This window comes from Pseudomonas fluorescens group sp. PF-1 (assembly GCF_054481335.1).
The window spans coordinates 278,531-334,975 of the sequence record NZ_JBTMNG010000001.1; the positions used below are offsets into that span (position 1 = coordinate 278,531).

The window sequence follows — 56,445 nt, forward strand, 5'->3', positions numbered from 1 at the left end:
GGAAGTGCTGGAGCCGATCAAGGCGTTGGGCTTGGCGGCGGCGCTGATTTTGCTGTGCAGTTCCAGTTTCAGTTCCAGGCGTTCCGGGGCACTTTCCTGGATGAAATCGGCGTCGCGAACGCATTCTTCGATGGTCGCGACAAAGCGCAAGCGGTCCTGTGACGCGCCAGGGGCCAGGCCTTGTTTTTCCAGGGCTCCCCAGGCGTTGGCAACGCGTTTGCGCAAGGCTGCCTCGGCACCGGGCGCCGGGTCCCAGGCGACTACGTCGAGACCGTGGGCGAGGGCGCGGGACACCCAACCGCTGCCGATGACACCGCTGCCCAGGGCGGCGAAGGTTTTGATTTCGGTGATAAAGCTCATGGCAACTTCCTGAATAGTTCGGTGATCCTTGCAGGAGTGAGCCAGCTCGCGATGGTATTCCAGGCGCTGAGTGGCGTCGGCTGTACCTTTTTCGCGAGCAAGCTCGCTCCTACAGGGGAAAAGGAGCGGTTATCCGCGCTGGGTCAGGCCCATTTTCTTGCGGCCTTCAGCGGGGGTGAGCACGCGGGCTCCGAGGCGGCTGAGAATTTCCGAGGCCCGTTCGACCAGTTGGCCGTTGGTCGCCAGCACGCCTTTGTCCAGCCACAGGTTGTCTTCCAGGCCGACTCGCACGTTGCCGCCGAGCAGCACCGCTTGCGCAGCCATCGGCATTTGCATGCGACCGATGCCGAAACCGGCCCAGACCGCGTCGGCCGGCAGGTTGTCGACCATGGCTTTCATGGTGGTGGTGTCAGCCGGCGCGCCCCATGGGATGCCCAGGCAGAGCTGAAACAGCGGGTTGTCGAGCAGGCCTTCCTTGATCATCTGCTTGGCGAACCACAGGTGACCGGTGTCGAAAATTTCCAGCTCGGCCTTCACGCCCAGCTCTTGAATGCGTTTGGCGCCAGCACGCAGTTGCGCCGGGGTGGAGACGTAGATGGTGTCGCCGTCGCCGAAATTCAGCGTGCCGCAATCGAGGGTGCAGATTTCCGGCAGCAGTTCTTCTACGTGGGCCAGACGGGTCAGCGGGCCGACCAGATCGGTGTTCGGGCCGAACTCCATCGGGTTCTCGCCAGCGCCGATTTCCAGGTCGCCGCCCATGCCGGCGGTCAGGTTGACGATGATGTCGACGTCGGCTTCGCGAATGCGCTCCATCACCTCACGGTACAGCGCCACATCACGGCTGAACTTGCCGGTTTCAGGGTCGCGTACGTGGCAGTGAACCACGGTGGCGCCGGCCTTGGCGGCTTCCACGGCGGCAGCGGCGATTTGTTTCGGGGTGACCGGCACATGTGGGCTCTTGGCGGTCGTGTCGCCAGCACCGGTGAGTGCGCAGGTGATGATGACGTCGTGGTTCATGAGGTGGTTCCTTGCAGGCGTGATTAGTCTGTCCGCAGCCCTTTCGGGCTGCGAATCGGTGGTTCAATTCAGGTCTTTTTACGGGTGAGTCATTTGCTGGTCAGTTGCAGGTTTTGAGCCGCCGGTTTGCCATCGAAGGTGGTCACGCCTTCGAGCCAGCGTTGCTTGTCCTGCGGGTGATCCTTGAGCCATTGCCTGGCGGATTCGAAGGCGTCCTTGTGATCCAGCAGCGGCTGCATCATCCGGCTCTCGTCTTCGGCGGTGAACGTCAGGTTGCTCAGCAGGCGGCCGATGTTCGGGCATTGTTCGGCGTATTTAGGCGCGGTCACGGTCCAGACGGTGGCGCTGCCTTCGTTCGGGCCGAGGGCGTCGTCGCTGCCGGTGAGGTAGGTCATCTTGACGTTGACGTTCATCGGGTGCGGCGCCCAGCCGAAGAACACCACGGCTTCGTTGCGGCGCACGGCGCGATCCACCGCGGCGAGCATGCCGGCCTCGCTGGACTCGACTAACTGGAACTTGCCGAGGCCGAACTGGTTCTTGGCGATCATCGCCTTGATCTGGGTGTTGGCGCCCGAGCCCGGTTCGATACCGTAGATTTTGCCGCCCAGTTCTTTTTCAAACTTGGCGATGTCGGCGAAGGTTTTCAGCCCCTTGTCCGCCAGGTAAGTCGGTACGGCGAGGGTGGCGCGCGCATCCTTGAGGCTCGGCGCTTGCAGCACCTTGACCTGATTGGCGTCGACAAACGGGGTGATGGTCTGGGTCATCAGCGGGTTCCAGTAACCCAGGAACAGGTCGAGGCGCTGATCACGGATCCCGGCAAAAATGATTTGCTGGGAGGCGCTGGTTTGTTTCGTGTTGTAGCCGAGGCCATCGAGCAATACCTGGGTCATGGCGCTGGTGGCGATCACGTCGGTCCAGTTCACTACACCCATGCGCACGTTCTGGCACGCGGCGGGTTCGGCGGCCATGACACTGGCGCTCAGGAAAGCGGTACCGCTGAGTGCAAGAACACAGCTGCTGATCAGTCGTTTCATCTCAGGTTTCCTCGGCAGTTCGTTATTGTGAGTTCCGGCGTCTGACGCGCCGGTGATGCCAAGTTACGCAGCTAAGGCGCCATGAAAGCGCACTGCGGCGACCAGCTCTTGCACTGCGGCGACCTGTGCTCTTGAATGCCACTGGTAAGTGGCGTATCAACATCAACACGCTACCCGCCCTCTCGTTCCCGCCAACCGAGTGCGCTCCATGTCCCAGGATTACTATTTCTTGTTGATGCCGGGTTTCTCGGCCATTGGATTTATCTCGGCCATCGAGCCACTGCGGGTCGCCAATCGCTTTCGCGGCGAGCTGTATCGCTGGCATGTATTGAGCGCCGATGGCGGGGCAGTGCTGGCCAGCAACGGCATGTCGGTCAACGCCGACGCGGCGCTGGAGCCGCTGAAAAAAGGTGCAACCTTGTTAGTGGTCGCCGGTTTCGAACCGCTGAAGTTCGCCACCCCGACGCTGGAGCACTGGCTACGACGGCTGGACAACGAAGGCGTGACCCTCGGTGCCATCGACACCGGCAGTTTCATCCTCGCGCAAGCGGGCCTGCTCGACGGCCATCGCCTGACCCTGCACTGGGAAGCCATCGACGCCTTCAAGGAGTCCTACCCGCAGCTCAGCGTCACCCAGGAGTTGTTCGAAATCGACCGTCGGCGCATCACGTCGGCGGGCGGCACGGCCTCCATCGACCTGATGCTCGACCTTATCGCTCAAGCCCACGGCCCGGAGCTGGCGATTCAGGTCAGCGAACAGTTCGTACTCGGCCGCATCCGCCCGCGCAAAGACCACCAGCGCATGGAAGTCGCCACGCGTTATGGCATCAGCAACAAGAAACTGGTGCACGTGATCGGTGAAATGGAGCAGCACAGCGAACCGCCGCTGAGCACGCTGGAACTGGCGGAATCGATCAAGGTCACCCGGCGTCAGCTCGAACGGCTGTTTCGCCTGCACCTGAACGACACACCGAGCAATTTCTATCTGCGCCTGAGGCTGGAAAAGGCCCGGCAATTGCTGCGCCAGACCGACATGAGCGTGCTGGAAGTCAGCATTGCCTGCGGGTTTGAGTCGCCGTCGTATTTCACTCGTAGTTATCGGGCGAAGTTTGAGCGTTGCCCGCGGGAGGACCGGCGTACTGCCAAAGCGTGATCCTGAAAACACCGAAAAAACTGTGGGAGCCAGCAGGCTGGCTCCCACAGTAATTTGTTTTGTCAGGAATACCGCTTACTTCTTCATCAGCGCCGAACACGCCGCCTTGTAAGCCTCATGCTGATACTTGTTCAGCGTCCCCGGCAGTTCAAAGTCGTGTTTCTTGCTCTGGGCATTGATGGTCTGCGGCGACAGCAGTGTCACCTCGCAACTTTCCAGCAACTGGAACACACCCTCGATCTTGAACGTGGTCGGTCCACCGGCGAACTCGCCTTTCTTGCTGCGCTTCTTGATGGCGATGCGATCAATGGCATTTTCGCGAACAAAGGACGCCACCTGAGCCGCGAAGACCTTGACGTTGGCGGCTTCGTCGTCATCGTCGAGGGCGATTTTCTTGGTGGCGAGGGCAACATGGCCCAGCGCCTGACCCTCCAGCATGGCCACGGCGATAATCGCTTCGCTGCCCTTGATTTCGATGCCGCAGACTTTCATGTTGAATCCCTTTACTGGCTGAAGGCGTGCAGCTTACAGCTCTAGTTGACTGGCGTTGATGCCAAAAGCCGCAGCGATTTTTTCGCGGGTGGCCTTGCGCGGCTTGGCGACTGTTTCTTGCTGGGCGAAAGCCGGTTGGGAAATCCCCATCCGTTTGGCCACTTCATCCTGGGTAAGGTTCAAGTGTTCGCGCCAGGCGCGGATGGGTGTGGCGCCATCGACCACGCGACTGACTACATCGTGGGGGATCAGGTTGGGCTCGATTTTTTGCGCCAGATACTGCGCATAGGGGATGACCACGAATGCGGGGTTGCCGTATTCATCGTTGATGATTTGAACATCAGTAGGTGCATTCATCGCGTTTTTTGACCTCTTGAATACTGACCACTTTGATCGCGCCATCCCAGTCGAACATGACCCGATAATTACCGACGCGTAGCCGGTAAGAGTGGTTATGACCAACCAGTGCTTTGACTTGACCCACATTGGGCATGTCAGCCAGCGCCGTGATGGCATCACGAACCTGAATCTGGTGAACGGAATGCAATCTCAAGAGTTGCTTAACGGCCTTTCGAGTCCAGTGAATGCTGTTCATGAAGAATATAAGTCTTTTATAAGATTTGCGAATCTTTGCTTATATTTTTCAGATGGCCAACAAGCGAAACTTATCGAGATATTGCTGGAAACGAATGCCAAAAATGCTCGTTCCGCCAGGAAGAGTCGGGAGAGTCAGAATGGTTTGTAGGAAGAGGGATTTTTGGGGCTGAAAGCTGGAGTTGGTTCCAGCTTTCGACGGCTAACCAGGGATTACTCCTGCCCAATCGACTCCAAAAACTCCGACCGCTCGTCACTCATCCGCGCCACGCAATCATTTTGCGCAATGGTGAAGGCCTTGCTGCCGGCGGTGGCCGGGAAGGCTTCGACGGCGCAGTCGGCGTCGCGGGTCTTCGTCCACTGCTGCTGGGCGGTCTTGATCCTGGCGGTGATGTCGCTCAGTTGCGACGGGTTCTTGCCGTAGAGCGACTGCATGCGCTCGTTCAGGCTTTTGAGGTTTTCGCTCAGCAGATCTTCGGCGGTGGATTTGCTGTAAGCCGAGCATTCCAGGGTCTGGACGTCGTTTTCGACTTTGTCGCAAGGGTTGTCGTCGGATTCCTCCGCCGCGTGTACGCCGGTCGCAATCAGCGCCAAAGCCAGGATGATGGATTTCATTACGTTGCCGCCCCTTATTCCAGTAAAGCTTCCAGTAAAGCCTCAAGAGATGCGGCGAATTCTGGCCCAAGCGGAAGGCCTTGAACAGGTAGCAGATTGCGCCTGGCGACGACCCTTTGTCGCGGATTGACGCTTTCGGCAATTCCCCTGTCGTTTTTGCACCCGGCTGCCAAGGCACCGAGGCATATGCTGGCCCCAAAGCGCCGGCAGACGATTCGGCGCATGAATCGCCAACAAGGGGACAGCCTGATGAGCCCAGCCGAATTGCACGCCGACAGCATCGTTATCGACGGGCTGATTATTGCCAAGTGGAACCGCGAACTGTTCGAAGACATGCGCAAGGGCGGTCTGACCGCTGCCAACTGCACCGTTTCGGTATGGGAGGGCTTCCAGGCCACCGTCAACAACATCGCCGCCAGCCAGAAACTGATCCGCGAGAACAGCGACCTGGTGATTCCGGTGCGTACCACCGCCGACATCCGCAAGGCCAAGGAGCAGGGCAAGACCGGTATCCTCTTCGGTTTCCAGAACGCCCATGCCTTTGAAGACCAGATCGGCTATGTCGAAGTGTTCAAGCAGCTCGGCGTCGGTATCGTGCAGATGTGCTACAACACCCAGAACCTGGTGGGCACCGGTTGCTACGAGCGTGACGGTGGCCTGTCGGGCTTCGGTCGTGAAATCGTCGCCGAGATGAACCGCGTTGGCGTGATGTGCGACCTGTCCCACGTCGGCTCCAAGACTTCCGAAGAAGTCATCCTCGAATCCAAGAAGCCGGTCTGCTATTCCCACTGCCTGCCGTCGGGCCTGAAGATTCACCCGCGCAACAAGTCCGATGAAGAACTGAAGTTCATCGCCGACCACGGCGGTTTCGTCGGCGTGACCATGTTCGCGCCGTTCCTGGCCAAGGGCATCGATTCGACCATCGACGACTACGCCGAAGCCATCGAATACACCATGAACATCGTCGGCGAAGACGCCATCGGCATCGGCACCGACTTTACCCAGGGCCATGGCCAGGACTTCTTCGAATACCTGACCCACGACAAGGGCTACGCCCGCCGCCTGACCAGCTTCGGCAAGATCATCAACCCGCTGGGCATCCGTACCGTGGGCGAGTTCCCGAACCTGACCGAGACCCTGCTCAAGCGCGGCCACTCCGAGCGTGTGGTGCGCAAGATCATGGGCGAGAACTGGGTGAACGTCTTAAGAGATGTTTGGGGCGAATAAGCCGCCGCACTTCTGAATCCTTACCTGCGGCCATCCGCGCCGCAGGCAACACCAAAATTTTTCTGGAGTTAAGTTTCCATGGCCAAGATCGCCCCGCAATTGCCTATCGAAGTCGACAGCGAGACCGGTGTCTGGACGTCCGACGCCCTGCCGATGCTGTACGTGCCGCGCCATTTCTTCGTCAACAACCACATGGGCATCGAGGAAGTGCTGGGCGCCGAAGCCTACGCCGAGATCCTCTACAAGGCTGGCTACAAATCCGCCTGGCACTGGTGCGAGAAAGAAGCTGAATGCCACGGCCTGGAAGGCGTCGCGGTGTTCGAGCACTACATGAAGCGTCTGTCGCAGCGCGGCTGGGGCCTGTTCAAGATCCAGGACATCGACCTCGACAAAGGCACTGCCAGCGTCAAGCTCGAACACTCGGCGTTCGTCTACGTCTACGGCAAGGTCGGGCGCAAGGTCGACTACATGTTCACTGGCTGGTTTGCCGGTGCGATGGACCAGATCCTCGCCGCACGCGGCAGCAAGATCCGCACCGTCGCCGAACAAGTCTACGGTGGTTCCGAAGAGGGCCACGAAGACGGTTTGTTCACCGTCAAGCCGTTGTAAGTCGAGGAACCCGCCATGGCTTTCGAAGCAATGTTCCAGCCGATCCAGATCGGCAAACTGACCATCCGCAACCGCGTGCTCAGCACCGCGCACGCCGAGGTCTATGCCACCGACGGCGGCATGACCACCGACCGGTACGTCAAGTATTACGAAGAGAAGGCCAAGGGCGGGATCGGCCTGGCGATCTGCGGCGGTTCGTCCGTGGTGGCCATCGACAGCCCGCAGGAATGGTGGAGCTCGGTGAACCTGTCCACCGACCGCATCATTCCGCACTTCCAGAATCTGGCCGACGCCATGCACAAGCACGGCGCCAAGATCATGATCCAGATTACCCACATGGGCCGTCGTTCCCGTTGGGACGGCTTCAACTGGCCGACGCTGATGTCGCCGTCGGGCATACGCGAGCCGGTACACCGTGCCACCTGCAAAACCATTGAGCCGGAAGAAATCTGGCGGGTAATCGGCAACTACGCCCAAGCGGCACGCCGCGCCAAGGCCGGTGGCCTGGACGGTGTCGAGCTGTCGGCCGTGCACCAGCACATGATCGACCAGTTCTGGAGCCCGCGGGTCAACAAGCGTACCGACGAATGGGGCGGCACCTTTGAAGGCCGCATGAAGTTCGGCCTGGAAGTGTTGAAAGCGGTGCGTGCCGAGGTCGGTGACGATTTCTGCGTGGGCATGCGTATTTGCGGTGACGAGTTCCACCCGGATGGCCTGTCCCACGAGGACATGAAGCAGATCGCCAAGTATTACGACGACACCGGCATGCTGGATTTCATCGGTGTCGTGGGTTCGGGTTGTGACACTCACAACACCCTGGCCAACGTGATTCCGAACATGAGTTATCCACCGGAGCCGTTCCTGCACCTGGCCGCCGGTATCAAGGAAGTGGTCAAGGTTCCGGTGCTGCACGCGCAGAACATCAAGGACCCGAACCAGGCCACCCGTATTCTGGAAGGCGGTTACGTCGACATGGTCGGCATGACCCGCGCCCACATCGCGGACCCGCACCTGATCGCCAAGATCAAGATGGGCCAGATCGACCAGATCAAACAATGCGTCGGCGCCAACTACTGCATCGACCGTCAGTACCAAGGCCTGGATGTGCTGTGCATCCAGAACGCGGCCACCTCCCGTGAATACATGGGCGTGCCGCACATCATCGAGAAAACCACCGGCGTGAAACGCAAAGTGGTGGTGGTCGGTGCCGGTCCTGCGGGGATGGAAGCGGCGCGTGTGGCCGCAGAACGTGGCCACGACGTGACCTTGTTCGAGAAGAAAGAATTCATCGGCGGGCAAATCACCACGGCCTCGAAAGCGCCGCAACGGGACCAGATCGCCGGTATCACCCGCTGGTATCAGCTGGAACTGGCACGGTTGAAAGTCGACCTGCGCCTGGGGACTGCGGCCGATGCGCCAACCATCATGGATTTGCGTCCGGACGTGGTGGTGCTGGCGGTCGGCGGTCATCCGTTCCTGGAGCAGAACGAGCATTGGGGCGCGGCTGAAGGCCTGGTGGTCAGCAGCTGGGACGTCCTCGATGGCAAGGTGGCACCGGGCAAGAACGTGCTGGTGTACGACACCATCTGTGAATTCACCGGCATGTCCACGGCGGACTTCCTCGCCGACAAGGGCAGCCAGGTCGAGATCGTCACCGACGACATCAAGCCGGGCGTGGCAATTGGCGGTACGTCGTTCCCGACTTACTACCGCAGCATGTACCCGAAAGAAGTGATCATGACCGGCGACATGATGCTGGAGAAGGTCTACCGCGAAGGCGACAAGCTCGTGGCGGTACTGGAAAACGAATACACCGGCGCCAAAGAGGAGCGGGTGGTGGACCAGGTGGTCGTGGAAAACGGCGTGCGCCCGGACGAAGAAATCTACTACGCGCTGAAGGAAGGCTCGCGCAACAAAGGCCAGATCGACGTCGAAGCCTTGTTCGCGATCAAGCCACAACCTTGCCTGGAGCAGAGCGGCGACGGCTATTTGCTGTTCCGCATCGGCGACTGCGTGGCCCAGCGTAACGTGCACGCGGCGATCTACGACGCGTTGCGGTTGTGCAAGGATTTCTAACGGCTTGTGGATAACCTTGTAGGAGCGAGCCTGCTCGCGATGAATTTGAAGGCGCCGCGTTCTTTCAGACCGCGCGCGTCATCGTTAACGACCATCGCGAGCAAGCTCGCTCCTACAGGGGGTCGAGCAAAGCATCCAGGTAGTTAAGCCCGAGGTCTTTGGGAGCTTCACCATGTTGAACACCCTTCTTCCAATCCTGTTGTTCGCTGCCCTGGGCCTTGCGGTTCTGGGCGCGTTGCGGCGGGTGTCCATGTGGCGCCGGGGCCGGGCCTCGAAGGTCGACCTGATCGGCGGCCTGTTCGCCATGCCCAAGCGTTACATGGTCGACCTGCACCACGTGGTGGCGCGGGACAAATACATTGCCAACACCCACGTGGCCACGGCCGGTGGTGCGGTGGCGTCCATCGTGCTGGCGATTCTGGTGCACGGTTTCGGCCTGCATAACCGCATCCTCGGGTACGCACTGCTGCTGATGTCGGCGGTGATGTTCGTCGGTGCGATCTTCGTTTACCTGCGTCGACGCAACCCGCCGAGCCGTTTGTCCAAAGGCCCGTGGATGCGCCTGCCGAAAAGCCTGCTGGCGTTCTCGGCGTCGTTTTTCCTGGTGACCCTGCCCGTAGCCGGCATTCTTCCGGAGCACTTCGGCGGCTGGCTGTTGGCGACGATCCTCGGCATCGGCGTGCTGTGGGGCGTATCGGAGCTGTTCTTCGGCATGACCTGGGGCGGGCCGATGAAGCACGCCTTCGCCGGTGCCCTGCACCTGGCCTGGCACCGTCGTGCCGAGCGTTTTGGTGGCGGTCGCTCCACGGGCTTGAAACCGCTGGACCTGACCGACCTGTCGGCACCGCTGGGCGTGGAAAAACCCAAGGATTTCACCTGGAACCAATTGCTCGGTTTCGACGCTTGCGTGCAGTGCGGTAAGTGCGAAGCGGCGTGCCCGGCCTTCGCCGCCGGCCAACCGCTGAACCCGAAAAAGCTGATTCAGGACATGGTCGTTGGCCTGGCGGGCGGCACCGATGCCAACTTCGCCGGCAGCCCGTATCCGGGCAAAGCCATCGGCGAACACGCCGGCAATCCCCATCAGCCGATCGTCAATGGTCTGGTGGATGCCGAGACCCTTTGGTCATGCACCACTTGCCGCGCCTGCGTCGAGGAGTGCCCGATGATGATCGAGCACGTCGATGCCATCGTCGACATGCGCCGTCACCTGACCCTGGAAAAAGGCGCGACCCCGAACAAGGGCGCCGAAGTCCTGGAAAACCTGATCGCCACCGACAACCCCGGCGGCTTTGCACCGGGCGGACGGATGAACTGGGCGGCGGACTTGAACCTCACTCTGCTCAGCGAAAAGAACTCCACCGACGTGCTGTTCTGGGTCGGCGACGGTGCCTTCGACATGCGCAACCAGCGCACCCTGCGCGCGTTCGTCAAAGTGCTGAAAGCGGCCAAGGTCGACTTCGCCGTGCTGGGCCTCGAAGAACGCGACAGCGGCGACGTGGCCCGACGCCTGGGCGATGAAGCGACCTTCCAGTTACTGGCCAAACGCAACATCCAGACCCTGGCCAAATATCGCTTCAACCGCATCGTCACCTGCGACCCGCACAGCTTCCATGTGTTGAAAAACGAGTACGGCGCCTTCGACGGCAACTACCTGGTGCAGCACCACAGCACCTACATGGCGGAAATCATCCAGGCCGGTGCGCTGAACCTCGGTCAGCACAAGGGCGACAGCGTGACCTATCACGACCCGTGCTACCTCGGCCGCTACAACGGCGAGTACGAGGCGCCGCGCGAGGTACTGCGGGCGCTCGGGATCGAAGTCAAGGAAATGCAACGCTCCGGTTTCCGCTCGCGCTGCTGCGGCGGTGGCGGCGGGGCACCGATCACCGACATTCCGGGCAAGCAACGGATTCCCGACATGCGCATGGAAGACATCCGCGAGACCGGCGCCGAACTGGTGGCCGTGGGTTGTCCACAGTGCACGGCGATGCTCGAAGGGGTGGTCGAACCCCGGCCGTTGATCAAGGACATTGCCGAACTGGTGGCTGATGCGCTGCTCGAAGACCAGGCATCGAGCAAGCCGTCCACGCCAGCCAAACGTGAACCTGCGGAGGCCCACTGATGAGCGACATTATCCGCCGCGACCCTCGGGCCGAATGGATCGCCCGAAACCGGCTGCATCCGCTGCACGCCGCCATGCAGCCGGCGCAACACAGCTGGATGGGGCCCAATGGCGTCATCCGCAAGAACCCCCATGGCATCGGTTTTATCGGCCCCAATGGCATCAAGCGTATTGACCGCAGTGGCGCGCAACAGGGTGGCGCGACCAAGCGCTCGGCCGCCGTTGAAGTGCAATTGCCGCTGCATCAAGTGCCGGCGCCAGCGTTTTACATCAGCGTTGTGCCGGACATGGTCGGTGGCCGCTTGAGCAGTCACGACCGCGACCTCCTGGGCCTGGCCCATCAACTGGCGGGCAAGGATGGCGCGGTGTTGGCCGTGGTCTTTGGCGAACATAAAGAGAGCGCCTTTGCCAGTGCCGGCGTCGATCGCCTGCTGGTGCTCGAGGGCGAGGAATTCAGCGGTTATGCACCGGAACAACGGGTCCAGGGCCTGCGGGCTGTGGATAACCAGTTCAGTCCGCGTCACTGGTTGCTGCCGGACAGTCGTACCGGTGGCGGCGAACTCGGTCGCCGTTTTGCTGCGGCATTGGGCGAGCGCCCGGCCACGCGGGTCTGGCAGGTCAAGGATCAGGCGTGCATCGGCCGCGCCGGTGCGGGGTTGCAAGACCTTGCGCGTCCGCTCGCACGGCTGATTCTGGCCGCTGCCGAATGTGCCGAACCGGTCAGCGAAACCCGCCACGAAGCCCTGCCGGTGGAGTTATCCACAGCGGTTGCGCGCAGTCTGTCGCGGATCGAGGATCTGGGCGCGGTGGCGGTGGATCCGGCGGCGATTCCGATGGCCGAAGCGGAGTTCATCTTCTCCGGCGGCAACGGCGTCAAGGACTGGGGACTTTTCCACAGGACCGCCGAAGCCTTGGGGGCTACCGAAGGCGCGTCCCGGGTTGCCGTGGACGACGGTTTCATGGCCCGCGACCGCCAGGTCGGCGCGTCGGGTACCTGGGTCACTGCACGGGTCTATGTGGCGGTGGGGATTTCCGGGGCGATCCAGCATCTGCAGGGTATCGGTGCCTGCGACAAGGTGGTGGCGATCAACCTCGATCCCGGCTGCGACATGATCAAACGGGCCGACCTGTCGGTGATCGGCGAAAGCGCCGAGATTCTTCAAGCCTTGATCGCGGCGGTAGAGGCCTACCGCAACGACGCCAAGCGCGATGCGGCTTAAGGGAAGGAAAGGGTTATGAGCACGAAAATCATCAGCCTGGTGTCCATCGGCGCCCACCCGACGTCCGGCCGGCCACGTCGCGCCGAACAGGATGCACGTGCCGTGGAACTGGGTCTGCAGTTGGCTGGGGATAACTTGCAAGTGCTGCATGCCGGCGATGTCGCCGAGCCTGCGTTGCGCGCTTATCTGGGCATGGGGCTGGAGCAATTGCATGTCCTGGAACAACCCGAGGGCGCGGATGCGCTACCGGCACTGACCGCGTATTTGCGCGATGCCGGCGCTCAGGTGGTGCTGACCGGCAGCCAGGCTGAAACCGGCGAAGGCTCGGGCATGTTGCCGTTCCTGCTGGCTGAAAGCCTGGGCTGGCCGCTGGTGGTGGGGCTGGCGCAGGTCGAGTCCATCGATGGCAGCTCGGCGTTGGTGCTGCAAGCCTTGCCCCGTGGCCAGCGCCGTCGCCTGAAGGTTCGCCTGCCGTTCCTGGCCACTGTGGATAACGCTGCGCCCAAGCCACGGCAAAGCGCCTACGGCCCGGCCCGGCGTGGGGTGTTGCAGGCCAATGAAGTGGAAGTCGTTGACGATGAGCTGTTGGCGGTGGCGAACCTGCAACCGGCCAAGCCGCGACCCAAGCGCCTGAAAGTCATCAAGGCCAAGAGCGGTGCCGACCGCATGAAAGCCGCAACGGCCAAGGCCAGCGGCGGCGGTGGGCAAGTGCTCAAGGGCGTCACGGCGCAGGCGGGGGCTGAAGCGATTCTCAAGCTGCTGATCGAAGAGGGCGTGGTGCGCTGACACCACCCAGCCTCTAGCCGCAATACCCGGAAAAACACCCATCCCTGAGGCGCATTGCTGCGCCGTGAGCGCCCACTTACAACGGGCGCTCGATGATCTGTGGAGTTTTAATCAATGTCGGTTGAGTTTCGTTCGGCGGTACGCGCGGATGCGCGCGAGATTGCGCGTCTGTTCCAGATTTCCTCGGAAGGCGCTTCGGATTACATCTGGAGCCAGATAGCAGAGCCCGGGCAGGATCTGTTGGACGTTGGAGCCATCCGTTATGCCCGTGAAGATGTGGATTTTTCCTACCAGAATTGCCTGATCGCCGAGGCCGACGGGAAGGTCATCGGCATGCTGCACAGCTACGTGATGCGTTACGACCCGTTCGCGGCGCCAGTGACCGATCCGGTGCTGGCGCCGTACGCCACGATGGAAATCCCCGACACCCTTTACATTTCCAGCCTGGCGCTGCACGAGGGCTGGCGAAACCAGGGCCTGGGCAAGCAATTTCTCGCTTACGCCTACGACCGTGCCAATCGTCTCGGGCTTAACGGCCTGAGCCTGATCGACTACGCCGCCAACACCGGTGCCCGGCGCTTCTACGAGCGCCACGGCTTCCGTATTGTCGATACCTGCCAGATCACGCCGCATCCGATGATCCGGGTCACGGGCGAAGCCTATTTGATGTACCGGCCTTAGCGGGCCATCGCGACTTCGCATCGCCCCTGGGAGAGCTGCCAGGGGCGGTACAAAGTGGTCATTACCTGAAAAGAATATCCCGCCCGCAAGACGCCACCGAACATGATCAGGGCACTTGTGTGGATAAAGCCTGCCTGGTTCTCCACAAACTCTGTTAGCGCTTCTGTGGATAACATGTTCACCCCTCGCTGCAGCCCCTGAAAATAAAGCCGTTCAGCCCGTAGATCAAAAAACAATCAGCCTAAGCCATGGTTATCTCGAGAGTTTTCTGAGGATAAGTGTGAACGAGAAACAAAACTTGTCCCCGATCTCTGTTGGCGCTTCTGTGGATAAGATGTTCGCTTAGCGCTACAGGCCTTATAAACCGAGCCTTTCAGGTGTCTGATCAAAAATTGATCGAATGACCGTTTTTATCCATTCCACCTCCCGCAAATGCAGAAACTACAAGGCTTTCAGCGGTTTTCCACAGAGGCTCGGAAGTTGCCCCCAAAGTCTGTTGGCGCTTCTGTGGATAAGGTGTTTGCCATCCGCTACAGGCCATGTACTACGTGGCTTTCAAAGGTTTGGTTAAAAAGTGATCAGGCTCATCAGGAAACCGTGGTTCCGGATAAGTCACGGATTTTCTTCGGTTTCTGTGGAGAAAGTTATGCGCCTGTCCACAGTTGTCCCCATTTGCTGTGGGTGGAGATGTGGATAACTTGTTCGCGAAAGGCTGAGAGGCGCGCACCGTATAGCGCCGAACGAAATAGATCATATTTCGTACAGTTCTATATGGAAGAGGGTAATGGCGGGCGTAAAACGTCGCGAACAAGCCCCTGTAGGAGCGAGCCTGCTCGCGATGGTCGTGAACGGTAATGCGTTAAGCCAGATGCCCCGCGGCGTGCTCGGGTTCTTCGCGAGCAGGCTCGCTCCTACAGTGGGCGATGGCGTTAGCCTTGGACAGGGACGCCTTTGAGGTACGGCGCAGGCTCGGCCCCCAGATTGTTCAGCATCCGCTCGCTGTACCAATCCACGAAGTTCACCACGCCAAATTCATAAGTCTTGGAGTACGGCCCAGGCTGATAAGCGGTGGAATTGATGCCGCGCTGGTTCTCTTCGGCCAGGCGACGGTCCTGGTCGTTGGTGGCGTCCCAGACCTTGCGCATGCGCTCCACGTCGTAGTCCACGCCTTCGACGGCATCCTTGTGCACGATCCACTTGGTGGTGACCATGGTTTCCTGAGCGCTGATCGGCCACACGGTGAACACGATGATGTGGTCGCCCATGCAGTGGTTCCACGAGTGCGGCAGGTGCAGGATGCGCATCGAGCCCAGGTCCGGGTTCTTGATGCGGCCCATGAGCTTGGCGCAGCCTTGCTTGCCGTCCATGGTCATCGACACGGTGCCCTTGAGCAGCGGCATGCGTACGATGCGGTTACGCAGGCCGAAGCTGGCGTGGGCGTAAGGGATCTTCTCGGCTTCCCAGGCAGCGGCGGAGGCGGCGACGTGGTCCTTGAAGGCCTGGTCGGCGCGCGGGTCGGTGACGTCGTCCCATTCCAGCAGGGTTTTCAGCAGTTCCGGGTGCGACGCGTTGCAGTGGTAGCACTCGCGGTTGTTTTCCAGCACCAGTTTCCAGTTGGCTTTTTCCATCAAGGTGGTTTGCACCGCCACCTTGGTGTTTTCCATGTCGTACGGTTCCATGTAATGGCTGAGCGTCGACAGGAAGTCATCGATGGCCGGCGGATTATCCGACAGGCTGATGAAGATGTAGCCGCCCGCGGTTTTCACGTTCACCGGCTTGAGGCCGTACTGATTCATGTCGAAATCGGCGCCCATCTCGGTGCCGGCGAACAGCAGGCGACCGTCGAGTTCGTAGGTCCACTGGTGGTAATGGCAAACCAGTTTGGCGACCTTGCCCTTGTCGCTGGTGCACAGGCGCGAGCCACGGTGACGGCAGACGTTATGGAACGCGTGCACGACGCCTTCTGCACCACGGATCACGATGATCGGGTTCTTGCCCACTTGCAGCGTCAGGTAGTTGCCCTTGCTCGGGATCTCGCAGGTCATGCCGGCGATCAGCCACTCTTTCTGAAAGATTTCCTGCATGTCGATATCAAACAGGCGATCGTCAGAGTAAAACGGCTGCGGCAGCGAGAACGTGCGCTCGCGCTCTTGCAGCATCTGGGCGGTGGCCTTGCGTGCGGGTTCCAGCGGATCGCCCAGGCTCAGGGTAGTAGTGACGTCCATCGTTTAATCCTCAAGGCCATCTGCGTGGCCGGCGAAAGTGGCTAATCAGGTGTACTGCTCGGGTTTGCTACGCAAGGTGTAAAAGTTGTGTCTTGGTATGGGGCGAGTGTGGGGCCGGCGCTGGCCAGAACCTTATCCATGGGCGACATGGTGCAATCTGTTCCCGACGCGCAAGCCCCGGTAGTTGGGGGCTGGTCGCGATGAGCATGTGAATGTCGCAGATAGGTAAATGGGTGGTTCGCGCTATACGCAGAATCGCCAACATGAAGGCCGACAGTCGGCCGTGGAGATCAGCATGTCCAACAACTTCCTGAACCCGGTAACCACCCAGACCTGGGCCAATGGTCGGCACATCGTCCGTTGCGTCAAAGTCATCCAGGAAACCTGGGATGTGCGCACCTTTTGCTTCATGGCCGACCAGCCGATCATGTTCTTCTTCAAGCCGGGGCAGTTTGTCACCCTGGAGCTGGAAATCGAAGGTCAGCCGATCATGCGTTCGTACACCATTTCCAGCTCGCCATCGGTGCCCTACAGCTTTTCGGTGACCATCAAGCGCGTGCCGGGCGGCAAGGTCTCGAACTGGTTGCACGACACCCTGCACGAAGGCCAGGAGCTGGCGGTGCACGGGCCGGTCGGGCTGTTCAACGCCATCGACTTCCCGAGCCCGAAAGTGCTGTACCTCAGCGGCGGCGTGGGGATCACCCCGTGCATGTCCATGGCGCGCTGGTTCTACGACACCAACGGCAATGTCGACATGACGTTTATCCACAGCGCCCGCTCGCCCAAGGACATCATTTACCACCGCGAGCTGGAGCACATGGCGTCGCGGATCGACAACTTCAGCCTGCACCTGATTTGCGAGAAACACGGCCTGGGCGAGCCGTGGGCCGGTTATCGCGGTTACCTGAACCACAAGATGCTGGAACTGATGGCGCCGGACTTCCTCGAGCGTGAAGTGTTCTGCTGCGGCCCGACGCCGTACATGAACGCGGTCAAGCGCCTGCTGGAAAACGCCGGCTTCGACATGAAGCGCTATCACGAGGAATCGTTCGGCGCGACACCACCGGAAGCCCGCGCCGATGCAGTGGAACAAGCCGAGCAGGCCGCCGATGCACCGGAAGTCGACGCGGCCGATCTGCATGAAGTGGAATTCACTGCCTCCGGCAAGAGCATTCGCGTGGCACCGGGCGAGACCGTTCACGCCGCTGCCGCGAAAGTCGGCCTGATGATCCCGAAAGCCTGCGGCATGGGCATCTGCGGGACATGCAAGGTGCTGAAACTGGGCGGTGAAGTGGAAATGGAGCACAACGGCGGGATCACCGAGGAAGACGAAGCCGACGGGTTTATCTTGTCGTGCTGCAGCGTGCCGAAGGGGGATGTGCGGATCGAGTTCTAATCGCTACGCACTAACTTGCAGGAGCTGTCGAGTGAAACGAGGCTTCTGCAAGGTGTGGCGTATCAATCAGTATTCAAGAAATTTTCACGCCGAAAAAGATAGAGAACCTATCTAAAAGCCAGGCAATAAGGAAGCTGTACATCATGACTTTTTTGTACGGTTTTGAGTTGAAGCGCCTGTTGTAATTGGCGATCACGAGTGCCGTTGCCAATAATCCTGTCGCGTATAAAAGCATGACTGTTATAGGGATTGTTACTTTCCAGTTGCTGAATTCATACCATAAAGTTCGGCCGCGATGGAGGAAGTAAATGAATTTTATGTTTTGATAGTGGATTGCGCGGGCTGATATCGCGATTAGGGTTAAGGTGGAAAGAGTGAGTGTCAGGACTAATATGGATTGTAGTTTGATGGGGAGTTTATCTTGTGAAATATACCTGGCAGACTTTATTCTGTGTGTTGAGGTGGCTTCTTTTCTGGTTTTTGATGTTTGAATTTCATGTGGTGTATGGTATCTGATGCGTTTTTTTGTTTTTGATTTTTTCATCTATAAAATTATTCTTTGAGTCTGTGTAGTTGTGTCTGGAGTCTCAGGAGAGATGATTTTTACAATATTTAAAATAATTCAAGTTTTGAACGGTAAGTTTCTTTCTGCCACGGCGTGCCAAAGGGGACGTGTAGTTCGAGCTTTAACCGAATTCATTGAAAGTGACCAAGTTTTTGTGGGGGAGATCGATTGTTGATAATCATGCTGCATTGGTTATTCAAGGCTAACGCCGAAAAAAAGAGATAGCCAATGCAGGAATACTCCAATGATGAAGCTGTAAATGCATATCTTTTTATAAGCTCGTGAATCGAATTTGATGTTGTAATTTGCAGTCAGTATCGCTAGTGAAAGAAGGCATGTCGCCCATAAAAACAGTACGGATACCGGAAAAAATAAACTTAATCCTGTGAACTCGTGCCAGGGTATTTTTCGGCTGGGATAAGGGGTGGCTATTTTCTGGTTGTGAAGGGCGCGTATTGCAATTGCGATGAGAGTGAATGCGATCGAAGTAAAAATTAATACGTATATGGTCTGTGCTTTGGGTGACATTTTGTCGTTGTGTTTATTGATAGGGAGGTGGTTTTTTGATTTTTTTCGGTTTTTACTTGCACGTGCTTGTTTGGGATGGATGTTCGGAGCATGAAAGCTGGCAGTGTCTTTCGGGGGTGGCTTTGGTATTGAAGAATTTGGATCTGTAGTTCTCATGCGGTGCTCCTTAAAATAGTACGGTCGAATTGTATTAATTCAAATTCAGCGATCAAGCTCAGTCACGCCGTCACAGATGAGAAGTAGGTCGTAAGTTTGCGTTTTAATAATATTTCTAGTTGAGTGGGTTGGGTTTAAAAAAATAAGCCAGACTTTCCAATCGCAACAAGTGCTGCGAGAGTTGTAAAGAGTCCCCATGCTGCCCATTGTAAAATTGACAATTTCCGTTTTAGGCAAGGCGGGAAATTACGTAAATCCTCTATGTCGACACCGCCATGTTTAAGGTAGATTCCTGGAAAGGTGACTATTCCGGAAATACCACCCACCAACAAAAACTTTCCAAATGGACCTGCGTTTTTCAGCGGTGCGCGATTTGTTACTGCGGAACAGTTTTTGAGATGTGCCAACATCACATCTAATTTGGCATATGCCATATGCAGCGCTACTCCAATCCAAACAAACATGGATGTAATCACTATGGCGCACAAATAGCCAACAACCAATTGAGTGTTACTCATTTTGTATTCTCATAAATTATTTCCCCTGCGATTTCTACGCCTATCCTGCCTATAAGCCCTCCAGCAAAACACCCTACCCCGACCACAATAAGACTGCATATAAGAGTTCCCGCCCCGCCAGTTGGTACGCTCAATCCAGCGCAGACCCAGCCGAAGGCTGAGCCAATTAAGGTGGCGGAGGTTGTAGCGCCACCAGCGATTCATATTTTTGTTTCTGTGGTCGGTATAACAGTCCTTGCGTAGGATGTCAGTCGTGTAAATGTGATATCAGGCAGCGGCTCATTTAGATAACTTCTAGCTCAGTTGCCACTATCAACCCGGCCACCACGATTGGAAATCACCGAAAGTCTCACTATTTTCGACTCTTAAGATACGTTTAGACTAGGTCGAGTGTGACTACTGCCCAGAGGCCGAACATTAACGTAAGAAGTACCCAGCCGGCCCACTGTAAAATAACTAACTTGCGTTTAAGGTGAGTCGGAAAATTCCTGATCTCCTCAATGTTTACCCCTCCGTCGCGCAGATAAATCCCAGGTGTAGTTACGGCGCTCATTATTCCGCCAAGTAAAAATAATTTCCCCCACGGGCCACCGCTTTTAAAGGGGACTCGGATTGTTACTGCAGGAGAGTTTTTCAAATGGATTAACATTATGTCCATTTTCGTGTAGGCAAGATGCAGCGCAACGCCAAGCCAGACCGAAAGACCGCCGATATCAATTAGACCGACACACAAAAAGATTTTGTCAGCCGTGGTTAAACTCATTTATTTGCCTCGTAGATACGTTCTCCCAATGCTTCGCCAATTTTTTCTCCACCAAGTCCACCTATAAAAGAGCCAACTCCGACCAGGACAACGCCGCATAAAAGAGTTCCCGCCCCAGCCGTTGGCGCCCCGAGTGCAATACAAATAGCCGCGCCAGCAGAACCGGCTAAAAGTGAACCAGCGGCACCTCCGACCACAAAACCGCCTGCAAAACTTCCGGCTTCGGTAAATTTCACCTTTTTGCAGGCTTCTACGTTGCCTTCTGCGCACACTCCTTGGACCTTAATAGCTGAAGCCCCGCCGCCCACGGCGGTGCCGATCCATCCGCCATACTTAACGTACTGGGACGCTTTTGAGATTCCTTCAATATGGGCGGCATAGCCTGGAATTTGTCCAGCCGCACCGGCTTTTCTCCAGCGATGTACAAGGCTTTTGTTCGAAATGCCCAAAGCTATTTTCAGGTTGGGGTGATCGGGGAACCCGATGCTCTTTTTGGTCAGTCTAGTGAGTTGCGCGTCCAGCTTAGTAAGTAGGCGCTTACGTTCGGCATAAAATTCGGGGCTTTTTTTCAGCCTGCCTTCGGCTTGAAATGTCCGCGTGTGCAAGGCCTCTATTTCGCGAAGAATTATTCCAACGTCGTCCAAATGCTTGCCAAACATGGCCAAGCCAGCTCCGACCCCGAGTGACCCTTTTCCGACGTAGAAAGCTATGTCGTTATAGTGCTGAGCCATAAAGTCCGCTTCTTCCGGGCTGAGTGGTTCCAGCGCCTTATTTACCGTACTGGCGGCCTGCATCAACAACGCTTCCTCATAAGTACATTGCTGATTATTCGGATCACTCAGCACAATCATCGACCCGGCTTTTACTTGATCCAGATTCGGATTCAGGGTTTTGAATTTGGCGATGACGGCGGGGGAGGCGGAGCTGAACAGCTGGGCCTCCAGTTTTTCAGCGGTCGTGCTTTTGGGGACGATGTAGAAGCCCGGTTGCTCGGGCTCCGGGATGGGCGCTGGCCAGCGCTCGCTGGGGAAGAATTTCAAGTCGGGGACTGGGGGCGGCGAAGGGGCAGCCTCGAATGAGTTGGTTGTGTTGGCGGCATTCGTTTTGAGATTTTGCGCGTGAACATGCCTCAGTAAACGCTCGGAGTCCGGTTTCAATCCTGGTTGCGTGAGCCTTGAAGTTGGCATTCTTTCAATCGAATCGACGATCGCGTGCGGGCCTTTGCGCGTGACAACTTGCGATTGGATGAGCAGGTCACGCTGCTCTCGCAGCAACGCCTGTATGCCTTGTTCCGGGGTTTTTCGACCTTGAGCGACATCGTCGGCAATGCGCTTGGCGTACCAGGCGACTTCCTGATTGAACTGCACACGTGCCATGCCATGGGACAGGTGGCGTGTACTGAGGGTGTGGGCCTGCGCGATCAGTTTTTCTGCGGCGCCGTTGACGTCCCAGATGTCGTAACGGTTGGGGTTCATCCCTCTTCGCCCCACGAGCTGTAGCCGCTGGTGCCTGCTGTGTGGTGGGTCCAGGCGATATCACGGTAACGGATGGCGAGATGTTCCTGAGGTTCTGCATCGTTTTGCATAATCGCGTGAGGCACTTCAAACGTCAGGTCAACAATGACACCGCCACTGATCGAAACGGAATAAAACTTTTCCTTTTGACCGGAGGCAGACACGCGATAGAAACGAAGGGTGCATTCGATTTCTTCTCTCTTTGAGAGTGCCTGGGCCAGTAGCGGTGAGGATTTATCGATGGCTTTGGTGATGATGATCGGGCTGTGTGTGGATTTATTGATGTTCCCGATATTGGACATGTTGTGGTTGAAAGACAGCAGCATGATTTCATCGGTGTGCTCAGCCTGAAACTTGTTCCCGATGGACGCCGGGCTTGAGCAGCCGGCGGAGATGAGTCCTTGAATCTTTCCGGTGATGGTCATGTAGCCGGGGTTCGCCATGAGTAACACTCCTTGTAGACAAGGAGGCAGTTTACGACGATGGATTGAAGCGTTTATGTAGTCCGTTTCCGAAAAAACTCAATGGTATCAATGCGTGCAAGCAGGCACCGATCCCGATGGGCAGGATCGGTGTTTAACGCGTTCAGTCGATAAAGAGGTCCGGCATCAGCTTATCGTTGCTGTCGGGTGCGAACCGATAGTGTTCGAACTCGGTCACGCCGTTCTCCCGCAGTATCTCCTCATCAATCAGCAACCGCCCGGTCAGGCTGCGATTCGCGCTGCCGAGAATCATGTGGGCGGCATCGGCCATGATCGCTGGTGTCCTGGCGTGCTTGAACGACTCCCGTGAGCCCAGCTGAAACTCGATGGCGGCGGTGGCAATCATCGTCTGTGGCCACAGCGAGTTGACGCTGATCCCGTAGTTTTTGAATTCTTCGCTCATGCCCAGCGTCAGCATGCTCATGCCGTACTTGGTCACGGTATACGGGCTGTATTGGGCGAACCATTGGGTCGCCAGGTTCAGGGGTGGCGACAGGTTGAGGATGTGCCCGGCGGATTTCTTCAGGTAGGGCAGGGCGGCCTGGCTGCACAGCAGCACGGCGCGGGTGTTGATCTGGTGCATGAGGTCGAAGCGCTTGAGTTCGATGTGCTGCACCCCGGTCAACTTGATCGCCCCGGCGTTGTTGACCAATGCATCGATGCCGCCGAAATGTTGGTTGGCCTGGGCCAGGGCCTGGTGCACGGCGTCTTCATCGCGCACATCCAGTTGCAAGGCCAGCGCCTGGCCACCCGCGGCTTCGACTTCCTTGGCCACGCTGTAGATGGTGCCGGGCAGCTTGGGGTGCGGTTCGGCGCTTTTGGCGGCAATCACAATGTTTGCGCCATCGCGTGCGGCCCGAAGCGCGATCTCCCGACCAATCCCGCGACTGGCACCGGTAATGAACAGCGTTTTGCCTTGAAGGGACATGCGTGCGCTCCTGATTATTGTTATGAGAGCGGATGGGCTCGACAAACAATGTAGACGAAGTCTTCAGGTGCGAATGATGAGGGCGATGGGGTGCGGCTTTTGTGGGAGCGGGCTTGCTCGCGATGGCGGTGTGTCAGCTGACATCATTGTTGGATGGGCTGGCCTCATCGCGAGCGAGCTCGCTCCCACAGGGGGGGCAGTGCAAACCTGGGTTTTTAGTGCGACATCACTTCACGGATGTCCCTGGCCAATTCCCGCACGCGTTCTTCTTCGGTGTCCCACGAGCACATGAAGCGTGCGCCGCCGTTGCCGATGAAGGTGTAGAAGCGCCAGCCCTTGGCGGTCAGCGCGGCGATGGCCGGTTCCGAGAGTTGCAGGAACACGCCGTTGGCCTGCACCGGGAACATCAGTTCCACGCCAGGAATGTCGCTGACCAGCTCGGCCAGCAATTGCGCGCAGCGGTTGGCATGGTTGGCGTATTTGAGCCAGGCGTCGTTTTCCAGGATCCCGACCCAGGGCGCGGAGAGGAAACGCATTTTCGACGCCAGTTGCCCGGCCTGTTTGCAGCGGTAGTCGAAGTCTTCGGCCAGCTTGTGATTGAAGAACAGAATCGCTTCGCCGACGGCCATGCCGTTTTTCGTGCCGCCGAAGCACAGCACGTCGACGCCGGCCTTCCAGGTCAGGTCCGCTGGCGAGCAGCCGAGGAACGCGCAGGCGTTGGAGAACCGCGCGCCGTCCATGTGCAGGTTCAGGCCCAGTTCCTTGCAGGTGGCGCTGATGGCGCGGATTTCGTCCGGGGTGTAGACGCTACCGACTTCGGTGGCCTGGGTGAGGGTCACGACGCGAGGTTTCGGGTAGTGAATGTCCTGGCGCTTGAGGGCGACTTCGCGGATCGATTCCGGGGTCAGCTTGCCGTTTTCGGTGCGGGCGATCAGCAGTTTTGAGCCGTTGGAGAAGAATTCCGGCGCGCCGCATTCGTCGGTTTCGACGTGGGCGGTTTCCGAGCAGATCACGCTGTGGTAACTCTGGCACAGCGACGACAAGGCCAGGGAGTTGGCCGCAGTGCCGTTGAAGGCGAAAAACACTTCGCAGTCGGTTTCGAACAATTTACGGAAATCGTCGGACGCGCGGGCGGTCCATTCGTCGTCGCCGTATGCGCGCTGGTGGCCATGGTTGGCCTGCTCCATGGCAGCCCAGGCTTCAGGGCAAATGCCGGAGTAGTTGTCGCTGGCGAATTGTTGGCTCTTGTCGGTCATGGCCTGCTTCCGTGGTCGAGACGCCTATGGTGAAGCGTCTCGTGGTCAATGAGGGTGCGCACTTTACCGAAGATCGTCCGGGGCGCACACGGGATGTCACTGTCAGAAAAATACAAGGATGCCGGCCAATTATGCACGTGGCGATGCACTTGACACAGCAGCACTTAAAGCCGCGCGACGGTGCGCTCGATCTGCTCAAGTGGCTGGCGCTTTTGAGCATGGTGCTCGATCACCTGCGCTATGTCGGTTATTCGGTCGATCTTTTGTATGTGCCGGGGCGTCTGGCGTTTCCGTGGTTTTGTCTGGCGATGGCGGCCAATCTGGCGCGCGCGCCCGCCGTGAAGTCAGGGGGGCAATGGCGCTATCTGGGCTGGTTGTTGCTGTTCAGTGCGGTGAGCGAAGTGCCTTACCGGATGTACATTCCCGATCCCGACACCTTGAACGTCTTGCCGACCCTGGCCTTGGGCCTGCTGGTGGCACGGGGCTGGCAAGCGCAGGGGCGTCAGGCGCGACTGTTGGCGCTCGTCGCCCTGGTGCTGGCGGCGGTTTTCTGGTCGCGACTGATGTTTGGTTTCTTTGGTGTGCTGTTGCCGCTGGCACTGTTGCTGGTGATCCGTCGTCCCTGGTATTTCGCGCTGTTGCCGGGGCTGATCTGTCTGGCGGCCAATCAATGGCAAGTGCTGTATCACGCCGCACGATTGGGCAACCCGGCGGCCATTCCGGCCATCGCCACATGCCTGATTGCGCCCTGGCTCGGACTGTTCCTGTTGCGACATGCCAAGGGCGTAAAACCACCCCCCATGCGGCGTTGGGCTTATGCGCTGTATCCGGTGCATTTCCTTGTGCTGCTACTCGTCCGCCAGATCGCCGTTTAACCCGGTGGGAGCTGGCTTGCCAGCGATAGCGGTGGACCAGTCGCCGTCAATGCCGGATGTGACGCCATCATCGCTGGCAAGCCAGCTCCCACAAGGTTTCTCACTGATTTGAGAAGAGTGCCCGACCAGTCATTTCCCGCCATGTCGTAAACGCACCTTTACGTGGCGTCCGTAGGCATTTGGCCTGTCTGCGCCGGTCATACCATCGCTATCAAAGGGCACTGCCGAAACACCGGTGCCTTACCGAGACGAATGGCGCATAGATGCCGCTGGGAGAGACGCGATGTTCAGCAAGCAAGACCAGATCCAGGGTTACGACGATGCACTGCTGGCGGCGATGAATGCCGAGGAGCAACGTCAGGAAGATCACATCGAGCTGATCGCGTCAGAGAACTACACCAGCAAACGCGTCATGCAAGCCCAGGGCAGCGGCCTGACCAACAAATACGCCGAAGGTTATCCGGGCAAGCGCTACTACGGTGGCTGCGAGCACGTGGACAAGGTTGAAGCCCTGGCCATCGAGCGCGCCAAGCAACTGTTCGGCGCGGACTATGCCAACGTCCAGCCGCACTCCGGCTCTTCGGCCAACAGCGCCGTGTACCTGGCGCTGATTCAGCCAGGCGATACCATTCTCGGCATGAGCCTGGCCCACGGCGGTCACCTGACCCACGGCGCCAAAGTGTCGTCCTCGGGCAAGCTGTACAACGCCGTGCAGTACGGCATCGACACCAAGACCGGGCTGATCGATTACGACGAAGTGGAGCGTCTGGCCGTGGAGTGCAAGCCGAAGATGATCGTCGCCGGCTTCTCCGCCTACTCCAAGACCCTGGACTTCCCGCGCTTCCGTCAGATCGCCGACAAGGTCGGTGCGCTGCTGTTCGTCGACATGGCGCACGTGGCCGGTCTGGTCGCCGCCGGTCTGTACCCGAACCCGCTGCCGTACGCTGATGTGGTCACCACCACCACCCACAAAACCCTGCGCGGTCCACGGGGCGGCCTGATCCTGGCCAAGGCCAACGAAGAAATCGAGAAAAAGCTCAACGCCGCCGTATTCCCCGGCGCCCAGGGCGGCCCGCTGATGCACGTGATCGCCGGCAAGGCAGTGTGCTTCAAGGAAGCGCTGGAGCCAGGCTTCAAGGCTTACCAGCAACAAGTCATCGACAACGCCCAGGCCATGGCCGGCGTATTTATCAAACGCGGCTACGATGTAGTGTCCGGCGGCACCGATAACCACCTGTTCCTGGTCAGCCTGATCCGTCAGGGTCTCACCGGCAAGGACGCGGATGCAGCACTCGGTCGCGCCCACATCACCGTGAACAAGAACGCTGTCCCGAACGACCCGCAGTCGCCGTTCGTGACCTCCGGCCTGCGCATCGGGACCCCGGCGGTAACGACCCGTGGCTTCAAGGTCGCTCAATGCACCGAACTGGCCGGCTGGATCTGCGACATCCTCGACAACCTCGGCGATGCCGATGTCGAGGCCAACGTCGCCAAGCATGTGGCAGCCCTGTGCGCGGACTTCCCGGTTTATCGCTGAGTGCGGTTTTGGAGTAAATGACTATGCAACGCTACTCGGGCTTCGGCCTCTTCAAACACTCTCTCAGCCACCACGAAAACTGGCAGCGGATGTGGCGCACGCCGACCCCTAAAAAGGTCTACGACGTGGTCATCGTCGGCGGTGGCGGGCACGGTCTGGCGACCGCCTACTACCTGGCCAAGGAACACGGCATCACCAACGTGGCCGTGGTCGAAAAAGGCTGGCTGGGTGGCGGTAACACCGCGCGCAACACCACCATCGTTCGCTCCAACTACCTGTGGGACGAGTCGGCGCACCTGTACGAACACGCGATGAAACTGTGGGAAGGCCTGTCCCAGGACCTGAACTACAACGTGATGTTCTCCCAGCGTGGCGTCTACAACCTGTGCCATACCCTGCAGGACATCCGTGATTCCGAGCGTCGGGTCAGCGCCAACCGCCTCAATGGCGTGGACGGCGAACTGCTCAACGCCAAGCAAGTCGCAGACGAGATCCCGTACCTCGACTGCTCGAAGAACACTCGCTACCCGGTGATGGGCGCTACTGTCCAGCGTCGCGGCGGCGTGGCCCGTCACGATGCCGTGGCCTGGGGCTTTGCCCGTGCCGCCGACGCACTGGGCGTGGACTTGATCCAGCAGACCGAAGTGATCGGTTTCCGCAAGGAAAACGGCGTGTGCATCGGTGTCGAAACCAACAAGGGCTTCATCGGCGCCAAACGCGTCGGCGTGGTCACCGCCGGTAACTCCGGGCACATGGCCAAGCTGGCCGGTTTCCGTCTGCCGATCGAATCCCACCCGCTGCAAGCGCTGGTGTCCGAGCCGATCAAGCCGATTATCGACAGCGTGATCATGTCCAACGCCGTACACGGTTACATCAGCCAGTCCGACAAGGGCGACCTGGTGATCGGCGCCGGTATCGACGGCTACAACGGCTACGGCCAGCGTGGTTCGTACCCGGTGATCGAGCACACCATCCAGGCCATCGTCGAAATGTTCCCGGTGCTGTCGCGCGTACGCATGAACCGTCAGTGGGGCGGCATCGTCGACACCACGCCGGATGCCTGCCCGATCATCTCGAAAACCCCGGTACCGAACATGTTCTTCAACTGCGGTTGGGGCACCGGTGGCTTCAAGGCAACACCTGGCTCGGGCAACGTGTTTGCCGCGAGTCTGGCCAAGGGTGAAATGCATCCGTTGGCCGCACCTTTCTCCATCGACCGTTTCCACAACGGTGCGTTGATCGATGAACACGGCGCTGCTGCGGTTGCCCACTAACAGGAGAAATCCCCATGTTGCATATCTTCTGTCCTCACTGCGGCGAACTGCGCTCCGAAGAGGAATTCCACGCATCCGGCCAGGCGCACATCCCGCGTCCACTGGATCCGAACAGCTGCACCGACGAGGAGTGGGGCGACTACATGTTCTTCCGCGATAACCCTCGCGGCCTGCACCATGAACTGTGGATTCACGCCGCCGGTTGCCGTCAGTACTTCAACGCCACCCGCGACACCGTGACCTACGAGATTCTCGAAACCTACAAGATCGGCACCAAGCCACAATTCACCGACAAGACCGATAGCCCGAAAGCGGCCAGCACGGCTCTGGGAGAGAAGGTATGAGCCAGACCAATCGCCTGTCCAACGGCGGACGGATCGACCGCAACAAAGTCCTGACGTTCACCTTCAACGGCCAGAGCTACAAAGGCTACGAAGGCGACTCCCTGGCCGCTGCACTGCTGGCCAACGGCGTCGACATCATCGGTCGCAGCTTCAAATATTCCCGTCCGCGCGGCATCTTCGCCGCCGGTGCCGAAGAGCCGAACGCGGTGCTGCAGATCGGTGCCACCGAAGCCACGCAGATCCCGAACGTACGCGCCACGCAACAAGCGCTGTACCAGGGCCTGGTCGCCACCAGCACCAACGGCTGGCCAAGCGTGAACAACGACATGATGGGGATTCTCGGCAAGGTCGGCGGCAAGCTGATGCCACCGGGTTTCTACTACAAAACCTTCATGTATCCGCAATCGTTCTGGATGACCTACGAGAAGTACATTCGTAAGGCCGCCGGTCTTGGCCGTTCGCCAACCGAGAACGATCCGGACACCTACGACTACATGAACCAGCACTGCGACGTGCTGATCGTCGGCGCCGGCCCTGCGGGTCTGGCCGCTGCATTGGCGGCTGCACGCAGTGGCGCCCGGGTAATCCTCGCCGACGAGCAGGAAGAGTTCGGCGGCAGCCTGCTCGACTCCCGCGAAAGCCTCGACGGCAAGCCTGCCGTGGAATGGGTCGCCAGCGTCATCGCCGAGCTGAAGGACACCCCGGACGTGCTGCTGTTGCCACGCGCCACGGTCAATGGCTACCACGACCACAACTTCCTGACCATTCACGAGCGCCTCACCGATCACCTGGGCGATCGCGCCCCGATTGGCCAGGTGCGTCAGCGCATCCATCGCGTTCGCGCCAAGCGTGTCGTGCTGGCCACCGGCGCTCACGAACGTCCGCTGGTCTACGGCAACAACGATGTGCCGGGCAACATGCTGGCCGGTGCTGTCTCGACTTATGTGCGCCGTTACGGCGTGGCACCGGGCAAAAAACTGGTGCTGTCGACCAACAACGACCACGCCTACCGTGTGGCGCTCGACTGGCTCGACGCTGGCCTGCAAGTCGTGGCCGTCGCCGATGCCCGCAGCAACCCGCGTGGGGCGCTGGTGGAAGAAGCACGCGCCAAAGGCATCCGCATCCTCACTGGCAGCGCCGTGATCGAGGCTCGTGGCAGCAAGCACGTGACCGCCGCTCGCGTGGCCGCGATCGATGTCAAAGGACACAAGGTCACCAGCCCCGGCGAATGGCTCGAGTGCGATTTGGTCGCCAGTTCCGGCGGCTACAGCCCGGTGGTTCACCTGGCTTCGCACTTGGGCGGCAAGCCGATCTGGCGTGAAGACATCCTCGGTTTCGTGCCGGGTGAAGCACCGCAGAAACGCGTGTGCGTCGGTGGCATCAACGGCGTCTACGGCCTCGGTGATTCCCTGGCCGATGGTTTTGAAGGCGGCGTGCGCGCGGCCAGCGAAGCCGGTTTCGGTCCGGTCGAAGCGACGCTGCCCAAAGCCCTGACACGTCTGGAAGAGCCGACCCTGGCGCTGTTCCAGGTGCCTCACGAAAAGAACACCGCACGGGCGCCGAAGCAATTCGTCGACCTGCAAAACGACGTCACCGCCGCCGCCATCGAACTGGCGACTCGCGAGGGCTTCGAGTCGGTCGAGCACGTCAAGCGCTACACCGCACTGGGCTTCGGCACCGATCAGGGCAAGCTCGGTAATGTCAACGGCCTGGCGATTGCCGCCCGTTCGCTGAACGTGACCATCCCGCAGATGGGCACCACCATGTTCCGCCCGAACTACACGCCGGTAACCTTCGGCGCCGTGGCCGGTCGTCACTGTGGGCACATCTTCGAGCCGGTGCGTTTCACCGCGCTGCATCACTGGCACCTGAAAAATGGCGCCGAGTTCGAAGACGTCGGTCAGTGGAAACGTCCTTGGTACTTCCCGAAATCCGGTGAAGACATGCACGCCGCGGTCAAGCGTGAATGCAAAGCCGTGCGCGACAGCGTCGGCCTGCTGGACGCATCGACCCTGGGCAAGATCGACATCCAGGGCCCGGATGCGCGTGAGTTCCTCAACCGCATCTACACCAACGCCTGGACCAAGCTCGATGTGGGCAAGGCGCGCTACGGCCTGATGTGCAAAGAAGACGGCATGGTGTTCGACGACGGCGTGACCGCCTGCCTGGCCGACAACCATTTCGTCATGACCACCACCACGGGCGGCGCCGCACGCGTGCTGCAATGGCTGGAGATCTATCAGCAGACCGAATGGCCAGACCTGAAGGTGTACTTCACTTCCGTGACGGACCACTGGGCGACCATGACCCTGTCCGGGCCGAACAGCCGCAAGCTGCTCAGCGAAGTCACCGACATCGACCTGAGCAACGAAGCCTTCCCGTTCATGACCTGGAAAGAAGGTCTGGTCGGCGGCGTGCCAGCGCGGGTGTTCCGGATTTCGTTTACCGGTGAGTTGTCGTACGAAGTCAACGTGCAGGCCGACTATGCGATGGGTGTGCTGGAGAAGATTGTCGATGCCGGCAAGAAGTACAACCTGACGCCATATGGCACCGAAACCATGCACGTGCTGCGGGCCGAGAAGGGCTTCATCATCGTCGGTCAGGACACTGATGGCTCGATGACTCCGGACGACCTGAACATGGGCTGGTGCGTGGGTCGCACCAAACCGTTCTCGTGGATCGGCTGGCGTGGCATGAACCGCGAAGACTGCGTGCGTGATCAACGCAAGCAACTGGTCGGCCTCAAACCGATCGATCCGACCAAATGGCTGCCGGAAGGCGCGCAACTGGTGTTCAACACCAAGCAGGCGATCCCGATGACCATGGTCGGTCACGTGACCTCCAGCTACGCGCACAACTCCTTGGGCTATTCGTTTGCCATGGGCGTGGTCAAGGGCGGCCTGAACCGCATGGGTGAGCGTGTGTTCGCGCCACTGGCGGACGGCAGCGTGATCGAGGCGGAAATCGTTTCTTCGGTGTTCTTCGATCCGAAAGGCGAGCGCCAGAACATCTGACACCACAACCTCTGTAGGAGCGAGCTTGCTCGCGAAGCACGGGAGGGCAACGCGTTAAACCAGAAAGTACGCGTTACCGTTGACCTCCATCGCGAGCAAGCTCGCTCCTACAGGTGAGATGCAAGAATTCAGGAAAAGGTGCTTTATGACCGCAGCCAATGTTTACCAACAACGCCCAACCTCCGGGGCCAAGGCCGAGTCGTCGCTGCATCACGCCGACCTCGCCAGCCTGGTGGGCAAGGGTCGCAAGAACGCCGGCGTGACCGTGCGCGAGAAAAAACTCCTCGGTCACCTGACCATTCGTGGCGATGGCCATGACGCAGCGTTCGCTGCCGGCGTGCACAAGGCCCTGGGCATCGAATTGCCGGCCGCGCTGACCGTCATCGTCAAAGGTGAAACCAGCCTGCAATGGATGGGGCCGGATGAGTGGCTGCTGATCGTGCCGACCGGTGAAGAGTTCGCCGCCGAGAAAAAACTGCGTGAAGCACTGGGCGACCTGCACATCCAGATCGTCAACGTCAGCGGTGGCCAGCAGATCCTCGAACTGAGCGGCCCGAACGTGCGCCAGGTATTGATGAAGTCCACCAGCTACGACGTGCACCCCAACAACTTCCCGGTGGGCAAGGCGGTGGGCACGGTGTTCGCCAAGTCGCAACTGGTGATCCGTCACACCGCCGAAGACACCTGGGAACTGCTGATTCGTCGCAGCTTCTCGGATTACTGGTGGTTGTGGTTGCAGGATGCGTCTGCCGAATACGGCCTCAGCGTCCAGGCCTGATCAGCACCTGACCGTGTAGGAGCGAGCCTGCTCGCGATGGACTTGAGAGCGACGCGATAAATCAGGAAATACGCGTCATCGTTGACGTCCATCGCGAGCAGGCTCGCTCCTACAGGTAGGGTGATTTGTTTGCCGATTTCTCAGGAGTCACCGCACTATGAGCCGCGCCCCAGACACATGGATTCTGACCGCCGACTGCCCCAGCGTCCTCGGCACGGTGGACGCGGTGACGCGCTTTCTGTTCGAGCAGGGCTGCTACGTCACTGAACACCATTCCTTCGATGACCGGCTCTCGGGCCGTTTCTTCATTCGCGTGGAATTCCGTCAGCCCGACGGTTTCGACGAGCAGTCATTTCGCGCGGGTTTGCAGGCGCGCGGTGAAGCCTTCGGCATGGCCTTCGAGCTGACCCCGCCGCACTACCGGCCCAAAGTGGTGATCATGGTGTCCAAGGCCGATCACTGCCTCAACGACTTGCTCTACCGCCAGCGCATCGGCCAGTTGTCGATGGACGTGGTGGCCGTGGTCTCGAACCACCCGGACCTCAAACCGTTGGCGGACTGGCACCAGATTCCGTACTACCACTTCCCGCTGGACCCGAACGACAAGCCGTCCCAGGAGCGTCAGGTCTGGCAGGTGATCGAAGAGTCCGGCGCCGAACTGGTGATCCTTGCCCGCTACATGCAAGTACTGTCACCGGAGCTGTGCCGCAAACTCGACGGCAAGGCGATCAACATCCATCACTCGCTGCTGCCGGGTTTCAAGGGCGCCAAGCCGTACCATCAGGCCTACAACAAGGGCGTGAAACTGGTCGGCGCGACCGCGCATTACATCAACAACGACCTCGACGAAGGGCCGATCATCGCCCAGGGCGTCGAGGTGGTGGATCACAGTCATTACCCCGAAGACTTGATCGCCAAGGGACGGGATATCGAAGGCCTGACCCTGGCGCGGGCCGTGGGTTATCACATTGAGCGACGGGTGTTTTTGAACGCCAATCGCACGGTCGTTCTTTAGATTGCTATCGCTGGCAAGCCAGCTCCCACAGGGTTTTATGTCGTTCGCAGATTTGTGTACACCCCGTCCACTGTGGGAGCTGGCTTGCCAGCGATGAGGCCCTTACAAGCAACACAAGAAACAGCATCTGTACCCGAGCACTTAACGCGCTGCCTGCCTGGGCAACGCGGTTCCATAAAAACAACAGCGAGGTGAAAGCATGTCTGGCAATCGTGGTGTGGTGTATCTCGGCGCTGGCAAGGTCGAAGTACAGAAAATCGACTATCCGAAAATGCAGGACCCGCGCGGCAGGAAGATTAATCACGCCGTCATCCTGCGTGTGGTTTCCACCAACATTTGTGGTTCCGACCAGCACATGGTGCGCGGCCGTACCACGGCACAAACCGGCCTGGTGCTGGGCCACGAGATCACCGGTGAAGTGATCGAGAAGGGCAGCGACGTCGAGAACCTGCAAATCGGCGACCTGGTGTCGGTTCCGTTCAACGTGGCTTGCGGGCGCTGCCGTTCCTGCAAGGAAATGCACACCGGCGTGTGCCTGAGTGTCAACCCGGCGCGTCCGGGCGGTGCTTATGGTTACGTCGACATGGGCGACTGGACCGGTGGCCAGGCCGAGTACGCGATGGTGCCGTACGCCGACTTCAACCTGCTGAAACTGCCGGACCGCGACCGGGCCATGGAGAAAATCCGTGACCTGACCTGCCTCTCCGACATCCTGCCAACCGGTTACCACGGCGCCGTGACGGCGGGCGTTGGCCCGGGCAGCACGGTGTACATCGCCGGCGCCGGTCCGGTCGGTCTGGCGGCTGCCGCTTCGGCTCGCCTGCTGGGTGCCGCCGTGGTGATCATCGGTGACGTCAACACCGTGCGCCTGGCCCACGCCAAGGCCCAGGGTTTCGAAATCGCCGACCTGTCCCTGGACACCCCACTGCACGAACAAATCGCCGCGCTGCTGGGCGAGCCGGAAGTGGATTGCGCCATCGACGCCGTCGGCTTCGAAGCCCGTGGCCACGGCCATGACGGCGTGAAACACGAAGCCCCGGCCACCGTGCTCAACTCGCTGATGGGCGTGGTGCGTGTGGCGGGCAAGATCGGTATCCCTGGCCTTTACGTCACCGAAGATCCGGGTGCCGTCGACGCCGCCGCGAAAATGGGCAGCCTGAGCATTCGCTTCGGCCTGGGCTGGGCCAAATCCCACAGCTTCCACACCGGCCAGACCCCGGTGATGAAGTACAACCGCCAGCTGATGCAGGCGATCATGTGGGACCGCATCAACATCGCCGAAGTGGTGGGCGTGCAGGTGATCAGCCTGGATCAGGCGCCGCAGGGTTATGGCGAGTTCGACGCAGGCGTGCCGAAGAAGTTTGTGATTGATCCGCACAAGATGTTTAGTGCGGCGTAAAACCTCTGGAAAAAAAACGGCGGCCTTCGGGTCGCCGTTTTTTGTTTGTTATGTGGAATCTCGTCTTATGTGACTTTGTCGTTTAGAGAAATTATCCAGCCACGTATTGTTGGCTATGGCCTGTTGATAAGAAGGTAGCTCGCTTCCCCCGTAGTTCGGAGGAGGTAAGGGGGCAGAGTAGGAAGGGGAAGGATCGAACGTGGATCCACTGCTGCTAATCGAGTTAATAGATTGATTGCTGCCATAGAGTGGTACTAATTCGCCAGATTGTCCCACTTCAAAGATATTTCCCATGCGCCGTGTACGGATCGGTGTTGGGGATACGTTAGGGGTGTCACCTGGAAATGTAGTTAAGGACTCTTGTGACACAGCAGAGCGGGGCGCACCCGGGTGGCGCGCTTCTGTACCTGCAAAAGCCAATCTGTCTTGGGTCGTCCACGCAGGGGTCTTCGTGTCCGAATAGGGATTGAGCGCATTTGCCAAGGGATTTCGAAAATGCCGTGACGTATTGGATGCAACGCTGGGGGAAGTGAGGCTGGTGCCTGCATTCTGGATACCCTGCATATTGCTTTTTATTAACCCACGAGATCGCAGAACGGCTTTAACAAAGTTCCAGGCATGCCCCATCGGATCCATGCGATTCACCGGATCCCCCACACAATACCCATACCCATTCAACCCACCCTCCCCAAACGGACTCCAACTGTCCGGACTGTTAAACCGCATCAACACCGGGTTAAACGCCCGATAACCATTGCCCAACAAATAAGACCCCGTCACCGGATCCCGCCGTTCGCCATTGAACCCGAGCAGGCTGAGCAAGCCGTTCTGCCGATGGCCGTAGGGGGTGTAGGCAAGAGGGTGCCGCGCAACGGCGTCGAGCAGGCTCAACACCGAGCGCTGTTGATCCGTGGCCAGGAGGTGGGTTTGCACGGCGGTGGTTTGGCGTTCTCGCTGCGCCAGCAGTTGATCTTCGTGCTGCATGATCGAACGCTGCACGGCGCCCTGGATTTCGGTGGTCAGGCGGTCTTTCAGATAGAAGCGCTGAACGCTTGCCTGCGCCGAGGGCGCACTGGCGGTCACTCGATTCAGTGCATCGTAGTGGTAGCGGCACAGCACGGTAGCGCGATTGGACGGCATGGTCAGGGCTCCCTGAAATATCCGGTCATTCAGGGTTTTACTGTGGCGCAATCGAACTGAACTGCCTACTAACAGAACTGATAGTGGCGCCGTATTTGCGCAGTGTTCACAGCCCTCGCCACAAGGGCGATTACAACGCCGCCAACGCCCCTTGATACAACACCGGCCCGGTCGGTTGCCCGGTCGGTGAACCGCCCTTCGGTTCCAGGCTGACCGCCAGCGCAATCGGTTTGCCGATCAGCGCTTTCTGCGCGTCGCTCAGTACTACCTTGCCTTTGCCGCCCGCCGGGATTACCCCGAGGGAAACCGGTTTGCCGTCGGCCGGTATCGCCCACAGTTCCAGGCTTTGCTGCGGTGTGATCGCCGCCAATGCCAGCGGTTCGACTTGCAGGTAATCGGCGTGCGCCTGGACGCGCAATGCCGGCTGCGCGTCGGCGCTGGCCAGGGTTGCGCTGTAGCGCACATCGTCGCGGGTGTAGATCACACCGAGGGTCACGGCAATCACCAGGGAGGCAATTGCCGCCGTTGCCCGCAGCCAGTTCCAGAACGGGCGTTTGTGCGGCACATGCAGGACCTGCGGCTCGATGCGCGCGGTAATGCCTTTCCACACGCGGTCCGGCACCGGTTGCTCAGGCAGGGTATCGGTGAGGCTGGCCAGGCTTTCCTGCCATTGCGCCAACTCCACACGTAGCGCCGCGTCTTCCAGCAGCAGCTGTTCGAAACGTCGACGCGCGGCCAAGGGCATCAAGCCAATGGCGTAGTCGGCGGCGAGGGCGCGGCGCAGGGACGGCGTTTGATAGTTCATGATTCAAGGCACCTGCGCAGGCGTTCCATGCCACGGCGGATCCAGGATTTCACCGATCCCAGCGGCGCGGCCAGGTGTTCGGCCAGTTCGGCGCCGGACATTCCCTGAAAGTAGGCGATGGTGATTGATTGGCGCTGCATGCCCTCGAGGCTGTCCAGGCAGCGCTTCAAGGCGCTGGCCTCGCGGGCACTGTTCAGCTGTTCGTGGGCGGATGGGGTTTCGTCCACCAGTGATTGTTCTTCGAGATCGCTCAACGGCCGGTCGCGGTGTTTGCGCAACTGGTCGATCGCCTGGTTGCGAGTGATGTTGATCATCCAGGTCAACGGTGCCGACAGATGCGGTTCGTAGCGCGAGGCGTTGTTCCAGATTCGCACGAAGCTTTCCTGCAGCACTTCTTCGGCCAGGTCGGGGCGCCCCATGAACCGCAGGGCCACGCCATGCAAGCGCGGGCCGACGCTGCGGTAAAGCGTCTCGAACGCACGGCGGTCACCCAGTGAGCACTGGGCCAGCAAGTGCCTGAGCTGATCGGCGTCGGCGATGGAAATAGCGGTGCTCCAAATAGACGAGGTGCGCAGCGTAGGGTGTCGATTGCAGGCAGAGGTTAGTTCACGGCGCGCGGTTGTTCCATTCACGGGTGGACACCTCGGAAAAACCGCCAGCCCCACTGCGCAGGGCCGGCGACTGTGCTCAACTTTTCGGCATCAGGACTTTGTCGATGACCTGAATCACGCCATTGGACTGGTACACGTCATAGGTGGTGATGTCGGCGATGTCGCCTTTTTCATCCTTGATCGTGATGTTGTGCGGGCCGTTCATCATTGCCCATAGCTTGCCGCCGGCGACTGTGGTGAGTTCGGTCTTGCCGCCGCCGGCCTTGATCTTCTCGGCCAGGGTCATCATGTCGAGTTTGCCGGCGACCACGTGGTAAGTGAGGATCTTGGTCAGGGTGGCTTTGTTTTCCGGTTTCAACAGGGTGTCGACGGTACCGGCGGGCAGGGCGGTAAACGCCGAATTGACCGGGGCGAAAACGGTAAACGGGCCTTTGCCCTTGAGGGTGTCGACCAGGCCTGCGGCCTTCACGGCGGCGACCAGGGTGGTGTGGTCGGAGGAGTTGACCGCGTTATCGACGATGTCTTTGCTCGGCAGCATGCTTTGGCCGCCGACCATCACGCTGTCGTGGCTCATGGTAGCGGCTTGCACGCTGGTGTTCAGGGCGACGCCGCCAAGGGCCAGGGTCAGCAGGCTGGCAATCAACGGGGTTTTGATCGAGGTGCGTGTCATGGTGATGATCCTTTGGTGAGGAGTCGGCCAGGAATGTCTGTCCGTGCTTGATATACGGGCGTGGGACGGGACTGGATGCAGCACCGGGAAAATATTGTGATGAACCTGATCCCTGTAGGAGCCAGCAGGCTCGCGATGGACGCCAACGATAACGCGTGCTATCTGAATGACCGCGTTGTCCCTGCGTTTTTCGCGAGCAGGCTCGCTCCTACAGGGGGCGGGAACAATGTCGGGGGAAATCAGTCCAACACACAGCTTTTCACCGCCCACTGCCGGGCGGTTTTCACAGAGGATGTCTGGATGAAGATTTCACGCGGTATTGCACTGGCTTCGCTGATGACCCTGGCGGCCAGCCCGGTCTTCGCCCAGTTCAGCCTGGGCGATGCGGCCAACGCCATTTCGGGGATGCAGGGCGGTAACGCGGCCACCAATGCCGCGCCGACGCCGCAGACAGCCGACCTGCTGGGCGCGCTCAGCCAGTTGAACGTAACGCCGCAACAAGTGATCGGTGGCACCGGGGCGATGCTGGGGCTGGCGAAGAATCAGCTGAGTTCGACCGATTATTCTGAACTGGCCAAAAGTGTGCCGGGCATCGACAGCCTGTCGGGCGGTGGTGAACTGGGCGCGCTCGCCGGTTTGCTCGGTGCAAGCGGCAAGGCGGCGGGACTGGATAATGCCTTGGGCAACGTCAAGGACACCAACGACTTGAACAACGCCTTCAGCGCCCTGGGCATGGACAGCGGCATGGTCGGCATGTTCGCCCCGGTGATCCTGCAATACCTCGGTCAGCAGGGCGTTGCCGGTTCGCTATTGCAAAGTCTGGGCGGCATCTGGGGCACCGGTATCGGCACCGGCAGTTGATCAGCGGCTTTCACCCCGCAACGCGTCGATGCGCTGGTCCTTCTCGATCCAGAGCTGGTTGACCCAGTTCTGGATTTTCTCGCGAAACAGCGGATCGTTTTCGTAATCGCCCTGCCACAGTGCCGGGTCGAGTTCGCGGGTCTTGATGTCGATGATGACCCTCGGCACGTTGCCGCTGATCAGATCCCAGAACCCCGGCATCCCCTGCTGCGGATAGACCACGGTCACGTCGAGAATCGCATCCAGTTGTTCGCCCATTGCCGCCAGCACAAACGCCACGCCGCCGGCCTTGGGCTTGAGCAGGTAAGTGAACGGTGACTGCTGCTGAGCGCTTTTGGCTGCGGTGTAGCGAGTGCCTTCCAGATAATTGACCACCGTCACCGGCTGGCGCTTGAACAATTCGCAGGCCTGTCGGGTGATCTCCAGATCCTTGCCGGCCAACTCGGGGTGTTTGGCCAGAAACGCCTTGGAGTAGCGCTTCATGAACGGGTAATCCAGCGCCCACCACGCCAGGCCCAGGAACGGCACCCAGATCAGCTCTTTCTTGAGGAAGAATTTGAAGAACGGTGTGCGGCGGTTAAGTGTCTGGATCAACGCCGGGATATCGACCCAGGATTGGTGGTTACTGATGACCAGGTAGGAGGTGTCACGACGCAGGTCATCACCACCGCGTATGTCCCATTGGGTGGGGATGCACAGACGGAAGATCAGCTTGTCGATTTCCGACCAGGTTTCGGCGATCCACATCACCGACCAGGAGGCGTAATCGCGAAAGCGACCGGGCAGCACCAGTTTGAGCAGGGCAAACACCATCAAGGGCCCGATCAGGGTCAGGGTGTTGAGCAACAGCAGCAGGGTGACGAAACAGCCGGTGAGCAGGCGGCGCATAAGTAACTCTTGAAAGCCTTTGGGCGCGCCATGATAAGCAGCTTCGGTCGGCAGGCCAAATCGGCTGATGACGAATGTTTCACCATTGGATGGGTAGGCTGGGCAGGAAAATCAGGTCACATCATGATGCTGATTGCACCGGCCCCTTCGCGGGCAAGCCCGTTCCCACGGTGGATTACGGTGTTTTTGAGTCAGACAAAACCCGGTGGGACGCGGCTTGCCCGCGAAGCGATTTCAAGAACGAACGAATTGCCCGCTGACGGTCTAAAATTTCGCTGCCCATTCACCCAGGATGCCCATCACGTGAAATCCCTTCTCGCACTGCTGTCCCTGTTAGCCCTGCCGGTGCTGGCCGCCGAGCCCACCCTGTACGGGCGTTACGAATACATCGCGCTGCCGGAAATCGGCGGTGAAGTGCTCAAGGCGAAAATGGACACCGGCGCCCTGACGGCGTCGCTGTCGGCCAAGGACATCGAAACCTTTACCCGTGATGGCGAGAACTGGGTGCGTTTCCGACTCGCCACCAAGGGGGCGAGCGACAAAGTCTACGAACACAAGGTCGCGCGGATCAGCAAGATCAAGACCCGCTCCGAAGAGGACGATGACGAAGAAACCGCCGCGCCTTCCAAGCGCCCGGTGGTCGATCTGGAATTGTGCCTGGGCAACGTCAAGCGCACGGTCGAGGTCAACCTGACGGACCGCAGCAGCTTCAACTATCCATTACTGATCGGCGCCAAGGCCTTGCGCGAGTTTGGCGCGGCGGTGAACCCGGCTCGACGGTTTACGGCGGACAAGCCGGATTGTTGATTGAACCTCTCGATTTTGTCCTTGATCAAAGGGTCGCAGCCTGCGGCAGCTCCAGAAGCACATGTTTGATGCAGGAGCTGAAATAGGCTGCAAACTTTTGTATTTGTTTAAAGTAAGTTGAGCTTTTTGAGCATTAGTTCATATTCCAAATCTATCAATTCGTTATTTTTTAATTGGTCTAGGTTTTCGGACCAATATTGATAATGTTGTCTTTCTTTTTCTTTGCTTCTTATTTTCTCTGAGAGGCGCGCAACGTCTTTTTCATTGTGTGAGTGTCGCGCATTTTTTATTTCTTTAGTGCGCTTGTATTCCAGGTTGCTTATTGATCTATCTAAAGTCTCGATGCGTGGTTGAATCAAGCCGTTCAGCCTTTTTTTAATTTCTATATTAAAGCCTGATGCTGGGTTGTTAGTTGATATATTTGGTTTTTTTTCTATGCCTGTGTTAGCTTCTGCGCCTTTGGTGGAAGCGCTGTGTTTGGGGTCTGTTAAACTTTTGGCGCCAGCAGGTTGATTGATTTTGGATATGAGCTTTTTACTATTGTGAGCTAGCTGTGGTCTGGGTATATGAAAGGTCTTATTGTCCTGATTGAGTCTTGTCAAAAAACGGACCCAAAAAGGCGCATGTCCGTTTCGATCCACCAGATTTATCGGATCCCCCTCACAATACCCATACGCATTCAACCCCCCCTCCCCAAACGGACTCCAACTGTCCGGACTGTTAAACCGCATCAACACCGGGTTGAACTGCCGATACCCATTGCCCAGATGATAGTGCCCGGTCAACGGGTCAGGCTGTTCGCCATTGAAGCCGCGCACGCTTGGCAACCTATCGATCGCAGGGTGGTGGCCATAGGGGGAATAAGCGAGAGGATGAGGTCCCGTGGCGTCGAGGGTGTTGAGCACGGAACGTTGCTGATCGGTTGCCAGTAACGTGGCGGTCACGCTTGCTTCGCGATGATTTCGTTGCGCCAGCAACTGGTCGCCGTGCTGGAGGATGCTCCAGCGCGTACCGCCCTGGATTTCAGTGGTCAATCGGCCGTCACAATGAAATCGCTGGATGACCGGTTGTTGAGGCACCGTGCAGCCACTCTGGCGGTCCAGCGGATCGTAGTGGTAGCGGCACAGCAGGGTTTCATGGGGTGAATTGGGCATGGCTTGAGCTCCGTGCAAGGTCCGGTTGGCCGGACCTTGAGCATCGGAGTTTTTACAGCGGTTGCCTACTAGCAGATCTGATAGGGGGGACGTCGCTCATCCTGGGTCCATTGAGAAGATGTGAGCTTCGAAGAAACCCGACGCTGTGTCGCGGACTTGCTGTGCTGCGCCTCGGTCGGTTGCTACCCACCCTGCCTGATTACCTCGGCATAGGTTGGGAGAGTAGCCGCTTCATAAGAGGGTGGAGGTTGTTTGGCCAAGTCGTAGAGTGGTGATAGAGCTGCTCTCTCTCTTGCCATATCTTCCAGTCGCCTGAACAAGTTCGCGCTGTCGTGGCTATTAAGCGTGGGCAGTCCATAAAGTATATCTGCACTGACTCTTTCGTGAGTGGTTAGAAGCTCAAATCTGGTTATTACGTTTTGTGCGTGCTCCGTGTCAACGATAAAGTTGATAGTCATGTCGATGTCTGAAGGGGGGAGGGGTTTAACTTCAGGCGTATTGTTGATTAGGTAGTGTTTTGGCTTTTTGTAGTTTTGGTATGCAATTTTTTTAAATTCTTTTTGTCCGCCCAATAGTTCAATTGAATGTAAAAACGAATCGGTGGTCTCTTTTGAGATTTTTTGCGTCGGGTGGAGTGGGTTGCTGCTGATGTTTTTACTCAGTTTCTTGATGAAGCTCTGATACCAGTGCCCATTTGGATCAACTCTATTTGCCGGGTCTCCCTCGCAATATGCATAAGCATTAATTCCCCCCTTACCAAACGGGCTCCAACTGTCCGGACTGTTAAACCGCATCAACACCGGGTTGAACTGCCGATACCCATTGCCCAGATGATAGTGCCCGGTCAGCGGGTCCGGCTGTTCGCCGTTGAAGCCGCGCAGGCTCAGCAGTCTATCGACCGCCGGATGATGGCCATAAGGGGAATAAGCGAGGGGATGAGGTCCCGTGGCGTCGAGGGTGTTGAGCACGGAACGTTGCTGATCGGTCGCCAGTAACGTGGCGGTCACGCTTGCTTCGCGATGATTTCGTTGTGCGAGCAGATGGTCGCCGTGCTGGAGGATGCTCCAGCGCGTACCGCCCTGGATTTCAGTGGTCAATCGGCCGTCACAATGAAATCGCTGGATGACCGGTTGTTGAGGCACCGTGCAGCCACTCTGGCGGTCCAGCGGATCGTAGTGGTAGCGGCACAGCAGGGTTTCATGGGGTGAATCGGGCATGGGTTGAGCTCCGTGCAAGGTCCAGTTGGCCGGACCTTGAGCATCGGAGCTTTTGCAGTTTTTGCCCACTATCAGAACTGCTAGTGCGTTGGCGTCGCCAGGTCAGACCTTCGGCATGGTCGCAATCATCGAAGGCCGCTGGCTTACCTCGAAATACCAGGCCGCCAACTGCGGGTTCGCATCACGCCAGTCCAGGTCCGGATGGCGCAAGTCCAGGTAACCCAGCGCACAGGCCACGCTGATCGCCGCCACATCGAAATGGCTGGTCAGTTCGGCAATCGCATCCTTTTCCAGCAGCGCCAGGGCGCGGCGGATCTTGTCGCGTTGGCCGTCGAGCCACTCATCCCAGTGTTTTTCCGGGGCACGCAGGGCCACTTCGTAACGGACCAGCACGGCGGCGTCCATGATGCCGTCCGCCATAGAGGCCAGGGTCAGGCGCCGCCAGCGTGCGGAGCCGTCGCGGGGAATCAGCGGGTTGCCGACGTGCTGGTGGTCGAGGTAGTCGAGGATCACCCGGCTGTCGTGGATGACGTTGCCGTCGGGCAGGCGCAAGGCGGGGATTTTGCTCAGTGGGTTGTCGTCGATCAGGGCCTGGTCCGGGGCGACGGGTGTGAGCACGCAGTTTTGCAGGGCCACGCGGTCCTGTTGACCGGTTTCGTGCAGCAGCACCATGACTTTGCGGACGAAGGGCGAAAGAGGGTTGTGGTACAGGGTCATGCTCGGGGCGGACATGGCAGTCACTCGGTCGGTGGCGGTGTCACGCAGCATAACCTGTGGATGCGATAGCTCAAGATCACCGTCACCTGTAGGAGCGAGCCTGCTCGCGAAAAACCTGAGGACGCCGCGCGGTGTCAGGTGCGCGGCGTCATCGTTAACGACCCTCGCGACGGTGCGACGATTCGACAGGCTCGCTCCTACAGGGTTTGCGTGTTAGCTGGCGGGTTGCAGCGTCTGCCCGGCTTCAGGGCCTGAAGCTGCCCGGGGCTTGAGTTCACGAGCAACGGTCCAGACGATGAACGCTGCCACGATGTCGAAAATCGCCAGCACCACGAACAGCGGGCTGTAGCCGATCTTGGTCACCATCACGCCAAACACCAGGGTGAAGGCGGCCGCGCCCAGGTAGCCGAACATGCCGCCCATGCCCGTGGCGGTGGCCACTTCGTTTTTGCCGAACGAGTCGGAGGTGATCGCATACAGCGCACCGGACAAGGTCTGGTGGGCAAAGCCACCGATGCACAGCAACGCAATGGCGGTGTAAGGGCTGGCGACCAGGCCGATGCACGCCGGGCCGATCATGCACGAGGCACCGAACAGCAGGACCATTTTGCGCGAAGTGAACAGCGACACGTTGCAGTACTTGTGGAAGAACGGGCTCAGGTAACCACCGAGCACGCAGCCCAGGTCAGCGGCAAGGAACGGCAGCCAGGCGAACATCGCGATTTCCTTGATGTTCATGTGCCGCTCGGTCATCAGGTACAGCGGGATCCACGCGTTGAAGGTCTGCCAGGCCGGCTCGGAGAGCATCCGGGCACTGGCGATGGCGTAGAAGTTGCGGCTGCCGATGATCTTCTTCCAACTGCCCTTTTTGTGGGTTGTGTCTTTGAAGTGATCTTCCTGACCGCTGAGGATGTAGTCGCGTTCTTCATCGCTCAGGCGTTTTTGATCACGCGGATGCTTGTAGAGAATCATCCACAGGAACGTCCAGGCGACGCCCAGGCCGCCGACGATCAGGAACGCCAGCTCCCAGCCGCTGTGCAAGATCGCCCAGACCACCAGAGGCGGCGCCAGCACGGCACCGATCGACGAGCCGATGTTGAACCAGCCGATGGCCACCGAGCGCTCTTTGGCCGGGAACCATTCGGTGGAAGTCTTGACCGCCGCCGGCAAACCGGCCGCCTCCGTCAGGCCGAGCAGGCCACGGACAAACGCCAGTCCCTGCCAACCCGTCGCCAGTGCCGCCAGCGCACAGGCGATCGACCAGGCGAAAGCAAAAATGGCGAAGCCCATTTTGGTGCCGATGGCATCGATGATGTAGCCGGCAACCGGTTGCATCAGCGCATAGCACACCTGCCAGGCGACAACGATGTGCGAGTACTGCTCGGTGGAGATGTTCATTTCGCTCATCAGGGTCGGAGCGGCCACTGAGAGGGTATTGCGAGCCAGGTAGTTGACCATCAGGCCGGCAGTCACCAGACCGACCATCCACCAACGGATGCCTTTGACTTTCATCACTTCACCATTCTTTATTTTTGGATTTTTTGGTGCTACAGTTGTTGTAGGTTGTCGTACAACATGCGTCTTTATAGAGGCACACAGGTTAAAGTGTCAACAAATATGTCAGAGGATTTGCGGAAGAAGGCGACGGGCGGGGAAGAGTGGTTGTCGTATGACCTGTAGGGGCGAGCCTGTCGAATCGTCGCACCGTCGCGATGGTCGACAACGATGACGCGGTACGCCTGATGCCCTGCGGCGTATTCGAATGCATCGCGAGCAGGGCTCGCTCCTACAGGGGATGTCGCGTCAATTGCGTTGCATCAATCCTCGCAGGCCAAGCACAGCGGGAATCCCCAAGCCCAGCCAGCTCAAGGCATCCCAAATGCCATCGCCCAGGAGCGCGGCAAACAACCCGGCGGCACTGAACAGGGCGATGACGGTGGGGGTGGCGAAGACCTTCCAGACGTTCGACTGGCGGGGCCTCATGCCACGCTCTCCGCTTTTTTCAGCAGCGGTTTCGCGGTTTTGCGCCGTACCAGCCAAAGGTAAACCCCGCTACCGAGTACGATGATCGTCAGCACATCCAGGGTCGCCCAGAGGATTTTCATCGGCATGCCGCCGTAGTCACCGAAGTGCAGCGGCTGCGACATGCCCATGGCGTCCATGTACCACGGGCGTTCGGCCACGGCGGTGACCTGCAGGGTGCTGGCGTCAATCAGTACTGGCGTCAGCAGGTGCGAGGTCAGGTGCGTGCTGCCTTTCATGAACACCGCGTAATGGTGTTCGCTGGAGAAGCGGGTGCCGGGGAAGGCAATGAAGTCTGGCTGCATGTCTGGCGCGACTTCGTTGGCGATGTCCAGCAACCGGGTCGCGGGCGCCAATTGTGTCAGCGGCGGTGCGTCGCGGTAAGGCGCGATCATTGCGCTGAGGCTGTCGTTGCGCCAGGCGGCGATCAGCAAGTCGGCGCAGGCACTGATGACCCCGGTCACGCCCACCACCAGGGCCCAGGTCAGGGTCACGACGCCGATCAGGTTGTGCAAATCGAGCCAGCGCAGGCGGATGGATTTGTCCTGGCGCACGGTGCCGAATTGCAAGCGCCGCATGAACGGCAGATACAGCACGGTGCCGGAAATGATCGCCATCACGAACAGGATGCCCATGGATGCCAGCAGCAACTTGCCCGGTAGGCCGGCGAACATGTCTACATGCAGGCGCAACATGAACATCATGAAACCGCCGTTGGCCGACGGCATCTCCAGCGCTTCGCCAGTGCGGGCGTCGAGCATGAAGGTGTGGGACGAATTCGGTTCGGTGCCGGCGGTGGGCGCCATGATCGCGACCACGGCGTCGGGCTCATCGTCCTCGAAACCGAAATACTGCATGACGTCGCCGGGGCGATGCTGCTCGGCGGCCTGCACCAACTGCTGCAAATTCAGGCGCGGGGTGTCCGCAGGCATAACCTTCAGTTCGGCGGCATCGCCCAGCCAATGGTCGATCTCGTGATGGAAAATCAGCGGCAGGCCGGTCAGGGCCAGCATCAGCAGGAACACCGTGCAGATCAGGCTGGACCAGGTGTGCACGGCGGACCAGCGGCGAATTGTTTTGCTTTTCATTTCATGGCCTTCAGGAACACCCAGGCCGTCCATGGAGGACGGCCTGGGTATAGGGCGTGTCAGATCAAGCCATTACCACTTGTAGGTGGCACTGGCGACGACACTGCGTTGGTCGCCGTAGTAGCAGTAGAAACCGTCGCAAGTGGAGATGTAGTCCTTGTCGAGCAGGTTGGTCGCGTTCAGTGCCAGCGAGGCGCCTTTAAGGCTGTTGTCGAGACGGCCGAGGTCATAGTGAACAGCGGCGTCGAACACGGTGTAGGCGTCGGCCTTGCCTAGCCAGGTGTTGGCCTGGTCGCCGTAGGTGTTGCCGGTATAGCGCGCGCCGGCGCCGATGCCGAAACCGTCCAGCACGCCGTTGTGCCACGTGTAGTCAGCCCACAGCGAAGCCTGCTGGTTAGGCATCAGTTGCAGGCGATTGCCCTTGAAGTCGCCTTTTTGCACTTCGGATTTGGCCAGGGTGTAAGCGGCGATGACCTTGAGATTCTCGGTCACGTCGGAAACCGCTTCCAGCTCCAGGCCTTTGACTTTCACTTCGCCGGTCTGGCTGGTGATCGAAACGTTATCGGCGTTGGTGGTGGTGACAGAGACGTTTTTCTGCGTCAGGTCATACACCGCAGCGCTCAGTAAGGTGTTGCTGCCCGGCGGTTGATATTTGAGGCCCAGTTCCCATTGCTCGCCTTCGGTCGGCTTGAACGAGTCGGTCGGCGAGGCCGTGGCTTTGCTGGTCGGCTGGAACGACTCGGCGTACGACAAGTAGGGCACGAAGCCGTTGTCGAACACGTAGCTGATTGCCGCGTTGCCGCTAAATTTCTTGTCGCGTTCAGTGTTGGTTGCGTCGTCGTGATTGAAGAACCTGGTGCCGGTGTGGACCCAGTCTTCACGGCCCCCCAGCGTCAGGCGCCATTGATCGAGGGCCATCTGGTCCTGGATGTACAGACCGGTCTGGTAGGTCTTCTGGTCGTAGTCATAGAACGCACTGGAACGTGGTGGACGAACGATCGTCTGGCCGTAGCTCGGGCTGACCACGTTAGTGGCCGGCGCGCTACCGAAGATCGAGGTGTAGTGGGTATTGCTGCGCTGGTGATCGAGACCGAGCAGCAGGGTGTGACGAATATCGCCGGTGTCGAAATCGGCCTGGAAGTTGTTGTCCACCGCAAACTGGCTGATGTCTTCGTCGGTGCTGGTGGTCGAGCGGCCCACGTTGCCTGCGTTGTCGACCTGGGTAAACGGGTAGGCGCCGACGGTGATGGCCTGGAAAGAAAGATCGGATTTGGTGTAGCGCAGGTTCTGCCGGAACTGCCAGACATCGTTGAAGCGATGCTCGAAGGCGTAGCCCAGTGCGTAATAGGTGCGGTCGTAGTATTCCCAGTCCGGGTCGCCGAGATTCTTGTGGTGGGAAATATCGCCGAACGGCATGTCGATCCTGGTGCCCTGGATCGGCAGGAACTGGCTGGTGATGCCGGTATCGTCACGGGTGAATTGCGTGAGCAGGGTGAAACGGGTGTCTTCGTCGATGTTCCAGGTCAGGCTTGGCGCGATGTTGTAACGCTTGTTGTCGACATGGTCGATCTGCGTGCCGCTGTCGCGCACGACACCGCTCAGGCTGTAGAGGAACTGGCCTTCATCGTCGATCTTGCCGGTGCTGGCGAAATTGATCTGGCGGTGATTGTCGCTGCCGTATTGCTGCTGGATTTCATTGCTGGACTCGGCGCCGGGACGGCGGCTGACCATGTCCAGCAGGCCGCCCGGCGGGGTCTGGCCATAGAGGGAGGAGGCTGGGCCACGCAACAGGGCCAGGCGGTCGAGGTTCCAGGTTTCCTGTTTTGGGTTGGCGTATACGCCATTAGGCAGTGGCAGGCCGTCGAGGAATTGGGTGGGTTCGAAACCACGTACACGCAACCAGTCTGCACGGGTGTCGCTGCCGTAACTGCTGGCGGTAATGCCCGGCATATAGCGCACGGCATCGTCGAGGCTGTGAACGTTGCGATCGTCCATCTGCTCGCGAGTGGCAACCGAAATCGAGCGCGGCACTTCGGCCAGAGCGGTGTCGGTCTTGGTCCCGGCGGCGGTGCGCTTGGCCAGGTAGCCTTGCACCGGTCCCCAGGCGCTTTCAGTGTCTTGTGTGCCGATCACGCTGGTTTCCGGCAGGGCCAAGGCGCCCTCGGGCACGGCCGCCAGGCTGTAGGTGCCGTTGCCGCTCTGCTCCAGTTGCAGGCCGCTGCCGCGCAAGGCTTCACGCAGGGCGCCAGGGGCGTCGAACGGGCCTTTGACCGGTGCCGAGGTCTTGCCTGCCGCCAGCGACGGATTGAGCGTCAACGCCAGGCCGGCCTGGCTGGCGATCTGGTTCAACGTGCTGGCCAGGGGGGCGGCCGGCAGGTTGTAGGCGCGAACGCTGGAGGCTTGTTCAGCGGCAATCAGTTGGCTACTGGCCAGAGGGGCGCAAAGCGCAATGGCAACCGCCAGCAAACGGGGGCGCAACAAGGTGTCTGGTGAACGGGACATACGGCGGCTCCTGAAAGGGAATACTTCTCAATTGACTAGGTGCCGAGCGAAAACTGAAAAGTGATAGGGCGGGATGAAAATAATTTCGATTCAGTTATTTCGAGGTCATCGCGGACCAGCAGGAGCCGGTTTGCCCAGCTATGCCCTTTAAGGCCCCGCGTTTATCCAATGAGCATGGCGTTATCGTTAACGACCATCGCTGGCAGGCCAGCTCCTACAGGGGATTGCGCTTGGCCTCAGTCTTCGCCGCTACCGTCACCCACCACGAGGTGTGCTGCTCAATCTGCACCGGCAGGGTCGGCAGCAATGCGTTCAGCGCCAGATTGGTGTCCTTGAGCGGGAAGCTGCCGGTGATCCGCAGGTCGGCCACCTCCGGCGTCACACCCAGATGCCCACGGCGATAGCGGCCGAGTTCGTGCACCAGGTCTCCCAGCCGCGCGTTGTCCACCACCAGCATGCCGCGGGTCCAGGCATCGGCGCCGAGGCCGAGCGCAGTCACCGGGCCCAGGCTGTCGTTGCGTATCAGCACTTGCTGGCCCTCGCGCAGGATCTGCTCGTCCGGGCTCGATTCAGGGTGTGCGGCCACTGCCGACTGCAGCACGCTCAGGCGCGTGCCTTGTGCTTCGCGCTTGACCAGAAAACGCGTGCCCAGGGCGCGCATGCTGCCTTCGCGGGTTTCGACGATAAACGGTCGGGCATCGCCATGGGCCGTTTCGATCAGGATCTCGCCTTCCTGAAGAATGACCCGGCGCTGCTTCTCGTCGAAGCGAACGTCCACGGCGCTGTGGGTGTTGAGGTTGATCAGCGTGCCGTCGGCCAGGCGCAGGGTGCGTTGTTCGCCGGTGGCGGTGCGCTGGTCCGCCAGCCAATAGTCGAGCGGCAGGTAACGATCTGCGGTGAACAGCGCCAGGCCCACCACCGCGACGACGCTGGCCAGGCCGCTGCCAAGCTTGCGCACGCGTCGGCGAAGGCTGTCGCGCGATTGCAGCAGGGCGGTGCGGGCCGGGCCGCTGGCGACGCTGAAACGCTGGTCGAGCATGCCCAACTGGCGCCAGGCGCGAGCGTGTTCTTCGTGGGCGGCATGCCATTTGGAGAACGCTTCGCGCTCGACCGGGTTGCCGGAATCCAGCGACAGCTGCCAGGCAATCGCGGCGTCCAGTACCTGTGCCGATACCGGCCTGGAACTGATCGGGTTCATGTCGGCTCACCGTACAGCGCGATGTAGCACTGCCGAATGCCCTGGGCCAGGTACTGGCGCACCCGTGGCACCGATACGCCCAGGCGTTCGGCGATTTGCGCGTGATTGAGGCCGTCGAGACGGTTGTAGAGAAACGCCGCCCGTGCCTTGCTCGACAGTTTGCCGAGCAGGCGATCGATGTTTTTCAGGTCTTCAAGGATCATTTGCTGTTCTTCCACCGACGGTTGCTCGGCTTCGGGAATCAGCATCAGTTCGTTGAGGTAAGCCTGTTCCAGTGCGGCTCTGCGGAAGTGGTCAAACAGCAGGCCTTTGGCAATGGCCACCAGAAAGGCCCGAGGCTCGCGCGGTTCCTTCAATTGCTCACGGCCGAGCAAACGCACGAACGTGTCCTGACTCAGGTCTTCGGCCCGTTGCGGGCAGGCCACGTTGCGCCGAAGCCAGGCCAACAGCCAACCGCGATGGTCGCGATATAACGCACCGACGAGCTCATTTTGGGGGCTTGGGACTGACGTCACGTAGCATTACCGATTGGGAAGCGTTAACTAACGAGAATGGTTCGCGATTGTGTCAGAGGCGGGGGAGATAAAGCAATCGGCGTTGGTCGGGAGACCGCGTCATCGTTTATCGCGGGCAAGCCACGCTCCCACAGGGATTGTGCATAACCTTGTGGGAGCGATGAGGCCGGAACAGAGGCCGAAGATCAGAAGGACGGTGTGTGCTGCCGGCGCTTCCACTGATTCAGGCGCTGCTGCAGATTCAACGGGCTGTGAATCTGCTGCTGCCGTGCCCGGCTGAACAGGATCAGCGCCAATTCGGCGGTCGCCAGGGCATCGGCGCTGGCGTTGTGGCGCTCGAAGACTTCGAGCTTGAACCAGTCGATCCACTCGTCCAGCCCGGCCTCGCGGATGTTGGCTTGCGGGCACAGCAGCGGGGCGATGTCCGCCACATCCAGAAAGGGATGCTGCAATTTGTAGCCCAGATGATCTTTCAAGGCGCGGCCGAGCATGTGTTGGTCGAACGGCGCATGAAAGGCCAGGATCGGGCTGTCACCGACGTACTCCATGAATTCGACCAATGCCAGCGCCGGGTCACTGCCGGCGGCAATCGCGCTGGGGCCGATGCCGTGGATCAATACGCTGGGACCGAGTTTGACTTCGGTGCATTGCAGGGTGCGTTCGAACTGTTGGCTAAAATCGATCGCGCCGTCCTCGATTACCACGGCGCCGATGGACAGCACGCGGTCCTTGTTCAGGTTCAGCCCGGTGGTTTCCAGGTCCAGCACGACCCAGCGCTGTTCGCGCAGGCTGCATTCACTCAGCCCGGTCGCTGTTGGCAAGCGTTGCAGGCGTAGTTGCAGCTCCCCGGACAGGATCGGGCCGGCCGGGCGCAACCATGAAAACAGGCTCATAGCTGATACCGCAGGGTCAGGCTGCTTTGCAGGCGTTGGGCCTGGCGCAGGGATTCACGCAGGATGCGTCGGTCCAGATGATTGAGGCTGTCCGGGTCCACGCGGTTGGAGTAGGGCAGGTTTTCCCGGGTCTGGCGTTGATGTTGCTGCATGCGGGTTTGCTGGATGAAGTGATACGCCTCTTCATACGCTGCACCGTCCAGGGCGTCGATGACCTCCTTGTCGACCAACTGGCGAAAGCGCTCCAGCGTGTTGTTCGCTTCGACGCCGTTGGCCAGGGCCAGCAAACGTGCAGCATCGACGAACGGGGTCAGGCCCTGGACCTTCAGGTCGAGGGTGGCCTTCTCGCCATTTTTCCGGGCCAGTACAAACTCACGGAAACGGCCCACGGGCGGACGATTGCGCAAGGCGTTCTCGGCCATCATGCGCTGGAACAAGCGGTTGTCGCCGACTTGATCGAGAATTGCGCGGCGCAACTGTTCGCAGCCTTGCTCGCTGCCCCAGACCACGCGCAAATCGAAATAGATACTCGAACCGAGCAGGTTCTCCGGCGTTGCCTCGCGGATAAACGCTGCAAAACGCCGAGCCCATTCGGTTCGGGACAAACACAGCTCGGGGTTGCCGGCCATGATGTTGCCCTTGCACAGGGTGAAGCCGCACAGGGCCAGGCTCTGGTTGATCTGCTGGGCGATGGGCAGCAACTTGCCGCGAATTTCAGCGGCGTGGGCGGCGTCCCGCGCTTCAAAAATGATGCCGTTGTCCTGATCCGTGTGCAGGGTTTGCTCGCGGCGGCCTTCGCTGCCGAAACACAGCCAACTGAACGGCACGCCGGGGTCGCCTTTCTCGGCCAGGGTCAACTCGATCACCCGGCACACGGTGTGGTCGTTGAGCAGGGTGATGATGTGGGTGATCTGGGTCGAAGACGCGCCGTGGGCCAGCATGCGCTCCACCAGTTGACCAATCTCGCCGCGCAGGGTGACCAGGTTTTCCACGCGCTGGGCGCTGCGAATGGTGCGCGCCAGGTGCACCAGGTCGACCCGTTGCAGGGAAAACAGGTCACGTTCCGAGACCACACCGCACAGGCGCTGGTTCTTGACCAGGCAGACGTGGGCGATGTGGCGCTCGGTCATGGCAATGGCGGCGTCAAAGGCGCTGTGATCCGGCGACAGGAAAAACGGCGCATGGGTCATGTGCCGTTCGATGGTTTCGTTGAAGTCATTCGTGCCGTTGGCCACGACCTGACGCAAGTCACGCAGGGTGAAAATCCCCAGCGGCGCCTTTTGCGCATCGACCACCACAATGCTGCCCACCTGCTGTTCATGCATCAGGGTCACGGCTTCGCGCAGCGGTGTCTCCGGGCTGCAGGTCACCGGATGGCGCATGGCCAATTCGCCGAGGCGGGTGTTGAGCGAGTATTGGGTGCCGAGGGTTTCCACGGCCTTTTGCTGGACCTGCTGGTTGACCTGATCCAACAGGCTACTGACGCCGCGTAGGGCAAAGTCGCGGAAGGTGCTGGAAATGGCGAACAGTTTGATGAACGCGAGCTTGTTCAGCTGTAGGCAAAAAGTGTCTTCGGCGGCGAGATGCTCGGTGCGGGTCGCCCGTTCGCCCAGCAACGCGGCGAGGGGAAAACACTCGCCGGTGGTGATTTCGAAGGTCGTTTCAGTGCCGCCCTTGGCCGTGTGCGGACGTTCGCCCACGACCCGGCCCTGCTTGACGATGTAAAAGTGCTCAACCGGGCCATCGGCAGGCTTGATGATGCTCTCGCCGGGCGCATAAAAACGCAGCTGACACTGCTCAACCAGGTACGCCAGGTGCGCGTGTTCCATTTGATTGAAGGGCGGGAAGCGCTGAAGGAATTGCAAGGTGCCCTGGATGTTCTGCAACACCGCGGTTTTCCCTGCCTGTGTGAAGGCGTCCGCTTTACTCATAACCATAACCGCAGTCTTGTTGGATTTTTTGTCGTCGGATGACTCGGCCATGGTCGGCCCCTGCGGTCCGGGTGCCCATTGGACGTAAGTCTAGGTAGGTGATGTGTGTGAGGGAATGTCGGAAAAGCCTTACGCAATTGTGCGAAAAACCTCTCGGCATCCCTATTGGAAAAATATCCGACGAAGTGCACATTGAAGGTCTGCTTAGCGATGTCTGACCACTGTGCTAGGGAATTGAACTGAACATGTAGAGAAAGCCATGTCCGACCACGATATTTTGAGTGACGCCGAGCGCGAGGCGCTCAGTGCCGTCATGCTGGAACCTGACTTGCCGCCGCAGCGTGTGCTGATCGTCGATGACGATAAAGACGCCCGGGAATTGCTGTCAGAGATTCTGGCGCTGGACGGGATTCGCTGCCTGACCGCCGCCAGTGGCGAGACCGCACTCAAAATGCTGGCAGAGAAACCGGCGATTGGCCTGGTGATCACCGATCTGCGAATGGGCCACATAGACGGCCTGGATCTGATCCGCCGGGTGCGTGAGTCGGAGCGGGCGGCGATGCCGATCATCATCGTCTCGGGGGATGCCGACGTGAAAGACGCCATTGCGGCGATGCATTTGAGTGTGGTGGATTTCCTGCTCAAGCCGATTGATAGCGGTCAGTTGCTGGCGCTGGTGAAGCATGAGTTGGGGATGGAGTCTGAGGTCAGACCTGTCAGCGCCGCTCGTTCCCACAGGGAACCGCATTTGCAAAAGAAAAAGCCCTGATCGTTCGATCAGGGCTTTTTCATGTCCGGCGAAAACGCTCAGTTACAGGCCATTGGCAGCCTTGAACTCGCGACGACGACGGTGCAGGACCGGCTCGGTATAGCCGTTTGGCTGCTGGGTACCTTCGATCACCAGTTCGACGGCTGCCTGGAAGGCGATGTTGCTGTCGAAGTTCGGTGCCAGCGGACGGTACAGCGCATCCCCGGCATTCTGACGGTCCACCACCGGCGCCATGCGCTTGAGGCTTTCCATCACTTGCTCTTGAGTGACGATACCGTGACGCAGCCAGTTGGCGATGTGCTGGCTGGAAATACGCAGCGTCGCACGGTCTTCCATCAGGCCGATGTCGTTGATGTCCGGCACTTTCGAACAGCCGACGCCCTGGTCGATCCAGCGCACCACGTAACCGAGAATGCCCTGGGCGTTGTTGTCCAGTTCGTTCTTGATCTGCTCGGCGGTCCACTGCGGGTTCACCGCCAGCGGGATGATCAGGATGTCGTCCACCGAGGCGTGAGCACGTTTGGCCAGTTCGGCCTGGCGGGCGAACACGTCAACCTTGTGGTAGTGCAGCGCGTGCAAGGCAGCGGCGGTCGGCGAAGGGACCCAGGCGGTGTTGGCGCCGGCCAGTGGGTGAGCGATTTTCTGTTCGAGCATCGCGGCCATCAGGTCCGGCATGGCCCACATGCCTTTACCGATTTGTGCGCGACCTTGCAGGCCGGTGCTCAAGCCGATATCGACGTTGGAGTTCTCGTAGGCGCCAATCCATTTTTCCGCCTTCATGTCAGCCTTGCGCACCATCGGGCCGGCTTCCATGGAGGTGTGGATTTCGTCACCGGTACGGTCGAGGAAGCCGGTGTTGATGAACACCACGCGCTCACTGGCCGCCTTGATGCAGGCCTTGAGGTTGATCGTGGTACGACGCTCCTCGTCCATGATCCCGACTTTGAGGGTGTTGCGTGGCAGGGCCAGCACGTCTTCGATGCGACCGAACAGCTCGTTGGTGAACGCCGCTTCTTCCGGGCCGTGCATCTTCGGTTTAACGATGTAGATCGAACCGGTGCGGGTGTTCTTGCGCGACGTGTTGCCGTTCAGGTTGTGCAGTGCGGCCAGGCAAGTGACCAGGCCATCGAGGATACCTTCCGGCACTTCGTTGCCGTCTTTATCGAGGATCGCGTCGATGGTCATCAGGTGACCGACGTTGCGCACGAACAGCAACGAACGGCCATGCAGGCTCAGTTCACTGCCATCGACGGCGGTGTAGGTGCGATCGGCGTTCATGGTGCGGGTAAACGTCTTACCGCCCTTGGCGACTTCTTCCGACAGATCGCCCTTCATCAGGCCGAGCCAATTGCGGTAGATCACCACTTTGTCATCGGCATCGACTGCAGCGACCGAGTCTTCGCAGTCCATGATGGTGGTCAGCGCCGCTTCCATCAGGATGTCTTTGACGCCCGCGGCGTCGGTCTGGCCGACCGGGGTGCTGGCATCGACCTGGATTTCGAAATGCAGGCCGTGGTTTTTCAGCAGGATCGCAGTCGGTGCCGAAGCCTCGCCCTGGAAGCCGATCAGTTGGGCATCATTGCGCAGGCCGGTGTTGCTGCCGCCTTTGAGGGCGACCACCAGTTTGCCGTCAACGATGGTGTAGCGGGTAGAGTCGACATGGGAGCCGGCCGCCAATGGCGCCGCTTCATCGAGGAAGGCGCGGGCGAAGGCGATGACCTTGTCGCCGCGAACCTTGTTGTAGCCTTTGCCTTTTTCCGCGCCGTCAGCTTCGCTGATCGCGTCGGTGCCGTAGAGCGCGTCATACAGCGAACCCCAGCGGGCGTTCGAAGCATTGAGTGCGAAACGGGCGTTCATGACCGGCACCACGAGTTGCGGGCCGGCCATACGGGCGATTTCATCATCGACGTTTTGCGTCGTTGCCTGGAAATCGGCCGCTTCTGGCAGCAGATAACCGATGTCTTGCAGGAAGGCTTTATAGGCCACGGCATCGTGTGGTTGACCGGCACGGGATTGGTGCCAGCCATCGATACGAGCCTGGAAATCATCGCGTTTGGCGAGTAGGGCTTTGTTCTTCGGCGCCAGGTCGTGAATGACCTTGTCG

General features: G+C 59.5%; 52 protein-coding genes and 1 pseudogene (2 of these 53 only partly in view). 20 read left to right on the forward strand and 33 right to left on the reverse strand.

From position 1 onward, the window contains the following. The 3 genes from ACX3YD_RS01335 to ACX3YD_RS01345 all read right to left on the reverse strand — a co-directional run. Positions 1-360: the 5' portion of an L-carnitine dehydrogenase gene (locus ACX3YD_RS01335; RefSeq protein ID WP_458959118.1), read on the reverse strand. Its footprint begins 606 nt before the window's first position; the window shows 360 of its 966 coding nt (coding positions 1-360); its start codon is at positions 358-360; its stop codon lies beyond the left edge, outside the window. Between the two features lie 129 nt (positions 361-489). Next, positions 490-1,377 carry a beta-keto acid cleavage family enzyme gene (locus ACX3YD_RS01340; RefSeq protein WP_090466673.1) on the reverse strand — a complete coding sequence of 296 codons (888 nt, stop codon included), beginning with the start codon at positions 1,375-1,377 and terminating at the stop codon, positions 490-492. A gap of 89 nt (positions 1,378-1,466) precedes the next feature. Next, the gene (locus ACX3YD_RS01345) at positions 1,467-2,411 is read right to left on the reverse strand and encodes a choline ABC transporter substrate-binding protein (RefSeq protein WP_047534331.1); all 945 of its coding nucleotides are present in this window, start codon (positions 2,409-2,411) and stop codon (positions 1,467-1,469) included. 208 nt (positions 2,412-2,619) lie between these two features. Here ACX3YD_RS01345 and ACX3YD_RS01350 point away from each other — a divergent pair. Continuing rightward, positions 2,620-3,676 (forward strand): annotated as a pseudogene (locus ACX3YD_RS01350) (GlxA family transcriptional regulator). Here the strand turns inward: ACX3YD_RS01350 and ACX3YD_RS01355 are convergent. The 4 genes from ACX3YD_RS01355 to ACX3YD_RS01370 all read right to left on the reverse strand — a co-directional run bounded on the left by ACX3YD_RS01355 (position 3,640) and on the right by ACX3YD_RS01370 (position 5,265). Next, positions 3,640-4,056: a DUF3010 family protein gene (locus tag ACX3YD_RS01355; protein ID WP_047534327.1), complete on the reverse strand. Its 417-nt coding sequence runs from the start codon at positions 4,054-4,056 to the stop codon at positions 3,640-3,642. The pseudogene ACX3YD_RS01350 and the gene ACX3YD_RS01355 overlap by 37 nt on opposite strands. Before the next feature lie 33 nt (positions 4,057-4,089). Then, complete coding sequence (locus tag ACX3YD_RS01360) at positions 4,090-4,413, reverse strand: helix-turn-helix domain-containing protein (protein ID WP_090466677.1); 324 nt, start codon at positions 4,411-4,413, stop codon at positions 4,090-4,092. Then, positions 4,397-4,651 (reverse strand): type II toxin-antitoxin system RelE family toxin, encoded by a 255-nt coding sequence (locus ACX3YD_RS01365; protein WP_458959119.1) that lies wholly within the window; start codon positions 4,649-4,651, stop codon positions 4,397-4,399. The genes ACX3YD_RS01360 and ACX3YD_RS01365 overlap by 17 nt, the downstream gene beginning before the upstream one ends. A 212-nt stretch (positions 4,652-4,863) precedes the next feature. Next, positions 4,864-5,265: a lysozyme inhibitor LprI family protein gene (locus ACX3YD_RS01370; RefSeq protein WP_103404179.1), complete on the reverse strand. Its 402-nt coding sequence runs from the start codon at positions 5,263-5,265 to the stop codon at positions 4,864-4,866. 249 nt (positions 5,266-5,514) lie between these two features. Between ACX3YD_RS01370 and ACX3YD_RS01375 the strand changes: the two genes are divergently transcribed. The 7 genes from ACX3YD_RS01375 (at position 5,515) to ACX3YD_RS01405 (ending at position 13,986) form a co-directional block, all read left to right on the forward strand. After that, positions 5,515-6,492, forward strand: coding sequence for a dipeptidase (locus ACX3YD_RS01375; RefSeq protein WP_103404191.1), 978 nt, complete (start codon positions 5,515-5,517; stop codon positions 6,490-6,492). A gap of 78 nt (positions 6,493-6,570) precedes the next feature. After that, entirely contained in the window at positions 6,571-7,101 is a 531-nt protein-coding gene (locus ACX3YD_RS01380; RefSeq protein WP_008048169.1) for a DUF5943 domain-containing protein, read from the forward strand. A gap of 15 nt (positions 7,102-7,116) precedes the next feature. Continuing rightward, positions 7,117-9,177: a dimethylglycine demethylation protein DgcA gene (gene dgcA / locus ACX3YD_RS01385; RefSeq protein ID WP_047534324.1), complete on the forward strand. Its 2,061-nt coding sequence runs from the start codon at positions 7,117-7,119 to the stop codon at positions 9,175-9,177. A 172-nt stretch (positions 9,178-9,349) separates the two neighbouring features. After that, a complete protein-coding gene (gene dgcB, locus ACX3YD_RS01390) occupies positions 9,350-11,299 on the forward strand; it encodes a dimethylglycine demethylation protein DgcB (protein ID WP_458959120.1) in 1,950 nt (649 codons plus the stop codon). After that, complete coding sequence (etfA, locus tag ACX3YD_RS01395; RefSeq protein ID WP_090466685.1) at positions 11,299-12,519, forward strand: electron transfer flavoprotein subunit alpha; 1,221 nt, start codon at positions 11,299-11,301, stop codon at positions 12,517-12,519. Before dgcB ends, etfA begins: the two co-directional genes overlap by 1 nt. A 15-nt stretch (positions 12,520-12,534) precedes the next feature. Beyond that, on the forward strand, positions 12,535-13,305 hold the full coding sequence (gene etfB / locus ACX3YD_RS01400) for an electron transfer flavoprotein subunit beta (protein WP_458959121.1): 771 nt from the start codon (positions 12,535-12,537) through the stop codon (positions 13,303-13,305). A gap of 114 nt (positions 13,306-13,419) precedes the next feature. Further along, positions 13,420-13,986 (forward strand): GNAT family N-acetyltransferase, encoded by a 567-nt coding sequence (locus ACX3YD_RS01405; RefSeq protein WP_103404173.1) that lies wholly within the window; start codon positions 13,420-13,422, stop codon positions 13,984-13,986. 929 nt (positions 13,987-14,915) lie between these two features. Here ACX3YD_RS01405 and gbcA read toward each other — a convergent pair. Next, on the reverse strand, positions 14,916-16,211 hold the full coding sequence (gene gbcA, locus ACX3YD_RS01410; protein ID WP_458959122.1) for a glycine-betaine demethylase subunit GbcA: 1,296 nt from the start codon (positions 16,209-16,211) through the stop codon (positions 14,916-14,918). Between the two features lie 295 nt (positions 16,212-16,506). Here gbcA and gbcB point away from each other — a divergent pair, with 295 nt between their 5' ends. After that, the gene (gbcB, locus tag ACX3YD_RS01415) at positions 16,507-17,607 is read left to right on the forward strand and encodes a glycine-betaine demethylase subunit GbcB (RefSeq protein ID WP_103404170.1); all 1,101 of its coding nucleotides are present in this window, start codon (positions 16,507-16,509) and stop codon (positions 17,605-17,607) included. Between the two features lie 73 nt (positions 17,608-17,680). On the opposite strand, the gene ACX3YD_RS01420 is transcribed toward gbcB, so the two are convergent. From ACX3YD_RS01420 to ACX3YD_RS01455, 8 genes are all read right to left on the reverse strand, one after another. After that, a complete protein-coding gene (locus ACX3YD_RS01420) occupies positions 17,681-18,151 on the reverse strand; it encodes a hypothetical protein (RefSeq protein WP_458959123.1) in 471 nt (156 codons plus the stop codon). A 213-nt stretch (positions 18,152-18,364) separates the two neighbouring features. After that, positions 18,365-18,856 (reverse strand): hypothetical protein, encoded by a 492-nt coding sequence (locus ACX3YD_RS01425; protein WP_458959124.1) that lies wholly within the window; start codon positions 18,854-18,856, stop codon positions 18,365-18,367. Positions 18,857-18,990: 134 nt separating this feature from the next. After that, positions 18,991-19,374: a hypothetical protein gene (locus ACX3YD_RS01430; protein WP_458959125.1), complete on the reverse strand. Its 384-nt coding sequence runs from the start codon at positions 19,372-19,374 to the stop codon at positions 18,991-18,993. A gap of 376 nt (positions 19,375-19,750) precedes the next feature. Further along, complete coding sequence (locus ACX3YD_RS01435) at positions 19,751-20,137, reverse strand: hypothetical protein (protein WP_458959126.1); 387 nt, start codon at positions 20,135-20,137, stop codon at positions 19,751-19,753. Beyond that, the gene (locus tag ACX3YD_RS01440; protein WP_458959127.1) at positions 20,134-21,612 is read right to left on the reverse strand and encodes a hypothetical protein; all 1,479 of its coding nucleotides are present in this window, start codon (positions 21,610-21,612) and stop codon (positions 20,134-20,136) included. Before ACX3YD_RS01440 ends, ACX3YD_RS01435 begins: the two co-directional genes overlap by 4 nt. Continuing rightward, positions 21,609-22,094 (reverse strand): Hcp family type VI secretion system effector, encoded by a 486-nt coding sequence (locus tag ACX3YD_RS01445; protein WP_103404165.1) that lies wholly within the window; start codon positions 22,092-22,094, stop codon positions 21,609-21,611. The genes ACX3YD_RS01440 and ACX3YD_RS01445 overlap by 4 nt, the downstream gene beginning before the upstream one ends. 142 nt (positions 22,095-22,236) lie before the next feature. After that, the gene (locus ACX3YD_RS01450; RefSeq protein ID WP_458959128.1) at positions 22,237-23,061 is read right to left on the reverse strand and encodes an SDR family oxidoreductase; all 825 of its coding nucleotides are present in this window, start codon (positions 23,059-23,061) and stop codon (positions 22,237-22,239) included. 215 nt (positions 23,062-23,276) lie between these two features. Next, positions 23,277-24,317, reverse strand: a complete 1,041-nt coding sequence (locus tag ACX3YD_RS01455) for a threonine aldolase family protein (RefSeq protein WP_047534314.1) — start codon at positions 24,315-24,317, stop codon at positions 23,277-23,279. Between the two features lie 131 nt (positions 24,318-24,448). Here ACX3YD_RS01455 and ACX3YD_RS01460 point away from each other — a divergent pair, with 131 nt between their 5' ends. The 8 genes from ACX3YD_RS01460 to fdhA all read left to right on the forward strand — a co-directional run bounded on the left by ACX3YD_RS01460 (position 24,449) and on the right by fdhA (position 34,553). Next, a complete protein-coding gene (locus tag ACX3YD_RS01460; protein WP_458960382.1) occupies positions 24,449-25,192 on the forward strand; it encodes a TraX family protein in 744 nt (247 codons plus the stop codon). A gap of 283 nt (positions 25,193-25,475) precedes the next feature. Then, the gene (gene glyA / locus ACX3YD_RS01465; RefSeq protein WP_090466695.1) at positions 25,476-26,729 is read left to right on the forward strand and encodes a serine hydroxymethyltransferase; all 1,254 of its coding nucleotides are present in this window, start codon (positions 25,476-25,478) and stop codon (positions 26,727-26,729) included. Between the two features lie 23 nt (positions 26,730-26,752). After that, positions 26,753-28,003, forward strand: coding sequence for a sarcosine oxidase subunit beta (locus ACX3YD_RS01470; RefSeq protein ID WP_003206307.1), 1,251 nt, complete (start codon positions 26,753-26,755; stop codon positions 28,001-28,003). A gap of 14 nt (positions 28,004-28,017) precedes the next feature. Next, complete coding sequence (locus ACX3YD_RS01475) at positions 28,018-28,347, forward strand: sarcosine oxidase subunit delta (RefSeq protein ID WP_047534309.1); 330 nt, start codon at positions 28,018-28,020, stop codon at positions 28,345-28,347. Beyond that, on the forward strand, positions 28,344-31,361 hold the full coding sequence (locus tag ACX3YD_RS01480; RefSeq protein WP_458959129.1) for a sarcosine oxidase subunit alpha: 3,018 nt from the start codon (positions 28,344-28,346) through the stop codon (positions 31,359-31,361). The genes ACX3YD_RS01475 and ACX3YD_RS01480 overlap by 4 nt, the downstream gene beginning before the upstream one ends. 145 nt (positions 31,362-31,506) lie before the next feature. Then, positions 31,507-32,139, forward strand: a complete 633-nt coding sequence (locus tag ACX3YD_RS01485) for a sarcosine oxidase subunit gamma (RefSeq protein WP_047534306.1) — start codon at positions 31,507-31,509, stop codon at positions 32,137-32,139. 157 nt (positions 32,140-32,296) lie between these two features. Continuing rightward, on the forward strand, positions 32,297-33,154 hold the full coding sequence (gene purU, locus ACX3YD_RS01490; RefSeq protein ID WP_047534304.1) for a formyltetrahydrofolate deformylase: 858 nt from the start codon (positions 32,297-32,299) through the stop codon (positions 33,152-33,154). Between the two features lie 199 nt (positions 33,155-33,353). Continuing rightward, the gene (gene fdhA, locus ACX3YD_RS01495) at positions 33,354-34,553 is read left to right on the forward strand and encodes a formaldehyde dehydrogenase, glutathione-independent (RefSeq protein ID WP_047534302.1); all 1,200 of its coding nucleotides are present in this window, start codon (positions 33,354-33,356) and stop codon (positions 34,551-34,553) included. A gap of 48 nt (positions 34,554-34,601) precedes the next feature. On the opposite strand, the gene ACX3YD_RS01500 is transcribed toward fdhA, so the two are convergent. The 4 genes from ACX3YD_RS01500 to ACX3YD_RS01515 form a co-directional block, all read right to left on the reverse strand. Beyond that, positions 34,602-35,693, reverse strand: coding sequence for an RHS repeat-associated core domain-containing protein (locus tag ACX3YD_RS01500; RefSeq protein ID WP_458959130.1), 1,092 nt, complete (start codon positions 35,691-35,693; stop codon positions 34,602-34,604). A 130-nt stretch (positions 35,694-35,823) separates the two neighbouring features. Next, positions 35,824-36,498 carry an anti-sigma factor gene (locus tag ACX3YD_RS01505; RefSeq protein ID WP_458959131.1) on the reverse strand — a complete coding sequence of 225 codons (675 nt, stop codon included), beginning with the start codon at positions 36,496-36,498 and terminating at the stop codon, positions 35,824-35,826. Next, complete coding sequence (locus tag ACX3YD_RS01510; RefSeq protein WP_458959132.1) at positions 36,495-37,130, reverse strand: RNA polymerase sigma factor; 636 nt, start codon at positions 37,128-37,130, stop codon at positions 36,495-36,497. The genes ACX3YD_RS01505 and ACX3YD_RS01510 overlap by 4 nt, the downstream gene beginning before the upstream one ends. Before the next feature lie 55 nt (positions 37,131-37,185). Further along, the gene (locus ACX3YD_RS01515; RefSeq protein WP_458959133.1) at positions 37,186-37,779 is read right to left on the reverse strand and encodes a fasciclin domain-containing protein; all 594 of its coding nucleotides are present in this window, start codon (positions 37,777-37,779) and stop codon (positions 37,186-37,188) included. 300 nt (positions 37,780-38,079) lie between these two features. On the opposite strand from ACX3YD_RS01515, the gene ACX3YD_RS01520 reads away from it, so the two are divergent. After that, entirely contained in the window at positions 38,080-38,640 is a 561-nt protein-coding gene (locus ACX3YD_RS01520) for a DUF2780 domain-containing protein (protein ID WP_103404157.1), read from the forward strand. On the opposite strand, the gene ACX3YD_RS01525 is transcribed toward ACX3YD_RS01520, so the two are convergent. Continuing rightward, on the reverse strand, positions 38,641-39,528 hold the full coding sequence (locus ACX3YD_RS01525; protein WP_458959134.1) for an acyltransferase: 888 nt from the start codon (positions 39,526-39,528) through the stop codon (positions 38,641-38,643). It abuts the gene before it with no gap. Between the two features lie 303 nt (positions 39,529-39,831). Here ACX3YD_RS01525 and rloA2 point away from each other — a divergent pair, with 303 nt between their 5' ends. Further along, positions 39,832-40,335 carry a retropepsin-like aspartic peptidase RloA2 gene (gene rloA2, locus ACX3YD_RS01530; protein WP_090466713.1) on the forward strand — a complete coding sequence of 168 codons (504 nt, stop codon included), beginning with the start codon at positions 39,832-39,834 and terminating at the stop codon, positions 40,333-40,335. 107 nt (positions 40,336-40,442) lie between these two features. Here rloA2 and ACX3YD_RS01535 read toward each other — a convergent pair whose 3' ends face one another. From ACX3YD_RS01535 to ACX3YD_RS01585, 11 genes are all read right to left on the reverse strand, one after another. Beyond that, positions 40,443-41,489: an RHS repeat-associated core domain-containing protein gene (locus ACX3YD_RS01535; protein WP_458959135.1), complete on the reverse strand. Its 1,047-nt coding sequence runs from the start codon at positions 41,487-41,489 to the stop codon at positions 40,443-40,445. 182 nt (positions 41,490-41,671) lie between these two features. Next, complete coding sequence (locus ACX3YD_RS01540; protein WP_458959136.1) at positions 41,672-42,706, reverse strand: RHS repeat-associated core domain-containing protein; 1,035 nt, start codon at positions 42,704-42,706, stop codon at positions 41,672-41,674. Between the two features lie 102 nt (positions 42,707-42,808). After that, positions 42,809-43,438 (reverse strand): glutathione S-transferase, encoded by a 630-nt coding sequence (locus ACX3YD_RS01545; RefSeq protein WP_458959137.1) that lies wholly within the window; start codon positions 43,436-43,438, stop codon positions 42,809-42,811. 198 nt (positions 43,439-43,636) lie between these two features. Next, positions 43,637-44,935, reverse strand: a complete 1,299-nt coding sequence (locus ACX3YD_RS01550) for an MFS transporter (protein ID WP_458959138.1) — start codon at positions 44,933-44,935, stop codon at positions 43,637-43,639. Between the two features lie 291 nt (positions 44,936-45,226). Continuing rightward, complete coding sequence (locus ACX3YD_RS01555; protein ID WP_458959139.1) at positions 45,227-45,406, reverse strand: hypothetical protein; 180 nt, start codon at positions 45,404-45,406, stop codon at positions 45,227-45,229. Further along, complete coding sequence (locus tag ACX3YD_RS01560; RefSeq protein WP_458959140.1) at positions 45,403-46,533, reverse strand: PepSY-associated TM helix domain-containing protein; 1,131 nt, start codon at positions 46,531-46,533, stop codon at positions 45,403-45,405. Before ACX3YD_RS01560 ends, ACX3YD_RS01555 begins: the two co-directional genes overlap by 4 nt. Positions 46,534-46,605: 72 nt before the next feature. After that, positions 46,606-49,035: a TonB-dependent siderophore receptor gene (locus ACX3YD_RS01565; RefSeq protein WP_458959141.1), complete on the reverse strand. Its 2,430-nt coding sequence runs from the start codon at positions 49,033-49,035 to the stop codon at positions 46,606-46,608. A 214-nt stretch (positions 49,036-49,249) separates the two neighbouring features. Further along, complete coding sequence (locus ACX3YD_RS01570) at positions 49,250-50,233, reverse strand: FecR domain-containing protein (RefSeq protein WP_458959142.1); 984 nt, start codon at positions 50,231-50,233, stop codon at positions 49,250-49,252. Further along, positions 50,230-50,748 carry an RNA polymerase sigma factor gene (locus tag ACX3YD_RS01575; protein WP_103404149.1) on the reverse strand — a complete coding sequence of 173 codons (519 nt, stop codon included), beginning with the start codon at positions 50,746-50,748 and terminating at the stop codon, positions 50,230-50,232. The genes ACX3YD_RS01570 and ACX3YD_RS01575 overlap by 4 nt, the downstream gene beginning before the upstream one ends. A 185-nt stretch (positions 50,749-50,933) precedes the next feature. Further along, positions 50,934-51,641 (reverse strand): 3'-5' exonuclease, encoded by a 708-nt coding sequence (locus ACX3YD_RS01580; protein ID WP_103404148.1) that lies wholly within the window; start codon positions 51,639-51,641, stop codon positions 50,934-50,936. Further along, entirely contained in the window at positions 51,638-53,578 is a 1,941-nt protein-coding gene (locus tag ACX3YD_RS01585) for a putative nucleotidyltransferase substrate binding domain-containing protein (RefSeq protein ID WP_103404189.1), read from the reverse strand. Before ACX3YD_RS01585 ends, ACX3YD_RS01580 begins: the two co-directional genes overlap by 4 nt. Positions 53,579-53,831: 253 nt before the next feature. On the opposite strand from ACX3YD_RS01585, the gene ACX3YD_RS01590 reads away from it, so the two are divergent. Continuing rightward, complete coding sequence (locus ACX3YD_RS01590; RefSeq protein ID WP_103404147.1) at positions 53,832-54,341, forward strand: response regulator; 510 nt, start codon at positions 53,832-53,834, stop codon at positions 54,339-54,341. A gap of 42 nt (positions 54,342-54,383) precedes the next feature. On the opposite strand, the gene ACX3YD_RS01595 is transcribed toward ACX3YD_RS01590, so the two are convergent. Further along, positions 54,384-56,445: the 3' portion of a malate synthase G gene (locus tag ACX3YD_RS01595; protein ID WP_458959143.1), read on the reverse strand. 116 nt of this gene lie beyond the right edge of the window; only the last 2,062 of its 2,178 coding nucleotides appear in the window; its start codon lies off the right edge, out of view; its stop codon occupies positions 54,384-54,386.

Excerpts from the sequence above, each read along its gene's own strand:
- ACX3YD_RS01525 (WP_458959134.1), bottom strand. The coding sequence starts at position 39,528 with ATGCGCCGCCTGCTCACCGGCTGTTTCGTCACCCTGCTGCTGTTGCTC.
- ACX3YD_RS01375 (WP_103404191.1), top strand. The coding sequence starts at position 5,515 with ATGAGCCCAGCCGAATTGCACGCCGACAGCATCGTTATCGACGGGCTG.
- ACX3YD_RS01435 (WP_458959126.1), bottom strand. The coding sequence starts at position 20,137 with ATGAGTTTAACCACGGCTGACAAAATCTTTTTGTGTGTCGGTCTAATT.
- etfA (WP_090466685.1), top strand. The coding sequence starts at position 11,299 with ATGAGCGACATTATCCGCCGCGACCCTCGGGCCGAATGGATCGCCCGA.
- ACX3YD_RS01430 (WP_458959125.1), bottom strand. The coding sequence starts at position 19,374 with ATGAGTAACACTCAATTGGTTGTTGGCTATTTGTGCGCCATAGTGATT.
- dgcA (WP_047534324.1), top strand. The coding sequence starts at position 7,117 with ATGGCTTTCGAAGCAATGTTCCAGCCGATCCAGATCGGCAAACTGACC.
- ACX3YD_RS01585 (WP_103404189.1), bottom strand. The coding sequence starts at position 53,578 with ATGGTTATGAGTAAAGCGGACGCCTTCACACAGGCAGGGAAAACCGCG.
- ACX3YD_RS01515 (WP_458959133.1), bottom strand. The coding sequence starts at position 37,779 with ATGACACGCACCTCGATCAAAACCCCGTTGATTGCCAGCCTGCTGACC.
- ACX3YD_RS01520 (WP_103404157.1), top strand. The coding sequence starts at position 38,080 with ATGAAGATTTCACGCGGTATTGCACTGGCTTCGCTGATGACCCTGGCG.
- ACX3YD_RS01360 (WP_090466677.1), bottom strand. The coding sequence starts at position 4,413 with ATGAATGCACCTACTGATGTTCAAATCATCAACGATGAATACGGCAAC.
- ACX3YD_RS01480 (WP_458959129.1), top strand. The coding sequence starts at position 28,344 with ATGAGCCAGACCAATCGCCTGTCCAACGGCGGACGGATCGACCGCAAC.
- ACX3YD_RS01440 (WP_458959127.1), bottom strand. The coding sequence starts at position 21,612 with ATGAACCCCAACCGTTACGACATCTGGGACGTCAACGGCGCCGCAGAA.
- glyA (WP_090466695.1), top strand. The coding sequence starts at position 25,476 with ATGTTCAGCAAGCAAGACCAGATCCAGGGTTACGACGATGCACTGCTG.
- ACX3YD_RS01405 (WP_103404173.1), top strand. The coding sequence starts at position 13,420 with ATGTCGGTTGAGTTTCGTTCGGCGGTACGCGCGGATGCGCGCGAGATT.
- etfB (WP_458959121.1), top strand. The coding sequence starts at position 12,535 with ATGAGCACGAAAATCATCAGCCTGGTGTCCATCGGCGCCCACCCGACG.
- ACX3YD_RS01450 (WP_458959128.1), bottom strand. The coding sequence starts at position 23,061 with ATGTCCCTTCAAGGCAAAACGCTGTTCATTACCGGTGCCAGTCGCGGG.
- ACX3YD_RS01580 (WP_103404148.1), bottom strand. The coding sequence starts at position 51,641 with ATGAGCCTGTTTTCATGGTTGCGCCCGGCCGGCCCGATCCTGTCCGGG.
- purU (WP_047534304.1), top strand. The coding sequence starts at position 32,297 with ATGAGCCGCGCCCCAGACACATGGATTCTGACCGCCGACTGCCCCAGC.
- ACX3YD_RS01535 (WP_458959135.1), bottom strand. The coding sequence starts at position 41,489 with ATGCCCAATTCACCCCATGAAACCCTGCTGTGCCGCTACCACTACGAT.
- ACX3YD_RS01455 (WP_047534314.1), bottom strand. The coding sequence starts at position 24,317 with ATGACCGACAAGAGCCAACAATTCGCCAGCGACAACTACTCCGGCATT.
- ACX3YD_RS01470 (WP_003206307.1), top strand. The coding sequence starts at position 26,753 with ATGCAACGCTACTCGGGCTTCGGCCTCTTCAAACACTCTCTCAGCCAC.
- ACX3YD_RS01365 (WP_458959119.1), bottom strand. The coding sequence starts at position 4,651 with ATGAACAGCATTCACTGGACTCGAAAGGCCGTTAAGCAACTCTTGAGA.
- ACX3YD_RS01550 (WP_458959138.1), bottom strand. The coding sequence starts at position 44,935 with ATGAAAGTCAAAGGCATCCGTTGGTGGATGGTCGGTCTGGTGACTGCC.
- ACX3YD_RS01445 (WP_103404165.1), bottom strand. The coding sequence starts at position 22,094 with ATGGCGAACCCCGGCTACATGACCATCACCGGAAAGATTCAAGGACTC.
- ACX3YD_RS01560 (WP_458959140.1), bottom strand. The coding sequence starts at position 46,533 with ATGAAAAGCAAAACAATTCGCCGCTGGTCCGCCGTGCACACCTGGTCC.
- fdhA (WP_047534302.1), top strand. The coding sequence starts at position 33,354 with ATGTCTGGCAATCGTGGTGTGGTGTATCTCGGCGCTGGCAAGGTCGAA.
- ACX3YD_RS01590 (WP_103404147.1), top strand. The coding sequence starts at position 53,832 with ATGTCCGACCACGATATTTTGAGTGACGCCGAGCGCGAGGCGCTCAGT.
- ACX3YD_RS01505 (WP_458959131.1), bottom strand. The coding sequence starts at position 36,498 with ATGAACTATCAAACGCCGTCCCTGCGCCGCGCCCTCGCCGCCGACTAC.
- ACX3YD_RS01555 (WP_458959139.1), bottom strand. The coding sequence starts at position 45,406 with ATGAGGCCCCGCCAGTCGAACGTCTGGAAGGTCTTCGCCACCCCCACC.
- ACX3YD_RS01475 (WP_047534309.1), top strand. The coding sequence starts at position 28,018 with ATGTTGCATATCTTCTGTCCTCACTGCGGCGAACTGCGCTCCGAAGAG.
- ACX3YD_RS01340 (WP_090466673.1), bottom strand. The coding sequence starts at position 1,377 with ATGAACCACGACGTCATCATCACCTGCGCACTCACCGGTGCTGGCGAC.
- ACX3YD_RS01540 (WP_458959136.1), bottom strand. The coding sequence starts at position 42,706 with ATGCCCGATTCACCCCATGAAACCCTGCTGTGCCGCTACCACTACGAT.
- ACX3YD_RS01345 (WP_047534331.1), bottom strand. The coding sequence starts at position 2,411 with ATGAAACGACTGATCAGCAGCTGTGTTCTTGCACTCAGCGGTACCGCT.
- ACX3YD_RS01420 (WP_458959123.1), bottom strand. The coding sequence starts at position 18,151 with ATGAAAAAATCAAAAACAAAAAAACGCATCAGATACCATACACCACAT.
- ACX3YD_RS01500 (WP_458959130.1), bottom strand. The coding sequence starts at position 35,693 with ATGCCGTCCAATCGCGCTACCGTGCTGTGCCGCTACCACTACGATGCA.
- ACX3YD_RS01485 (WP_047534306.1), top strand. The coding sequence starts at position 31,507 with ATGACCGCAGCCAATGTTTACCAACAACGCCCAACCTCCGGGGCCAAG.
- ACX3YD_RS01355 (WP_047534327.1), bottom strand. The coding sequence starts at position 4,056 with ATGAAAGTCTGCGGCATCGAAATCAAGGGCAGCGAAGCGATTATCGCC.
- ACX3YD_RS01380 (WP_008048169.1), top strand. The coding sequence starts at position 6,571 with ATGGCCAAGATCGCCCCGCAATTGCCTATCGAAGTCGACAGCGAGACC.
- ACX3YD_RS01565 (WP_458959141.1), bottom strand. The coding sequence starts at position 49,035 with ATGTCCCGTTCACCAGACACCTTGTTGCGCCCCCGTTTGCTGGCGGTT.
- ACX3YD_RS01370 (WP_103404179.1), bottom strand. The coding sequence starts at position 5,265 with ATGAAATCCATCATCCTGGCTTTGGCGCTGATTGCGACCGGCGTACAC.
- ACX3YD_RS01545 (WP_458959137.1), bottom strand. The coding sequence starts at position 43,438 with ATGTCCGCCCCGAGCATGACCCTGTACCACAACCCTCTTTCGCCCTTC.
- ACX3YD_RS01570 (WP_458959142.1), bottom strand. The coding sequence starts at position 50,233 with ATGAACCCGATCAGTTCCAGGCCGGTATCGGCACAGGTACTGGACGCC.
- dgcB (WP_458959120.1), top strand. The coding sequence starts at position 9,350 with ATGTTGAACACCCTTCTTCCAATCCTGTTGTTCGCTGCCCTGGGCCTT.
- gbcB (WP_103404170.1), top strand. The coding sequence starts at position 16,507 with ATGTCCAACAACTTCCTGAACCCGGTAACCACCCAGACCTGGGCCAAT.
- ACX3YD_RS01425 (WP_458959124.1), bottom strand. The coding sequence starts at position 18,856 with ATGAGAACTACAGATCCAAATTCTTCAATACCAAAGCCACCCCCGAAA.
- gbcA (WP_458959122.1), bottom strand. The coding sequence starts at position 16,211 with ATGGACGTCACTACTACCCTGAGCCTGGGCGATCCGCTGGAACCCGCA.
- ACX3YD_RS01460 (WP_458960382.1), top strand. The coding sequence starts at position 24,449 with ATGCACGTGGCGATGCACTTGACACAGCAGCACTTAAAGCCGCGCGAC.